The organism is Micromonospora sp. C95 (assembly GCF_018070465.1).
Lineage (GTDB): Bacteria > Actinomycetota > Actinomycetes > Mycobacteriales > Micromonosporaceae > Micromonospora.
On record NZ_JAGPXT010000011.1, the window covers coordinates 57,672 to 114,307 of the forward strand.

The 56,636-nt window shown below is 71.5% G+C and carries 56 protein-coding genes (1 of these 56 only partly in view); 37 read left to right on the forward strand and 19 right to left on the reverse strand.

Annotation, left to right across the window (positions count from 1 at the left end; translation table 11 throughout):
* The first annotated feature begins 145 nt into the window (after window positions 1-145).
* Complete coding sequence (locus KBX00_RS15410) at window positions 146-469, forward strand: nuclear transport factor 2 family protein (protein ID WP_210827473.1); 324 nt, start codon at window positions 146-148, stop codon at window positions 467-469.
* Window positions 470-481: 12 nt separating this feature from the next.
* Here the strand turns inward: KBX00_RS15410 and KBX00_RS15415 are convergent, their stop codons facing one another.
* Both KBX00_RS15415 and KBX00_RS15420 read right to left on the reverse strand, forming a co-directional pair.
* Complete coding sequence (locus KBX00_RS15415; RefSeq protein ID WP_210827475.1) at window positions 482-1,135, reverse strand: MBL fold metallo-hydrolase; 654 nt, start codon at window positions 1,133-1,135, stop codon at window positions 482-484.
* Between the two features lie 6 nt (window positions 1,136-1,141).
* Window positions 1,142-1,858, reverse strand: a complete 717-nt coding sequence (locus KBX00_RS15420; protein WP_210827477.1) for a maleylpyruvate isomerase family mycothiol-dependent enzyme — start codon at window positions 1,856-1,858, stop codon at window positions 1,142-1,144.
* 244 nt (window positions 1,859-2,102) lie between these two features.
* On the opposite strand from KBX00_RS15420, the gene rsgA reads away from it, so the two are divergent.
* The 4 genes from rsgA to uvrC all read left to right on the forward strand — a co-directional run bounded on the left by rsgA (window position 2,103) and on the right by uvrC (window position 9,160).
* Window positions 2,103-3,137: a ribosome small subunit-dependent GTPase A gene (rsgA, locus tag KBX00_RS15425; RefSeq protein WP_210827486.1), complete on the forward strand. Its 1,035-nt coding sequence runs from the start codon at window positions 2,103-2,105 to the stop codon at window positions 3,135-3,137.
* 280 nt (window positions 3,138-3,417) lie between these two features.
* Window positions 3,418-6,360 (forward strand): excinuclease ABC subunit UvrA, encoded by a 2,943-nt coding sequence (uvrA, locus tag KBX00_RS15430; protein ID WP_210827494.1) that lies wholly within the window; start codon window positions 3,418-3,420, stop codon window positions 6,358-6,360.
* A 163-nt stretch (window positions 6,361-6,523) separates the two neighbouring features.
* Entirely contained in the window at window positions 6,524-7,000 is a 477-nt protein-coding gene (locus KBX00_RS15435; protein ID WP_210827496.1) for a Rieske (2Fe-2S) protein, read from the forward strand.
* A 177-nt stretch (window positions 7,001-7,177) separates the two neighbouring features.
* Entirely contained in the window at window positions 7,178-9,160 is a 1,983-nt protein-coding gene (uvrC, locus tag KBX00_RS15440) for an excinuclease ABC subunit UvrC (RefSeq protein WP_210827497.1), read from the forward strand.
* 223 nt (window positions 9,161-9,383) lie between these two features.
* Here the strand turns inward: uvrC and recQ are convergent, their stop codons facing one another.
* Window positions 9,384-11,264, reverse strand: coding sequence for a DNA helicase RecQ (gene recQ / locus KBX00_RS15445; protein WP_210827498.1), 1,881 nt, complete (start codon window positions 11,262-11,264; stop codon window positions 9,384-9,386).
* Window positions 11,265-11,323: 59 nt separating this feature from the next.
* Here recQ and KBX00_RS15450 point away from each other — a divergent pair, with 59 nt between their 5' ends.
* On the forward strand, window positions 11,324-11,596 hold the full coding sequence (locus tag KBX00_RS15450) for a Scr1 family TA system antitoxin-like transcriptional regulator (protein WP_307868689.1): 273 nt from the start codon (window positions 11,324-11,326) through the stop codon (window positions 11,594-11,596).
* 24 nt (window positions 11,597-11,620) lie between these two features.
* Window positions 11,621-11,857, forward strand: coding sequence for a DUF397 domain-containing protein (locus KBX00_RS15455; protein WP_210827499.1), 237 nt, complete (start codon window positions 11,621-11,623; stop codon window positions 11,855-11,857).
* Between the two features lie 154 nt (window positions 11,858-12,011).
* Here the strand turns inward: KBX00_RS15455 and KBX00_RS15460 are convergent, their stop codons facing one another.
* Window positions 12,012-12,434, reverse strand: a complete 423-nt coding sequence (locus KBX00_RS15460; RefSeq protein WP_210827500.1) for a RidA family protein — start codon at window positions 12,432-12,434, stop codon at window positions 12,012-12,014.
* Window positions 12,435-12,637: 203 nt separating this feature from the next.
* Here KBX00_RS15460 and KBX00_RS15465 point away from each other — a divergent pair, with 203 nt between their 5' ends.
* Entirely contained in the window at window positions 12,638-12,808 is a 171-nt protein-coding gene (locus KBX00_RS15465) for a hypothetical protein (protein ID WP_301547998.1), read from the forward strand.
* 120 nt (window positions 12,809-12,928) lie between these two features.
* Window positions 12,929-13,825, forward strand: a complete 897-nt coding sequence (locus KBX00_RS15470) for a hypothetical protein (RefSeq protein WP_210827501.1) — start codon at window positions 12,929-12,931, stop codon at window positions 13,823-13,825.
* A 31-nt stretch (window positions 13,826-13,856) separates the two neighbouring features.
* Here the strand turns inward: KBX00_RS15470 and KBX00_RS15475 are convergent, their stop codons facing one another.
* A complete protein-coding gene (locus tag KBX00_RS15475) occupies window positions 13,857-14,510 on the reverse strand; it encodes a hypothetical protein (RefSeq protein ID WP_210827502.1) in 654 nt (217 codons plus the stop codon).
* A gap of 178 nt (window positions 14,511-14,688) precedes the next feature.
* On the opposite strand from KBX00_RS15475, the gene rapZ reads away from it, so the two are divergent.
* The 8 genes from rapZ (at window position 14,689) to KBX00_RS15515 (ending at window position 21,778) form a co-directional block, all read left to right on the forward strand.
* Window positions 14,689-15,618 carry an RNase adapter RapZ gene (rapZ, locus tag KBX00_RS15480; protein ID WP_307868692.1) on the forward strand — a complete coding sequence of 310 codons (930 nt, stop codon included), beginning with the start codon at window positions 14,689-14,691 and terminating at the stop codon, window positions 15,616-15,618.
* Window positions 15,615-16,586 (forward strand): uridine diphosphate-N-acetylglucosamine-binding protein YvcK, encoded by a 972-nt coding sequence (gene yvcK, locus KBX00_RS15485; RefSeq protein ID WP_210827504.1) that lies wholly within the window; start codon window positions 15,615-15,617, stop codon window positions 16,584-16,586. Before rapZ ends, yvcK begins: the two co-directional genes overlap by 4 nt.
* 54 nt (window positions 16,587-16,640) lie before the next feature.
* Window positions 16,641-17,621, forward strand: a complete 981-nt coding sequence (whiA, locus tag KBX00_RS15490; RefSeq protein WP_093401454.1) for a DNA-binding protein WhiA — start codon at window positions 16,641-16,643, stop codon at window positions 17,619-17,621.
* A gap of 248 nt (window positions 17,622-17,869) precedes the next feature.
* A complete protein-coding gene (gene gap, locus KBX00_RS15495; RefSeq protein ID WP_093401453.1) occupies window positions 17,870-18,874 on the forward strand; it encodes a type I glyceraldehyde-3-phosphate dehydrogenase in 1,005 nt (334 codons plus the stop codon).
* A 52-nt stretch (window positions 18,875-18,926) separates the two neighbouring features.
* Window positions 18,927-20,150 carry a phosphoglycerate kinase gene (pgk, locus tag KBX00_RS15500; RefSeq protein ID WP_210827506.1) on the forward strand — a complete coding sequence of 408 codons (1,224 nt, stop codon included), beginning with the start codon at window positions 18,927-18,929 and terminating at the stop codon, window positions 20,148-20,150.
* Window positions 20,150-20,941 (forward strand): triose-phosphate isomerase, encoded by a 792-nt coding sequence (gene tpiA, locus KBX00_RS15505; protein ID WP_210827508.1) that lies wholly within the window; start codon window positions 20,150-20,152, stop codon window positions 20,939-20,941. Before pgk ends, tpiA begins: the two co-directional genes overlap by 1 nt.
* A 95-nt stretch (window positions 20,942-21,036) precedes the next feature.
* Window positions 21,037-21,297, forward strand: a complete 261-nt coding sequence (gene secG, locus KBX00_RS15510; RefSeq protein ID WP_204003170.1) for a preprotein translocase subunit SecG — start codon at window positions 21,037-21,039, stop codon at window positions 21,295-21,297.
* 136 nt (window positions 21,298-21,433) lie between these two features.
* Window positions 21,434-21,778 carry an RNA polymerase-binding protein RbpA gene (locus KBX00_RS15515; protein ID WP_210827510.1) on the forward strand — a complete coding sequence of 115 codons (345 nt, stop codon included), beginning with the start codon at window positions 21,434-21,436 and terminating at the stop codon, window positions 21,776-21,778.
* Window positions 21,779-21,800: 22 nt separating this feature from the next.
* On the opposite strand, the gene pgl is transcribed toward KBX00_RS15515, so the two are convergent.
* From pgl to tkt, 5 genes are all read right to left on the reverse strand, one after another.
* Entirely contained in the window at window positions 21,801-22,565 is a 765-nt protein-coding gene (gene pgl, locus KBX00_RS15520) for a 6-phosphogluconolactonase (RefSeq protein WP_210827512.1), read from the reverse strand.
* Between the two features lie 56 nt (window positions 22,566-22,621).
* Window positions 22,622-23,638, reverse strand: a complete 1,017-nt coding sequence (locus KBX00_RS15525; protein WP_210827515.1) for a glucose-6-phosphate dehydrogenase assembly protein OpcA — start codon at window positions 23,636-23,638, stop codon at window positions 22,622-22,624.
* A 22-nt stretch (window positions 23,639-23,660) separates the two neighbouring features.
* The gene (gene zwf / locus KBX00_RS15530; RefSeq protein WP_210827517.1) at window positions 23,661-25,175 is read right to left on the reverse strand and encodes a glucose-6-phosphate dehydrogenase; all 1,515 of its coding nucleotides are present in this window, start codon (window positions 25,173-25,175) and stop codon (window positions 23,661-23,663) included.
* A 250-nt stretch (window positions 25,176-25,425) separates the two neighbouring features.
* The gene (tal, locus tag KBX00_RS15535) at window positions 25,426-26,607 is read right to left on the reverse strand and encodes a transaldolase (RefSeq protein WP_210827519.1); all 1,182 of its coding nucleotides are present in this window, start codon (window positions 26,605-26,607) and stop codon (window positions 25,426-25,428) included.
* 17 nt (window positions 26,608-26,624) lie between these two features.
* A complete protein-coding gene (gene tkt, locus KBX00_RS15540) occupies window positions 26,625-28,763 on the reverse strand; it encodes a transketolase (protein ID WP_210827521.1) in 2,139 nt (712 codons plus the stop codon).
* Window positions 28,764-29,053: 290 nt separating this feature from the next.
* On the opposite strand from tkt, the gene KBX00_RS15545 reads away from it, so the two are divergent.
* The 3 genes from KBX00_RS15545 to KBX00_RS15555 all read left to right on the forward strand — a co-directional run bounded on the left by KBX00_RS15545 (window position 29,054) and on the right by KBX00_RS15555 (window position 31,486).
* On the forward strand, window positions 29,054-30,010 hold the full coding sequence (locus tag KBX00_RS15545; protein WP_210827523.1) for a heme o synthase: 957 nt from the start codon (window positions 29,054-29,056) through the stop codon (window positions 30,008-30,010).
* A 165-nt stretch (window positions 30,011-30,175) separates the two neighbouring features.
* Entirely contained in the window at window positions 30,176-30,511 is a 336-nt protein-coding gene (locus KBX00_RS15550; protein WP_210827525.1) for a hypothetical protein, read from the forward strand.
* A gap of 6 nt (window positions 30,512-30,517) precedes the next feature.
* Entirely contained in the window at window positions 30,518-31,486 is a 969-nt protein-coding gene (locus tag KBX00_RS15555) for a RimK family alpha-L-glutamate ligase (RefSeq protein WP_210827527.1), read from the forward strand.
* Between the two features lie 62 nt (window positions 31,487-31,548).
* On the opposite strand, the gene KBX00_RS15560 is transcribed toward KBX00_RS15555, so the two are convergent.
* Window positions 31,549-32,511: a heme A synthase gene (locus tag KBX00_RS15560; protein WP_210827528.1), complete on the reverse strand. Its 963-nt coding sequence runs from the start codon at window positions 32,509-32,511 to the stop codon at window positions 31,549-31,551.
* A gap of 115 nt (window positions 32,512-32,626) precedes the next feature.
* Here KBX00_RS15560 and KBX00_RS15565 point away from each other — a divergent pair, with 115 nt between their 5' ends.
* From KBX00_RS15565 to KBX00_RS15610, 10 genes are all read left to right on the forward strand, one after another.
* Window positions 32,627-33,427: a helix-turn-helix transcriptional regulator gene (locus KBX00_RS15565; RefSeq protein ID WP_374225306.1), complete on the forward strand. Its 801-nt coding sequence runs from the start codon at window positions 32,627-32,629 to the stop codon at window positions 33,425-33,427.
* Window positions 33,424-34,854 (forward strand): Fe-S cluster assembly protein SufB, encoded by a 1,431-nt coding sequence (sufB, locus tag KBX00_RS15570; RefSeq protein WP_210827529.1) that lies wholly within the window; start codon window positions 33,424-33,426, stop codon window positions 34,852-34,854. The genes KBX00_RS15565 and sufB overlap by 4 nt, the downstream gene beginning before the upstream one ends.
* A gap of 55 nt (window positions 34,855-34,909) precedes the next feature.
* Entirely contained in the window at window positions 34,910-36,052 is a 1,143-nt protein-coding gene (gene sufD / locus KBX00_RS15575) for a Fe-S cluster assembly protein SufD (RefSeq protein WP_210827530.1), read from the forward strand.
* Entirely contained in the window at window positions 36,052-36,396 is a 345-nt protein-coding gene (locus tag KBX00_RS15580; protein ID WP_210827531.1) for a non-heme iron oxygenase ferredoxin subunit, read from the forward strand. Before sufD ends, KBX00_RS15580 begins: the two co-directional genes overlap by 1 nt.
* Entirely contained in the window at window positions 36,396-37,169 is a 774-nt protein-coding gene (gene sufC, locus KBX00_RS15585) for a Fe-S cluster assembly ATPase SufC (RefSeq protein ID WP_164448279.1), read from the forward strand. The genes KBX00_RS15580 and sufC overlap by 1 nt, the downstream gene beginning before the upstream one ends.
* 26 nt (window positions 37,170-37,195) lie before the next feature.
* The gene (locus KBX00_RS15590; protein ID WP_210827532.1) at window positions 37,196-38,500 is read left to right on the forward strand and encodes a cysteine desulfurase; all 1,305 of its coding nucleotides are present in this window, start codon (window positions 37,196-37,198) and stop codon (window positions 38,498-38,500) included.
* Window positions 38,500-38,976 (forward strand): Fe-S cluster assembly sulfur transfer protein SufU, encoded by a 477-nt coding sequence (gene sufU / locus KBX00_RS15595; protein ID WP_210827533.1) that lies wholly within the window; start codon window positions 38,500-38,502, stop codon window positions 38,974-38,976. Before KBX00_RS15590 ends, sufU begins: the two co-directional genes overlap by 1 nt.
* On the forward strand, window positions 38,973-39,374 hold the full coding sequence (locus KBX00_RS15600) for a metal-sulfur cluster assembly factor (RefSeq protein WP_210827535.1): 402 nt from the start codon (window positions 38,973-38,975) through the stop codon (window positions 39,372-39,374). The genes sufU and KBX00_RS15600 overlap by 4 nt, the downstream gene beginning before the upstream one ends.
* A gap of 701 nt (window positions 39,375-40,075) precedes the next feature.
* On the forward strand, window positions 40,076-40,741 hold the full coding sequence (locus tag KBX00_RS15605; protein WP_210827537.1) for a LysE family transporter: 666 nt from the start codon (window positions 40,076-40,078) through the stop codon (window positions 40,739-40,741).
* A 30-nt stretch (window positions 40,742-40,771) separates the two neighbouring features.
* The gene (locus KBX00_RS15610; RefSeq protein WP_210827540.1) at window positions 40,772-41,434 is read left to right on the forward strand and encodes an acVLRF1 family peptidyl-tRNA hydrolase; all 663 of its coding nucleotides are present in this window, start codon (window positions 40,772-40,774) and stop codon (window positions 41,432-41,434) included.
* 93 nt (window positions 41,435-41,527) lie between these two features.
* Here KBX00_RS15610 and KBX00_RS15615 read toward each other — a convergent pair whose 3' ends face one another.
* Window positions 41,528-42,439 carry a neutral zinc metallopeptidase gene (locus KBX00_RS15615; RefSeq protein ID WP_210827541.1) on the reverse strand — a complete coding sequence of 304 codons (912 nt, stop codon included), beginning with the start codon at window positions 42,437-42,439 and terminating at the stop codon, window positions 41,528-41,530.
* A gap of 232 nt (window positions 42,440-42,671) precedes the next feature.
* Between KBX00_RS15615 and KBX00_RS15620 the strand changes: the two genes are divergently transcribed.
* From KBX00_RS15620 to KBX00_RS15635, 4 genes are all read left to right on the forward strand, one after another.
* Window positions 42,672-44,276, forward strand: coding sequence for an ABC-F family ATP-binding cassette domain-containing protein (locus tag KBX00_RS15620; RefSeq protein ID WP_210827542.1), 1,605 nt, complete (start codon window positions 42,672-42,674; stop codon window positions 44,274-44,276).
* A 146-nt stretch (window positions 44,277-44,422) separates the two neighbouring features.
* Window positions 44,423-44,650 (forward strand): helix-turn-helix domain-containing protein, encoded by a 228-nt coding sequence (locus KBX00_RS15625; RefSeq protein WP_007072022.1) that lies wholly within the window; start codon window positions 44,423-44,425, stop codon window positions 44,648-44,650.
* Window positions 44,651-44,708: 58 nt separating this feature from the next.
* A complete protein-coding gene (locus KBX00_RS15630) occupies window positions 44,709-45,476 on the forward strand; it encodes an enoyl-CoA hydratase/isomerase family protein (protein ID WP_210827543.1) in 768 nt (255 codons plus the stop codon).
* Window positions 45,477-45,586: 110 nt separating this feature from the next.
* Window positions 45,587-47,563, forward strand: a complete 1,977-nt coding sequence (locus tag KBX00_RS15635) for an ABC transporter ATP-binding protein (protein WP_210827655.1) — start codon at window positions 45,587-45,589, stop codon at window positions 47,561-47,563.
* Here the strand turns inward: KBX00_RS15635 and mug are convergent.
* The 6 genes from mug to KBX00_RS15665 form a co-directional block, all read right to left on the reverse strand.
* Window positions 47,560-48,264, reverse strand: a complete 705-nt coding sequence (mug, locus tag KBX00_RS15640; RefSeq protein ID WP_210827544.1) for a G/U mismatch-specific DNA glycosylase — start codon at window positions 48,262-48,264, stop codon at window positions 47,560-47,562. The two genes, KBX00_RS15635 and mug, sit on opposite strands and share 4 nt — an antisense overlap.
* Window positions 48,261-49,022, reverse strand: a complete 762-nt coding sequence (locus tag KBX00_RS15645) for an SDR family oxidoreductase (RefSeq protein ID WP_210827545.1) — start codon at window positions 49,020-49,022, stop codon at window positions 48,261-48,263. Before KBX00_RS15645 ends, mug begins: the two co-directional genes overlap by 4 nt.
* A 65-nt stretch (window positions 49,023-49,087) precedes the next feature.
* Window positions 49,088-49,576: a hypothetical protein gene (locus KBX00_RS15650; RefSeq protein WP_210827546.1), complete on the reverse strand. Its 489-nt coding sequence runs from the start codon at window positions 49,574-49,576 to the stop codon at window positions 49,088-49,090.
* Window positions 49,573-50,391: a DUF692 domain-containing protein gene (locus tag KBX00_RS15655; RefSeq protein ID WP_210827548.1), complete on the reverse strand. Its 819-nt coding sequence runs from the start codon at window positions 50,389-50,391 to the stop codon at window positions 49,573-49,575. The genes KBX00_RS15650 and KBX00_RS15655 overlap by 4 nt, the downstream gene beginning before the upstream one ends.
* Window positions 50,388-51,299 (reverse strand): TIGR04222 domain-containing membrane protein, encoded by a 912-nt coding sequence (locus KBX00_RS15660; protein ID WP_210827550.1) that lies wholly within the window; start codon window positions 51,297-51,299, stop codon window positions 50,388-50,390. Before KBX00_RS15660 ends, KBX00_RS15655 begins: the two co-directional genes overlap by 4 nt.
* Before the next feature lie 103 nt (window positions 51,300-51,402).
* Window positions 51,403-51,975, reverse strand: coding sequence for a TetR/AcrR family transcriptional regulator (locus KBX00_RS15665; protein WP_210827552.1), 573 nt, complete (start codon window positions 51,973-51,975; stop codon window positions 51,403-51,405).
* A 154-nt stretch (window positions 51,976-52,129) separates the two neighbouring features.
* On the opposite strand from KBX00_RS15665, the gene KBX00_RS15670 reads away from it, so the two are divergent.
* A complete protein-coding gene (locus KBX00_RS15670; RefSeq protein ID WP_210827554.1) occupies window positions 52,130-52,774 on the forward strand; it encodes an HAD family hydrolase in 645 nt (214 codons plus the stop codon).
* Window positions 52,775-52,929: 155 nt separating this feature from the next.
* A complete protein-coding gene (locus KBX00_RS15675) occupies window positions 52,930-53,862 on the forward strand; it encodes a serine protein kinase RIO (RefSeq protein WP_210827556.1) in 933 nt (310 codons plus the stop codon).
* Between the two features lie 136 nt (window positions 53,863-53,998).
* On the opposite strand, the gene KBX00_RS15680 is transcribed toward KBX00_RS15675, so the two are convergent.
* The gene (locus KBX00_RS15680) at window positions 53,999-54,247 is read right to left on the reverse strand and encodes a DUF2630 family protein (protein WP_210827558.1); all 249 of its coding nucleotides are present in this window, start codon (window positions 54,245-54,247) and stop codon (window positions 53,999-54,001) included.
* A gap of 308 nt (window positions 54,248-54,555) precedes the next feature.
* Between KBX00_RS15680 and KBX00_RS15685 the strand changes: the two genes are divergently transcribed.
* Window positions 54,556-56,636 carry the 5' portion of a nitrate- and nitrite sensing domain-containing protein gene (locus KBX00_RS15685; RefSeq protein ID WP_210827560.1) on the forward strand. 310 nt of this gene lie beyond the right edge of the window, so 2,081 of the gene's 2,391 nt are visible here — the first part of the coding sequence; it begins with the start codon at window positions 54,556-54,558; the stop codon falls past the right edge of the window.

Here is a 56,636-nt window from a genome sequence, read left to right on the forward strand (position 1 = left end):
CACCACCTCGCCCGGTCGCCTTCCTACCGGGCCGCTTGACCAGCCCGTCGGCTGCGCTCGGAACCCGCTCGAACCTCGGGTGGCTGTCGGACACGTCGGGCATGATCAGGGCGTCCGTCCGCACTGCCCCCGGGGGAGCCCTGCCATGAGTGACGTACCGCCACTGATCCGTCGTTACTTCGCGCTCGCCGGTCAGCCCGACAGCGACGCCTACTTCGCGCTCTTCGCCCCCGACGCGGTCGTCGAGGACGAGGGCAGGGCGCACGAGGGCATCGCCGCGATCCGGGCCTGGCGGCGGGAGGTGCCGCTGGTGTCGTACGAGATCACCGACGTGACGCAGACGCCGGCAGGGACCGTGGTCACCGCCACCATCACCGGTGACTTTCCCGGCAGCCCCTTCGCCGGCCTGCGGTACCGCTTCGAGGACTACGACGACAACCAGATCCGACGGCTGCGCATCGCTCCCTGACCGGCGCGGCTGTCACCAGCCGCGGGCGCGCCACTCGGCCAGGTGGGGGCGTTCCGCGCCGAGCGTCGAGTCCCGGCCGTGCCCGGGGTAGAACCAGGTCTCGTCGGGCAGCCGGTCGAACAGCTTGTGCTCGACATCGTCGATCAGCGCGGCGAACCGCTGCGGATCCCGGTCGGTGTTGCCGACCCCACCCGGAAAGAGACTGTCGCCGGTGAAGAGGTGCGGCACACCACCGGGGTCGCGGTAGAGCAGTGCCACCGAGCCCGGGGTGTGGCCCCGGACGTGGACGACCTCCAGGGCGCAGTCGCCGACCGGCACGAGGTCGCCGTCGGTGAGGGTCTGCGCCTCGATCGGCAGCCCGTCCGCGTCATCGGTGTGCACCAGCGCACGGGCGCCGGTCTTGGCCACCACCTCTTCCAGACCGACCCAGTGGTCCATGTGCTGATGGGTGGTCACCACCGTGGCGAGACCCGCGTCGCCGATCAGTTCCAGCAGGCGGGGCGCCTCGTTCGCGGCGTCGATCAGCACCTGCTCACCGGTGCTGGCGCAGCGCAGCAGGTACGCGTTGTTGTCCATCGGACCGACCGACACCTTGGTGATGGTCAGCTGGTCGAGTTCGCGTACCGCCGGCGGACCGCCGGGTGTGACTTCTCCGGTGTAGGTCATGACTTCCTAGATCCATTCGGGTGGGCGGGGCAGCTGTCCGTCGGGGGTGACGGTCAGGGTGGTGCCGGGGTCGCGGCCGGTCAGCCACGCGGCGAGTCCGGCGGCCGAACCCGCGACGACCGGCGCCTGTGCCGGGTCACCGAGCACCAGTTCGTGGCTGCTGCCGTCGAAGCGCAGCACCATCGCCGGTACGTCGCCCCGGCCGGCGAAGCCGCTGGTCACCTCGTGCAGCAGCCGGTGACCGAAGTCCGGTGACCAGTCCGCGTGCCGGTAGCCGGCGGCCAGGTCGACGTGGTGGATCTCCAGTTCCCGCAGCCGGCCCCAGACGAGCAGGGCCGCCGGCCGCGGGCCGTGCCGGGTCTCGACGGTGGCACCCCACGCCGCCACCGGCATCGCGGCGACGGCCTCGACGAACCGGTCCGCGCTGCGCCGCAGGTCGTCGAGGTGTTCCTCCGGCGGGCGCGCGGCCCCCGCCTCGATGTCGGCGGTTCGGGTCGCGGCGCTGGCGTACATCGGGATCCGTTCGCCGGTGCGCGCCGAGGTGAGCAGGTTGACGAAGCCGTCGGCATTGCGGCAGACGTGGGTGAGCACGTGTCCTCGGCTCCACCCCGGCAGCAGGGACGGTGCCGCGAGATCGGCGGCGTCGAAGGTGGCCGCCGTCCGTAGCAGTCGGGCCGTGGCATCGTCCACGTCGCCGGTCAGCAGCAGCGGATCCATCGTCACGTTGCTGACCCTAGTGGGCCGCGCCCACCGCGTCGCCGGGGAATTCACTTCCGGCGTGGCGCGGCCCGACCTACCGTCTGTGCCAGCGGCCCCCTCGAACCGGATGCCTCGCCTGCCGCCTCGCGGCCCGGTCACCGGCGGGGGATGTCGACCAGGTTCGTACGCGGCGCCGGAGCGGAGGAGGTGGTGGTCATGCCGGTCACCGCACCCGTGTATCACCCGCACCGACACTGAACGAGGAGCCATGACCATCTCGCTGACCGCCCTGGGCTGGGACACCGACCGGGCGGCCCATCTGCGACGCATCCGTACCGATCAGCGCCCCGGCCGGGTGGCCCGCGTCGACCGTGGCGTCTGCACCGTGCTCACCGAGGCGGGGCCGGTGCGCGCCTCGACCGGCGGGCCGCTGCTGGCCGCCGCCGTCGGCGACGCCACCCGGCTGCCCGGCGTCGGCGACTGGGTGCTGCTGTGCGCCTGGCCCGACGGGCGGACGACGGTGGAGGCGGTGCTGCCCCGCCGTACCGCGTTGATCCGGCGCACCGCCGGTAAGGACGCCGGCGGTCAACTGCTGGCCGCCAACCTGGACGTGGCCGCCGTGGTGGAGCCGGTGCACCCGGCACCGGATGCCGCCCGCATCGAGCGGCTGCTCTCGCTGGTCCACGAGTCGGGAGCCCGGCCACTTGTGGTGTTGACCAAGACCGACCTGGCGGCCGACCCGGCGGCGGTGGCGCGTCAACTGGCGGCCCTGGCACCGGGCGTGCCGGTGCTGCCGGTCAGCGCCGAGCACGGCACCGGACTGGAGGCGCTGCGCGCCGAGGTCGGTCCGGGTCGTACCCTCGGGCTGCTCGGACCCTCCGGAGCCGGCAAGTCGAGCCTGGTCAACGCGCTCGTCTCGGCGGTGGTGATGCCCACCCAGGCGATCCGTCGGGTGGACGGCAAAGGTCGGCACACCACCACCTGGCGGGCGTTGGTGCCACTGCCCGGCGGGGGTGCCGTGGTGGACACGCCCGGTGTTCGGGCGGTCGGCCTGCTCGACGGCGCGACCGGGCTCGACCGCGCCTTCGCCGACATCGCCGACCTGGCCGCCGACTGCCGGTACGGCGACTGCGGGCACGAGGCCGAACCGGGCTGCGCGGTGCGGGCGGCGCTCGATTCCGGGACGCTGACCGCTCGTCGCTATGACAACTGGCGCCGGCTGCAACGCGAGGTCACCCACCAGACCCGTCGCCGCGCCACCCGCGTGTCCCGCACCACCCCCCGCACCCCCCACCCCCGCTGACCACCCCAACCTCGGAGCCCTCCAGCCCGCGATCATGCAGATGTGGCTGTCGGTACGAGTTTTTTGACCATTTTTGGGACGTGGCGCAGCTGCGTGGTCGGCGGGTTGGGGGTGCCGGGGGGAGAGGGGGTGGGGAGGGGTGGGATGTCTGGGTGGGGAAAGTTGTCGGGGGGCGGGTCTACAGTTGCCGGGGCGCACTCTCCGCGCTGACACAACCGCTGGGTTCACCCCAAAAGCGGACAGATCTTCCTCTTCATCCTCACCCGGGAGTACACGGACCGTGGCCGACCGTTTGATCATCCGTGGCGCACGCGAGCACAACCTGCGTGACGTCAGCCTCGACCTGCCCCGGGACGCCCTGATCGTGTTCACCGGGCTGTCCGGGTCGGGCAAGTCGAGCCTGGCCTTCGACACGATCTTCGCCGAGGGCCAGCGCCGCTACGTCGAGTCGCTGTCGTCGTACGCCCGGCAGTTCCTCGGCCAGATGGACAAGCCGGACGTCGACTTCATCGAGGGCCTGAGCCCGGCCGTCTCCATCGACCAGAAGTCCACCTCGCGCAACCCCCGCTCCACGGTCGGCACGATCACCGAGGTCTACGACTACCTGCGGCTGCTCTTCGCCCGGGTCGGCGAACCGCACTGCCCGGTCTGCGGCGAGCGGATCTCCCGGCAGAGCCCGCAGCAGATCGTCGACCGGGTGCTCGCCATGGCCGAGGGCACCCGCTTCATGGTGCTCGCTCCGGTGGTGCGGGGCCGCAAGGGCGAGTACGTCGACCTCTTCGCCGAACTTCAGGCCAAGGGGTACGCCCGGGCCCGGGTCGACGGGGTGGTGCACCAGCTCACCGACCCGCCGAAGCTGAAGAAGCAGGAGAAGCACACCATCGAGGTGGTGATCGACCGGCTCAGCGTCAAGCCCAGCGCCAAGCAGCGGCTGACCGACTCGGTCGAGGCGGCGCTGGGCCTCTCCGGTGGCCTGGTCCTGCTGGACTTCGTCGACCTGGCCGAGGACGACCCCGACCGGGAGCGGCGCTACTCCGAACACCTGGCCTGCCCCAACGACCACCCCCTGGCGATCGAGGATCTGGAACCCCGGGTCTTCTCCTTCAACGCGCCCTACGGCGCCTGCCCCGAGTGCACCGGCCTGGGCACCAAGAAGGAGGTCGATCCGGAGCTGGTCGTTCCCGACCCGGAGCGCAGCCTGCGTGAGGGGGCGATCCAGCCCTGGGCGACCGGGCACAACCTGGAATACTTCCTCCGTCTGCTGGAGGCGCTCGGCGAGGCCGAGCACTTCGACGTCGACACACCGTGGCGGGCGTTGCCGTCGCGGGCGCAGAAGACGATCCTGCACGGCTCCGGCGACCAGGTGCACGTGCGTTACCGCAACAAGTACGGCCGGGAACGCTCGTACTACACCGGCTTCGAAGGCGTGATGCAGTGGATCGAGCGCCGGCACTCGGACACCGAGAGTGAGTGGTCGCGGGAGAAGTACGAGGGCTACATGCGCGACGTGCCCTGCGCGGCCTGCGGCGGGGCTCGGCTCAAGCCCGAGGTGCTCGCGGTCACCCTGGCCGGGCGCAGCATCGCCGAGGTGTGCAACCTGTCCGTCGGGGAGTGCGCCGACCTGCTGGCCGGCATCGAGCTGACCGACCGGCAGAAGCTGATCGCCGAGCGGGTGCTCAAGGAGATCAACGCCCGGCTGCGCTTCCTGCTCGACGTCGGGCTGGACTACCTCTCCCTGGACCGGCCGGCCGGCACCCTCTCCGGCGGTGAGGCGCAGCGCATCCGGCTGGCCACCCAGATCGGCTCCGGCCTGGTCGGCGTGCTCTACGTGCTCGACGAGCCGTCGATCGGCCTGCACCAGCGGGACAACCACCGGCTGATCGAGACGCTGGTACGGCTGCGCGGCCTGGGCAACACGCTGATCGTGGTCGAGCACGACGAGGACACCATCCGCACCGCCGACTGGATCGTCGACATCGGTCCCGGCGCGGGTGAGCACGGCGGCCGGATCGTGCACAGCGGCTCGGTGCCGGCGCTGCTGGAGAATCCCGAGTCGCTGACCGGGGCGTACCTGTCCGGTCGGCGGGAGATCCCGACGCCCAGGGGCCGCCGGCCGCAGACCCCCGGGCGGGAGCTGGTGGTGCACGGGGCCCGCGAGCACAATCTGCGCAACCTGACCGTGAGCTTCCCGCTCGGCCAGCTGATCGCCGTCACCGGGGTCAGCGGCTCGGGCAAGTCGACACTTGTCAACGACATCCTCTACGCCGTGCTGGCCAACCAGATCAACGGTGCCCGGCTGGTGCCGGGCCGGCACACCCGGGTCTCCGGCCTGGACAACGTCGACAAGGTCGTCGGCGTCGACCAGTCGCCGATCGGCCGCACCCCGCGATCCAACCCGGCCACCTACACCGGCGTCTGGGACCACGTGCGCAAGCTGTTCGCCGAGACCACCGAGGCCAAGGTCCGGGGGTACGGCCCCGGACGGTTCTCCTTCAACGTCAAGGGCGGCCGCTGCGAGGCGTGCTCCGGCGACGGCACCATCAAGATCGAGATGAACTTCCTGCCCGACGTGTACGTGCCGTGCGAGGTCTGCAAGGGCGCCCGATACAACCGGGAGACCCTGGAGGTGCACTACAAGGGCAAGACCGTCTCCGACGTGCTGGAGATGCCGATCGAGGAGGCCGCCGAGTTCTTCTCCGCCATCCCGGCCATCCACCGGCACCTCAAGACACTCGTCGACGTGGGGCTGGGCTACGTACGGCTGGGGCAGCCCGCACCGACCCTCTCCGGCGGCGAGGCGCAGCGGGTCAAGCTCGCCTCGGAGTTGCAGAAGCGCTCGACCGGGCGGACGGTCTACGTGCTCGACGAGCCGACCACCGGTCTGCACTTCGAGGACATCCGCAAGCTGCTGCTGGTGCTGGAGGGCCTGGTCGACAAGGGCAACACCGTGATCACGATCGAGCACAACCTGGACGTGATCAAGAGCGCGGACTGGCTGATTGACATGGGCCCCGAGGGCGGCCACCGGGGCGGCACCGTGCTCGCCACCGGCAGCCCGGAGGAGGTCGCCGAGGTCGCCGAGAGCCACACCGGGCAGTTCCTGCGTACCGTCCTCAAGCTCGACGGCGCGGCGAAGGGTGCCGTGGCGGCCACTGCCCGGGCGGCGAAGGCCAACGGCGGCCGGGCTCGGGGCGGCCGGAAGGCCACCGCCGCCGCGCGCTGATCCGCCGCGCGGTCGGCGGGCGCCTGACCGCCTGGCGCGCCCGGGTGGTCGATCGGGTGAACCGCCGGGCAGAGTGGTGCGTGTAGGGGAGAGTGACCACAGATCATGCACCGGAGTCACCGACGGAGGGGCGAGGCATGGGCGAGCGCAACGGAGCACTGGCATGAGCGAGGAGCAGGTGCCGGCCGGGCCTGACGTGCGTACCCGCCGAGCCCTGCTCGCGGGGGCGGGGGCGGTCGGCGCGGCGGCGGTGCTGGCCGCCTGCGGCGGTGAGGACGACGGCGGCGCGGCACCCAGCCCGGGGCCGCAGATCACGAACACCGGTGACGCCGGTGGCGGGGACCGCGAGGGCGCCCAGTCACTGGCGCGGACGACCGACATCCCGGTCGGTGGCGGCGCGGTCTTCGCCGCCCAGGGCGTGGTGATCACCCAACCCACGGCGGGGGACTTCAAGGGGTTCGATCCGGTCTGCACCCATCAGGGCTGCCCGGTGTCGAACGTCGACGGCGGCACCATCAACTGCACCTGCCACGGCAGCAAGTTCTCCATCGAGGACGGCTCCGTCACGGCCGGTCCGGCCACCACGCCGCTGGCGGCCAAGAACATCAAGGTCGACGGCGACCAGATCGCGCTGGCCTGAGCGGGCGGTCGCGGCCGGGACGGTGTCGTCCCGGCCGCGACCGTGGGCCGCGTTGGGCGTGGACCGACATCTCCCACGGGTGGAGAAATCCATCCGGTACGATCGGGCACAGCCGGCCGCCGGAACGGTCATCCGGGGATGATTCGGGCTGTCGGAGGTGGCGACTAGTCTCGGAGTGTGGCTGATCCGTCGACCTACCGGCCCGCGCCGGGCACGATTCCCGAGGCACCGGGGGTCTACTTCTTCTCCGACGGCACCGGCCGGGTCATCTACGTGGGCAAGGCGAAGAATCTGCGCAGTCGGCTCAACTCCTACTTCGCCGACCTGTGGGGGCTGCACCAGCGCACCCAGCAGATGGTCACCACCGCCGAGGCGGTGGACTGGGTCACCGTCGGCACCGAGGTCGAGGCCCTCCAACTCGAATACCTCTGGATCAAGCAGTACGACCCGAGGTTCAACGTCCGGTACCGCGACGACAAGTCCTACCCCTACCTGGCGGTGACCCTCGACGAGGAGTACCCACGCCTTCAGGTGATGCGCGGGGCCAAGCGCAAGGGGGTGCGCTACTTCGGGCCGTACTCACACGCCTGGGCGATCCGCGAGACGCTCGATCTGCTGCTCCGGGTCTTCCCGGCCCGCACCTGCTCCGCCGGGGTGTTCAAGCGGGCCGGCCAGGTCGGCCGCCCCTGCCTGCTGGGCTACATCGGCAAGTGCTCGGCTCCCTGCGTCGGCAGCGTCTCCGCCGAACGGCATCGCGAGATCGTCGACGACTTCTGCGACTTCATGGCCGGGCGCACCGACACCATGGTCCGCAAACTGGAACGCGAGATGGTCGAGGCCAGCGAGCAACTGGAGTTCGAGCGGGCGGCCCGGCTGCGCGACGACGTCGCCGCGCTGCGCCGGGCGATGGAGAAGCAGACCGTGGTGCTCGGCGACGGCACCGATGCCGACGTGGTGGCCTTCGCCGACGACCCGCTCGAAGCCGCGGTCCAGGTCTTTCACGTCCGGGGCGGCCGGGTGCGGGGCCAGCGCGGTTGGGTGGTCGAGAAGACCGAGGAGCTGACCACGGGCGACCTCGTGCACCACTTCTGCACCCAGGTCTACGGCGGCGAACACGGCGAGGCCGACTTGCCACGGGAACTGCTGGTGCCCGAGCTGCCCGCCGACGCCGACGCGCTGGCCGACTGGCTCTCCACCCACCGCGGCGGCCGGGTGACCATGCGGGTGCCGCAGCGCGGTGACAAGCGGGCCCTGATGGAGACGGTCGAACGCAACGCGAAGGACGCCCTGGCCCGGCACAAGCTCAAGCGGGCCGGCGACCTCACCACCCGCAGCAAGGCGCTCGACGAGATCACCGAGGCGCTCGGTCTGCGGACCGCGCCGTTGCGCATCGAGTGCTTCGACATCTCGCAGATCCAGGGCACCGACGTGGTCGCGAGCATGGTCGTCTTCGAGGACGGGTTGCCCCGCAAGAGCGAGTACCGCCGGTTCATCATCCGGGGGGCCACGGATGATCTCTCGGCGATGTCCGAGGTGCTGCGCCGCCGCTTCGCCCGCTACCTCGACGCCCGAGCCGAGACCGGTGAGGCAGGTGTCGAAGCTGACGCCCTCCCCGCTGAGCTGGACGCGGCCGACGGCGGCGACGAGCCGCGGATCGGTGCGCTTGTCGACCCGACCACCGGCCGGCCACGCAAATTCGCGTACCCGCCGCAGTTGGTGGTGGTCGACGGCGGCGCGCCGCAGGTCGCCGCCGCCGCGCAGGCCCTCGCCGAGTTGGGCGTCGACGACGTGGCGCTGTGCGGGCTGGCGAAGCGGTTGGAGGAGGTCTGGCTGCCCGACGACGACTTCCCGGTCATCCTGCCGCGCGCCTCCGAGGGGCTCTACCTGCTGCAACGGGTACGCGACGAGGCACACCGCTTCGCCATCACCTTCCACCGGCAGCGCCGCTCCAAGCGGATGACCACCTCGGCGTTGGACAACGTCGCCGGTCTGGGCGAGGTACGCCGCAAGGCGCTGCTACGCCACTTCGGCTCGTTGAAACGTCTCTCGGCCGCCACCGTCGAGGAGATCACCGAGGTCCGTGGCATCGGCCGGCGTACCGCCGAAGCGATCCTGGCCGCGCTCGGTGCCGGCGGCGAGCAGGAGCAGTCCACCACCTGACCGCCGTCGCAGCGGTGCTGCACCCCGGCGTCGGCCGGGGTGCTGGTGTGGGGTGTCGCCCCTGTCGACCTGACAGCACCAACGGATCGCCACGCCGATAGCGTGGACGGGTCAGCTCGACAGCGTCCCCACCTCAACCTGACCGGCCAGCAGGCGGAAATCCGGAAATTCGCGGCGGTCGGTGGGATCCAGTGGTGCGAGGTTGGTCTCGAAGACGGTCACCTCAGGCGGCGTCGGCGAGCACCTCGAGGAGCTGCTCGCCGTACTTGGCCAGTTTGTTCTCGCCGACGCCGCTGATCCGGGACAGCTCGGCCAGCGACGAGGGCGTGTCGGCGGCGATCTGGCGCAGCGTCGCGTCGTGGAAGATGACGTACGCGGGTACGCCCTGCTCCTTGGCGGTGGCCGCCCGCCAGGCCCGCAGCCGCTCGAACGTGCCGGCCGCCTCCGCCGGCAGCTCGGCGACCACGGTGGCCGCGCCACGCGGCTTGGCCGCCTTCGCCGGACGTGCCGCCTCGCGGCGCAGCATCACGGTGCGCCGCCGGCCGAGCACCTCGGCGCTTCCGTCGGTCAGCGCCAGCGTGCCGTAGTCGCCCTCGACGGCGAGCAGTCCCTCGGCGAGCAGCTGCCGGACCACGCCGCGCCACTCCGCCTCGCTCAGCTCGCCGCCGATGCCGAACACGGTCAGCGAGTCGTGCCGGTGTTGGGTGATCTTGTCGGTGCTGCGACCCAGCAGGATGTCGATGCAGTGCCCGGCACCGAACCGCTGGTTGCGTTCCCGATCCAGCCGGAAGACGGTGGAGAGCAGCTTCTGCGCGGCCACCGTGCCGTCCCAGGACTCGGGTGGCTCCAGGCAGGTGTCGCAGTTGCCGCAGCCGCCGGTGGCCGGCTCGCCGAAGTACTCCAGCAGTTGCGCCCGGCGGCAGCGTACCGTCTCGCAGAGCGCCAGCATCGCGTCGAGGTGGGCGGCGAGGTTGCGCCGGTGCGCCAGGTCGCCCTCGGAGGTGTCGATCATCTTCCGCTGCTGCACCACGTCCTGCAGCCCGTACGCCAGCCAGGCACTCGACGGCAACCCGTCGCGGCCGGCGCGGCCGGTCTCCTGGTAGTAGCCCTCGACCGACTTGGGCAGGTCGAGGTGGGCGACGAACCGCACGTCGGGCTTGTCGATACCCATCCCGAAGGCGATCGTCGCCACCATCACCACCGCGTCGGCGCGCAGGAAGCGCTGCTGGTTGGCGGCGCGGGTGGCCGCGTCCAGACCGGCGTGGTACGGCAGCGCGTCGACGCCGTTGGCGACCAGGAACTCGGCGGTCTTCTCCACCGAGGCCCGGGACAGGCAGTAGACGATGCCCGCCTCGCCGGGATGTTCGTCGCGCAGCAGGGCGAGGAGTTGCTTGCGCGGCTCCCGCTTCGGCACGATCCGGTACTGGATGTTGGGCCGGTCGAAGCTGGCCACGAAGTGTCGCGCCCCGGTCAGGCTGAGGCGGGTGGCGATCTCGGACCGGGTGGCGCTTGTCGCGGTGGCGGTAAGCGCGATGCGGGGTACGCCCGGCCAGCGTTCGTGCAGCATCGACAGGTTCAGGTAGTCCGGCCGGAAGTCGTGGCCCCACTGCGACACGCAGTGCGCCTCGTCGATGGCGAAGAGACCGATCCGCCCCCGGTCCAGCAGGTTCAGCGTGGCCCGGCTGGCCAGCGCCTCCGGCGCGAGGTAGAGCAGGTCGATCTCGCCGGCCACGAACTCGGCCTCGACCAGCCGGCGGGTGTCGGGGTCGAGGGTGGAGTTGAGGAAGCCGGCCCGCACCCCGACCGCGGTGAGCGCGTCGACCTGGTCCTGCATCAACGCGATCAGCGGCGAGATCACCACGGCGACGCCGTCGCGGACCAGCGCGGGAATCTGGTAGCACAACGACTTGCCGCCGCCGGTCGGCATCAGCACCAGCGCGTCCCCGCCGGCCACCACGTGGTCGATGACCTCCCGCTGGAAGCCCCGGAACGAGTCGTACCCGAACACCCGCCGCAGCACATCCAGCGCCGCTGTCACCTTGTCACCGGTAGGCGCGTCGGAGGTGGCCAGGTCGGTGAGACTCACGTCGGCGGGGGAGACCATCCGAGGATTCTACGAGCCACCCCGGACAGCTGACCGGACGCCATTCCCGGCCAGCGGAGGTGTCAGTCCGACTCGTCGCGGTGCAGATCCTGCCCTTCTCGGCCGGTGCCCACGCGGCGATGGGTGGGCCCTTCGCCCTGCTCGACTACATCGACTCGGCGTTGGACCCGACGGTCGTCTACCTCGACAACGACTCCAGCACCCTACTGTTGGAGGAAGAGAGGCATGTAGCTCGATATAGACTCATGTTCGACCACCTCATGGCCAAGGCGCTCGATCCCGACGAGTCGGTTGCATTCCTGAGCCGGGTGGCTGACGACTATCCGGGTTGACCTGCACTCACAAGGGACCGACCAATGACCACTGACGACGTGAAGTGGCGCAGGAGCAGCCGAAGCAGCGCGAGCGGTTCCAACTGCGTCGAGGTGGCCGGGGTGGCGGACGTGTTGGTGGTGCGGGACTCAAAGGATCCGGCGGGGCCGGTGCTGCGCTTTGAGCGGCGTGCCTGGTCGGCGTTCGTGGCCGGGCTGCGCGGCGGTCCCGGTGCCTTCATCTTGGCGCGCCAGGTCACCCAGCCGTTGGTAGGAGGCTGACAGGTCGCGGGCGTAGGTGTTGTTGTCCGGTTCAGCGGCGGCCAGCCGCTCGGGGTCGGAACAACGACACCAGAGCACGGCCGGAAGGGAGTGCGTCCGGGTCCTGGGAGGTCGCCCTCCTCCCGCTCGGCCGCGCCAACGCCGGTCGATCCGCTCAGGTGATCACGGCGTACGCCTCGATCTCGACCAGCACGTCCGGTTCGAAGAGGTAGTCGACGCCGATGACGGACAGCGGCGGCAACGGGCGGGGGATGCCGAGCTCGTCGGTGACGCTGTCGATACCCGCGAGGAAGGCGGTCATGATGGCGTCCCGGTTCTCGGCGCTCCACCCGGTGACGAAGAACCGTAGGCGTACCACATCGGTGAAGCTCGCGCCCGCGCCACCGAGCCCACGCGCGGTGTTGCGCAGCGCCTGCCTGATCTGCCCGGCGAGATCGCCCGTGGCGACCGGGTTTCCCGCGCCGTCGCGCGCGATCTGCCCGGCGACGTGGACGTGCCGGGTGCCGGTGCCCACCGCGACATGGTGGTACGGCACCGGCTGGAACATGCCTTCCGGGGTGAAAAGCTGCGCGGTCATCAGAGATCCCTTCGCCGATCGAGTAGGTATACCATGGTTACCTGGTATCCCAAGGATACTTCAACTAGCCTAGGTGTCGTGCGGGAAACCACGTCCACTCATCACTCTCAGATCACCCGCCGTGCGCTCCCGGTCGTGACGCAGAAGTCACTGACGACGACGCCGCGACGGCTGGAGCGCAACGGAATGTCGAGCGTGTGATCGTGGACACGCGACAGGTCGCAGTCGAGTACCGCATCGCGCCGTTGGGGAAGATGCTGCCGCAGCTCATCGACGCGTTACTCGGCTGGAGCGAGACCCACCTGCCCGAGGTGCAGCGAGCCCAGACCCTTCGACGCGCAGTCGCCCAGCGCAGGGTAGCCCTGCGTGACTGAGTTGTTGGCAGTTCAGCTGTAGTCCGCCCCGGCGTGTCGGGTCGAGCAGCTGAACTGCCAACGATCGAGGCAGGCACGGTCGCGCGTGGCGGCCCGGCGGGCGTCCGGTTAGATGGGCGGGTGGCGGTACACATTGATGTTGACGCCCTGCGGGCGGCGGCCGGGGTTGCGGCCTGCGAGGCGGCGGACGAGCTTCAGGCGGTCGGGCAGCCGGAGGCGATCGTTCCGGTCGGCGGGGGAGCGTCCGGCGTCATCCGGGAAGCGGGGCGGCCACCCTACGACGTATGGGTGGGGATGACGGCGGACGGCTTCGTGGCCGAGTGCGACTGCCCGGCGCAGGAGGAGTTCTGCGGGCACGCGGTGGCGCTCGCGGTCGCCGCCCTGACGGACGGGTTCGCCTGGTCGTCGCTGGCCACGCTACCGTCGGCCGTGCAGGTCGACCCTCGGGTGGCCGAGCTGGCCGAGATCGCGCACACCATCCCGGCTCGACGGTTGGCCTCGCTGATCGCCGATTGGGCGGTCAACGATCGGGTGCTGGAGTCCCGGCTGCTGGCGTACGCCGGGCGGCTGGCGCCACTCAGCGACGCTGAACTGGCCGACCTCGGTCGGACGATCGACAACCTGGCCCACGAGGCGACCAGCGGAGACCGTTGGGATCTGCCCGACGTGGAGAAGGCCGGCCGGGCGATCGTCGAGGAGGTGCAGGTGCTGGCGCAGCGTGCGGCCAGCATCGAGGCGCTGCTGGTGGTCGAGCGGGCGGCGCGCGCCTGGGACGGGTTGGCCGGATACCTCAATGACGCCTGGGAGGTCTACGAGGATGAGCCGGCCGAGATCGGCGACGCGTTGCGGGCGGCTCATGTGCAGCTCTGCGAGCAGTTGCAACCGGACCCCGATGAGTTGGCCGCCCGACTGATCGAGATCATCGCGGCGGCCGAGGTCGACTCCTGTCTGGACGAGCCGTGGGACTACCTCGGTGTGCTCGGCCACCAACGGGTCAAGGCGCTGCGCCGCCGGTGAACGCCGGACGCGCTGCGACGCGGCCCAGCGTTCAGTCGGCCGGTAAGACGGGGACCCGTTTGGCCCAGCGGACCTCACCGTCGCGCTCCACGTAGCAGAATGCCACCACCAGGCGGGACGGGTCGGTCAGTGGCACGGCGCCGGGTGCCAGCCGGAAGACCGCGACCAGGCTGCCGTCGGCGGTAGCGCGGGTGCCCACCGCGCCGACGTTTGACGGGGTGGTGAACGTGCCCTCGGGTTCCTCGCGGGTGGCGGTGTCGGCGAGCCAGGGGTACCGCTGCGCCAGCACGTCGTACGCCCCGGCCCAGTTGGAGCCGGTGCCGCCGTCGGCGTCCCAGCCGGCGTAGGGCTGTACCACCCGGGCGGGTTCCACTCGGCCGTCGAGCAGGATGACCTGGTAGTGGCCCTGCCGGGGTGGCCCCGACCAACGCAGCCGCACCACCACCGACTGTCGGTCGGGGTCGCCGATGACGTTGTCCGCCGGCTCGGGCCAGCCGAACGCGACGACCGCGCCCGCTACCCCGTCCGGCTCCGGCAGGCTGGCCTGGACGGTCACCGCCAGGGTGTCGCCGCCGTCGGCCCACTCCCGTTCGCGGTCGACGTACCGGTGGACCGTGGCCAGCACGGCGACCGTGACGGACACGAGCGCCACCACCCAGCGCAGCCGCGCCCCGTGCCTGCCCATGGCCGGAGGATAGTCGCGTCGCGCGTCGCGCGCCGTCAGTCAGCCGACACGACAGGTACGCGCCTACTGTGGCGCGGCGGCGGTGCGTCCCCGGAGCCGGACACCGGCGAGCTAGAGTCGCTGCTTGACCATGCCCGGCCGGGATCGGCCGGGGCGGCGCGGGTGGAGGTGCAGACGGGTGGGCGAGGCGCACACGACCGGTCACCGTGCGGGCGTACCCGGTGAGCAGACCGGGGCGACCGCCGAAACGGACACCACACTGGTCGTGGTCACCGGCCTGTCCGGCGGTGGACGCAGCACCGTGGCCCGGGCACTGGAGAACGTGGGCTTCTACGTCGTCGACAACCTGCCCCAGGCGCTGCTGCTGGACATGGCCGAGCTGGCGGTGAAGGCGGGTGGGGCGGCCCGGCGTACCGCGATGGTGCTGGACGTGCGCTCCCGGGCCTTCTCCACGGATCTGGCCGAGGCGATCCGGGAGCTGAAGGAGCGTGGCTACGCCCCCCGGGTGGTCTTCGTCGACGCGGACGACGAGGTGCTGATCCGGCGGTTCGAGAGCGTGCGGCGCTCGCACCCGTTGCAGGGCGACGGCCGGCTCGCCGACGGCATCGCCGTCGAGCGGGGCCTGTTGGAGGAGGCCCGCGACCAGGCCGACGTGATCATCGACACCAGTCATCTCAACGTGAACCAGTTGCGCCGCCGGGTCGAGGAGCTGTTCGGCGGGGAGGACGCCCGCCGGCTGCGGCTGACGGTGATCTCCTTCGGCTTCAAGTACGGCCTGCCGCCGGACGCCGACTTCGTGATGGACGCCCGTTTTCTGCCCAACCCGTACTGGGTGCCCGAGCTGCGCGAGCACACCGGGCGCGAGGAGGCGGTCAGCGCGTACGTGTTGGGACAGGAGGGCGCGGACGCCTTCGTCGACGCGTACGCGGATCTGGTGAACGCCACCACCGCCGGCTTCGAGCGGGAGGGCAAGCGGTACCTGACCGTGGCGGTCGGCTGCACCGGCGGCAAGCACCGCAGCGTGGCGATCGCGGAGGAGTTGGCCGCCCGACTGCGTCGTGCCGGGCTGGCCGCCAACGCCCAGCACCGTGACCTGGGGCGGGAATGACGATCCGGGTGGTGGCCTTCGGCGGTGGGCACGGCCTGTCCGCCTCGCTGCGGGCGCTGCGTCGGTGCGCACCGGAGCTGGATCTGGACATCACGGCGGTGGTGACCGTCGGCGACGACGGCGGCTCAAGTGGCCGGCTGCGGGCCGAACGGGGTGGGCTGCCCCCGGGTGACCTGCGCCAGGCGCTGGTGGCGCTGGCCGGCGACCATCCCGCGACCCGGCGCAGCGCGGGACTGTTCCAACACCGCTTCGCCGAGCTGGCGGTGGATGGCCGGACCGACGGGCTGGCCGGGCACGCGGTGGGCAATCTGGTGCTCTGCGGGCTGATGGAGCTGCTGGGCGACCCGGTGGCGGCGCTGGAGCACGCCGGGGCGATGCTCGGCTCGGTCGGCCGGGTGCTGCCGATGTCCCGCCAGCCGGTCGACATCGAGGCCCGGGTACGCGGGGTCGACCCCGTACGCCCCGACGAGGTGTGCACCGTACGCGGACAGCACCAGGTCGCGGTCACCACCGGGCGGGTCGAGTCGCTGCGGCTCACCCCGCAGGCGCCGGCCGCGTGCGCGGAGGCGGTCGCCGCGATCGGTGCCGCCGACTGGCTGATCTTCGGACCGGGCAGCTGGTACACGAGTGTGCTGCCGCACCTGCTGGTGCCGCAGCTGGCCGCCGCGATCCTGACCAGCCCGGCTCGGCGACTGGTCACCCTCAACCTCGCCGCCGAGAAGGAGACGCTCGGGCTCTCGGTCGCCGACCACCTGGCGGCGCTGCGCTGGTACCTACCGGAGCTGACGGTCGACTTCGTGCTCGCCGACGCCAAGGCGGTCGGTGACCCCGAACCGGTCCATCGTGCGGCAGAATCCCTGGGAGCCCGGCTGGTCCTCGCTCCCGTCGCGGTCGACGACGGCACTCCCCGTCATGATCCGGCTGCTCTGGGCGCCGCCCTGGTGCCTGTACTGGGCGCCGATCGTTAGACACGTACGTAATCTCCGGCGACACGCCGGAACCGGTCCGTGAGGGGACGCACAATGGCGATGACGGCGGCGGTCAAGGACGAGCTGAGTCGGGTCGACGTGCCCAAGCCCTGCTGCCGGCGGGCGGAGATGGCGGCGTTGCTGCGGTTCGCCGGTGGGCTGCACATCGTGTCCGGGCGGGTGGTGGTGGAGGCCGAACTCGACACCGGCGCGGTGGCCCGGCGGCTGCGGCGCGAGATCGCCGAGGTCTACGGCTATCCGAGCGAGATCCACGTGCTCGCCTCCGGTGGGCTGCGCAAGGGCAGCCACTTCATCGTCCGGGTGGTCAAGGACGGCGAGGCGCTGGCCCGGCAGACCGGGCTGCTCGACGTGCGCGGTCGGCCGGTACGCGGGCTGCCGCCGCACGTCGTCGCCGCCAGCGTCTGCTGCGCGGTGTCCGCCTGGCGGGGCGCGTTCATGGCACACGGCTCGCTGACCGAGCCGGGCCGGTCCAGCGCCCTGGAGATAACCTGCCCGGGCCCGGAGTCGGCGCTGGCGCTCGTCGGCGCGGCCCGGCGGCTGGGCATCACTGCCAAGAACCGCGAGGTCCGCGGCGTCGACCGGGTGGTGGTCAAGGACGGCGACGCGATCGCCGCGCTGCTCACCCGCATCGGTGCCCACTCAAGCGTGCTGGCCTGGGAGGAGCGCCGGGTCCGGCGCGAGGTGCGGGCGACGGCCAACCGGCTGGCGAACTTCGACGACGCCAACCTGCGGCGTTCGGCCCGCGCGGCGGTCGCCGCCGCGGCCCGGGTGACCCGGGCGCTGGAGATCCTCGCCGACGACGCGCCGGAGCATCTGACCTCGGCCGGCCGACTGCGGCTGGAGCACCGGCAGGCGTCCCTGGAGGAGTTGGGCGCGCTGGCCGACCCGCCGCTGACCAAGGACGCCATCGCCGGGCGGATCCGCCGGTTGCTGGCGCTGGCCGACAAGCGGGCCCGCGACCTCGGCATCCCGGATACCGAAGCAGCCGTCACGCCCGACATGCTCGTGGTCTGATAGGACGGTGGGGCGACCACCCGGCGCAGCGTGGCTCAGCGCGCTCGGATAAGGTCGCTGCGTACGGCAAGGGGGCCGGCACCGGTGTTCCCCGCCGTATCCACCGCCTCGACGGCGGTCAGGTCCCTCGGACCGCGGCGGGGTGGCCGGGATGAACCGTCAACGGCCGGCTCCAACGGTCGGCGCACACCACTTCGCCGGCCGAGGGTCCTCACGCCGGCGGACCAGAACGCGAGGAGATGGGACCTGTGACCATCCGGGTTGGCATCAACGGCTTCGGCCGGATCGGCCGTAACTTCTTCCGGGCAGTGCTGGCGTCCGGCGCTGATGTCGAGGTCGTGGCCGTCAACGACCTGACCGACAACGCGACGCTCGCCCACCTGCTCAAGTACGACAGCATCCTGGGTCGCCTCCCGCAGGAGGTCAAGGCCACCGCCGACGAGATCACCGTCGGCGGCAAGTCCATCAAGGCGTACGCCGAGAAGGACCCGGCGGCGCTGCCGTGGGGCGACGTCGGCGCGGACGTGGTCATCGAGTCGACCGGCTTCTTCACCGACGCCACCAAGGCCAAGGCGCACATCGACGGCGGGGCCAAGAAGGTCATCATCTCCGCTCCGGCGAAGAACGAGGACGTCACGGTCGTGATGGGCGTCAACGACGGCCAGTACGACCCGGCCAAGCACAACATCATCTCCAACGCCTCCTGCACCACCAACTGCCTGGCGCCGATGGCGAAGGTGCTGCACGACACGTTCGGCATCCAGCAGGGTCTGATGACCACCATCCACGCGTACACCCAGGACCAGAACCTCCAGGACGCGCCGCACAAGGACCTGCGCCGGGCCCGGGCCGCCGCGCTGAACATCGTGCCGACCTCGACCGGCGCCGCGAAGGCCATCGGCCTGGTGCTGCCGGACCTCAAGGGCAAGCTCGACGGGTACGCGCTGCGGGTGCCGATCCCGACCGGCTCGGCCACCGACCTCACCGTCACCGTCGGTCGGGAGACCTCGGTGGACGAGGTCAACGCCGCGCTGAAGGCCGCCGCCGAGGGGCCGCTGCGGGGCATCCTCACCTACAACGAGGACCCGATCGTCTCCGCCGACATCGTCACCGACCCGGCGTCGTGCATCTTCGACGCGCCGCTGACCAAGGTCATCGGCAACCAGGTCAAGGTCGTCGGCTGGTACGACAACGAGTGGGGCTACTCCAACCGCCTGGTCGACCTGGTGAAGCTGGTGGGTAGTTCGCTGTGAGTGCGAGGAGTGAGCTCGCGAGCCCCGCAGTCACGAACGGAGGACCAGCTCGGTGAGCATCCGCAACCTCGACGACCTGCTCGCCGAGGGGGTCTCGGGTCGGCGCGTGCTGGTGCGCGCCGACCTGAACGTCCCGCTCGACAAGCAGACCGGCGACATCACCGATGACGGTCGGATCCGGGCGGTGCTGCCGACCCTGGGTGCGCTGACCGAGGCCGGTGCCAAGGTCGTCGTCTGCTCCCACCTGGGCCGGCCGAAGGGTGCGCCGGACCCGCAGTTCAGCCTCGCCCCGGTCGCCGGGCGGCTCGGTGAGCTGCTCGGCACGCCGGTGCACTTCGCCACCGACACCGTCGGTGATTCCGCCCAGGCGACCGTGGCGGCGCTCGCCGACGGCGAGGTGGCGCTGCTGGAGAACCTCCGCTTCAACAAGGGGGAGACCAGCAAGGACGACGCCGAGCGGGGCGCCTTCGCCGACCAGCTCGCCGCCCTCGGCGACGTGTACGTCGACGACGCGTTCGGCGCGGTGCACCGCAAGCACGCAAGCGTCCACGACGTGCCCGCCCGGCTGCCGCACTTCGCCGGCCGGCTGGTGCTGCGCGAGGTGGAGGTGCTCTCGCAGCTGACCGGCGACCCGGAGCGGCCGTACGTGGTGGTGCTCGGCGGGTCGAAGGTCTCCGACAAGCTCGCGGTGATCGAGGCGCTGCTGCCGAAGGTCGACCGGCTGCTCATCGGTGGTGGCATGTGCTTCACCTTCCTCAAGGCCCAGGGCCACGAGGTCGGCTCCTCCCTGCTGGAGGCGGAGATGGTGGAGACCTGCCGCAACCTGCTGGAGCGTTCCGAGGGCAAGATCATGCTTCCGGTCGACGTGGTGGCCGCCGATGCGTTCGCTCCGGACGCCGCGCACGACGTGGTGCCGGTCGACGGCATCCCCAGCCACCGGGTCGGGCTCGACATCGGGCCGAAGACCGTCGCGGGCTTCGCCGCCGCGCTGAAGCAGTCCGCGTGCGGTGAGTCGACGAACGCGAGGACGATCTTCTGGAACGGCCCGATGGGCGTGTTCGAGATGCCCGCCTTCGCGCACGGCACCCGTGGGGTGGCCGAGGCGATCGCCGGCTCCGACGCGTTCAGCGTGGTCGGTGGTGGTGACTCCGCCGCCGCGGTGCGGGCCCTGGGGCTGGACGAGAAGTCCTTCGGGCACATTTCCACCGGTGGTGGCGCGTCCCTGGAGTACCTGGAGGGCAAGACCCTCCCCGGCATCGCGGCTCTGGAGAACTGATGGCGAGCGCCCCCCGCCGGCCGCTGATGGCCGGCAACTGGAAGATGAACCTCAACCACCTTGAGGCGAACCTGCTGGTGCAGAAGCTGGCCGCCAGCCTCACCGAGAAGCAGCTGACCGAGGTGGAGACGGTGGTGCTGCCACCCTTCACCGACCTGCGCACGGTGCAGACCGTGGTGGAGGGCGACAAGCTGCTCATCGGCTACGGCGCGCAGGATCTGTCACCGCACGCCTCCGGCGCGTACACCGGGGAGATCTCCGGCGCGATGCTGGCCAAGCTCGGCTGCACGTACGTGGCGGTCGGCCACTCCGAGCGGCGGCAGTACCACCGCGAGGACGACGGGTTGGTGGGCGCCAAGGTGCAGGCGGCGTTGACCCACGGGCTCACCCCGATCCTCTGCGTGGGGGAGGGGCTGGACGTCCGGGAGCAGGGCACCCACGTGGCGCACTGCACCGACCAGCTCGACGCCGCCCTCAAGGGGCTCAGCCCGGAGCAGATCCTCCGGGTGGTGGTCGCGTACGAGCCGGTCTGGGCGATCGGCACCGGCAAGACGGCTACCCCGGAGGACGCTCAGGAGGTGTGCGGCGCGCTGCGGGCCCGGCTGGCCGAGACCGTGGACCAGACCACCGCAGACGGCGTACGCATCCTCTACGGCGGCTCGGTCAAGTCGTCGAACGTGGCCTCGATCATGGCGCAGCCGGACGTGGACGGCGCCCTGGTGGGCGGTGCCAGCCTGGACGCCGAGGAGTTCGCGAAGATCTGCCGGTTCCCGGAGCACATCACCGGCTGATCGCTCGCTATCCTTGACTCCGCCCGTCCGCCGGTCGGTGCCGCCGTGCCCGATCTGACCGGGCGAGGATCGTAACGAGAGGACTGACCCCCGCCATGCCGCTCTGGTTCGCCTACACGTTGATCGCGTTGCTGGTCATCACGAGCTTCCTGCTCGTTCTGCTCATCCTGCTGCACCGCGGCAAGGGTGGTGGAATGTCCAGCATGTTCGGCGGTGGCGTCAGCTCCAGCCTGGCCGGCTCGTCGGTGGCCGAGAAGAACCTGGACCGTTACACCGTGCTGGTGGCCATCGTCTGGTTCGCCTGCATCATCGGGCTCGGCCTCTGGCTCCGGCTCGAGGTGGGCACGGGCGTCTGATTCGACCCCCGAGGCGTACAATCTGCGCGCGGTCCGTCACCCGACGGGCCGCGCGCAGTCCGTTTCACCCGCTGCACCGCGTCGCCCGCCGTCCACCCCCCGACGGCGGTCCCCTCCGACGACAGGAGTCAGCGCCGTGCCGAACGGCCACGTCATCCGGGGCGCCCGCGTCGGGTCCGCGCCCCCACGTCCGCCCGAACGCCACCAGCCGGTCCCGTGCCGTTCGGTCAGCTACTGGTGCCGCAACGGGCACCGCACCGACATCCGGATCGTCGCCGACGTGGCGGCCCCGGTCGTCTGGGACTGCCCCCGCTGTGGGCTACCGGCCGGCCAGGACGCCCAGGATCCGCCGGGCCGGGCCCGAGCCGAGCCGTACAAGACCCACCTGGCGTACGTGAAGGAACGTCGAACCGACGCCGAGGGCGAGGCGATCCTCGCCGAGGCGCTCGCCGCCCTGCGTCAGCGCCGCGGCCGCTCGTAGCTTCGGGCTGGCCCCGGCCGCGTCAGCGCAGGCTGCGGAAGCGGGCCGGCAGGTCGGCCGCCGCAGCCCGGTCGAGCAGCCAGAGGGTACGCCCGACGCCCTGCACCCCGGCCGCCGGCACCTGCACCGGGCCGGCACCGGCAAGCGCCATGCCGACCGCGTGGGCCTTGTCGCCGCCGCCGGCCACCAGCCACACCTCCTCGGCCGTGTTGATCGCCGGCAGGGTGAGGGTGATACGTACCGGCGGGGGCTTCGGGCTGCCCCGCACCGCGCTCACCGGTCGACTCTCGTAGTGCACCGGGTGTTCCGGGAAGACCGAGGCGACGTGCCCGTCCTCGCCGACGCCGAGCATCAGCACGTCGAAGTGGGGCAGCACGGCGGTGCCGGGCCGGGCCGCCCGGGCGAGTTCGGCCGCGTACCGGGCGGCGGCCTCCTCCGGGTCGGTGCCGCCGTCCGAGGCCGGCATGGCGTGGACCCGCGCCGGGTCCACCGGCAGCGCGTCGAGCAGCGCCGCGCGGGCCTGGGTCTCGTTGCGTTCCGGGTCACCGGCGGGCAGGAACCGTTCGTCGCCCCACCAGAAGTCGACCCGGGACCAGTCGACCGCGTCGCGGGCGGGCAGTGCGCCCACCGCCCGGTAGACCGCCGCGGCGATCCGACCGCCGGTGAGCACTACCGACGCCTGGCCGCGTGCGGCCTGGGCGTCGAGCAGCCGCACCACCAGCCTGGCTGCGACCGCCTGCGCCAGCAGGTCGGCGTCGGCGTGGACGGCGACACTCGCCTCACTCATGGTGTCCTTCCGCGACCGCCTGGCGGTCGGTGTCGTGCGTACCGGGGGTGGGAGGGTCAGGAGCCGGTGTTCGTCGTGGCGTGCGCGGTGACGCCGGCCTCGGCCCGCTGTGCGGTGGCCGGGTCCTTCCAGACGTGCACCCGCTGGCTGGGCCGCCGGTCCAGGTTGGCGAGCCCGGCGAAGGCGCCCAACGCCTCCGCGTACACCTGGTCGGTGCCGAGCCGGCGCAGTTCCTCGGCCAGCTCGTCGCCGAGCGGCCGGCGCACCAGCGGCAGGATCCGGTCCTCCTGGCCGGTACGCCGGAACGTGGCCGCGCTGTCCTCCCGGGTCAGCGTCAACTCGTCGCCGTTGGCGCAGCGCAACTGGACCTCCCGCATCCGGGGAAACTCGCGGACGCGGTCCCACCGTGGCTTGATGCCGAGCCGGCTGCGCAGCCAGCCCCGCATCAAGGCGGCGGTCGGGTCGGTCGGCGGCGCCACCACCACCGCCTCGGTCAGCTGCGCGTCCGTGGTGTCGAATGCCCCGGCCACCAGGGTGCGCCACGGCGTGATCCTGGTCCAGGCGAGGTCGGTGTCACCGGAGACGTAGTCGCGGGCCCGCTGCCGCAGCGCCGCGATCGGGTCGACGGCCTGCGCGGAGTCGGTGATCCGCCGGTCGGCGACCACGCCGAGGAAGTCGGTGGCGATCTCCTCCGGCGGCTCACCGTGCCACCAGGTCACCACCGGTACGTCCGGCACCAGCAGCGGCATGACCACGGACTCGGCGTGCAGCGCCAGCCGGCCGTACATCCGCATCACCACGGCCTCGCAGGGGCCCAGCCGCCCGCCGACCACGATCTCGGCGTCCAGTCGGCTGCGGTCCCGGTCCACGTCGGAGCGGACCACCACCAGCAGCCGGCACGGGTGCGCGGCGGCGGCGATGGTGGCCGCCGCCTCCGCCTCGCGGACCCGCTTCTCGTCCACCACCACGATCAGGGTCAGCGCCATGCCGCTGGCCACCCCGCCCGCGCTGCGTCGTTCCGCGGCGAGCGCCTTGACCACCTCGTTGCCGGTGGTGTCCCACAGTCCGATCACCGCAGCCTCCTGTTCCGCTCGCTCATGCCCGCCGCCAGGCCCGGCCCTCGCGGGCCAGCATCTCGTCGGCGGCCCGGGGGCCCCACTCACCGGACCGGTAGGGCTCGGGCTTGGTGCTCTCCCAGGCGTGCTCCAGCGGGTCCACCACGGCCCAGCTCTGCTCGACCTCGGCGGCGTCCGGGAACAGCGTCCGGTCGCCGATCAGCACGTCCAGCACCAGTCGCTCGTACGCCTCCGGGCTGGACTCGGTGAACGCCTCGCCGTACTGGAAGTCCATCGCGATGTCGCGGACCTCCATGGTCGTGCCGGGCACCTTCGACCCGAACTTGAGCACCACGCCCTCGTCCGGCTGCACCCGGATCACCAGCTGGTTGTTGCCGAGCATCTCCATGTCGGCCGCGGTGAACGGCAGGTGCGGCGCCTGCTTGAACATCACCGCGACCTCGGTGACCCGCCGCGGCAGCCGCTTGCCGGCCCGGATGTAGAACGGCACCTCCGCCCACCGGCGGTTCTGGATGCCCAGCCGCACCGCCACGTACGTCTCGGTGGTCGACGTCTCCGGGACGCCGTCCTCCTCCAGGTAGCCCTTGGCCCGCTGGCCACCGACCCAGCCGGGCAGGTACTGGCCGCGTACCGTGCCCTGGCTGACGTCCTTCGGCAGCGTGATGGCCTTGAGCACCTTGAGCTTCTCGGCCCGGATCTCGTCGGCGTCGAAGCTGGTCGGCTCCTCCATCGCCACCAGGGCGAGCAGTTGCAGCAGGTGGTTCTGCAACACGTCGCGGGCGGTGCCGACCGAGTCGTAGAAGCCCGCCCGGCTGCCGATCCCGACGTCCTCGGCCATGGTGATCTGCACCGAGTCGACGTACTGCGAGTTCCACAGCGGCTCGAAGAGGCTGTTGGCGAAGCGCAGGGCGAGGATGTTCTGGACCGTCTCCTTGCCCAGGTAGTGGTCGATGCGGAAGACGTCCTGCCGGGTGAAGACGTCGTCGACCAGGTCGTTGAGCGCCTTGGCCGAGGGCAGGTCGTTGCCGAACGGCTTCTCCACCACCACCCGGCGCCAGCCGCCGCACTTCTCGTTGTCGGCCATGCCCGTGCGGGCCAGTTGCTTGAGCACCACCGGGAACGCCGCCGGTGGGATGGAGAAGTAGAAGGCCGCGTTGCCGTGGATGCCGTGGCTGTCGCGCAGACCTTCCAGGCAGCGCGCGAGATTGTCGAAGGCGGTGTCGTCACCGAACGACCCGCCGACGAACTTGATGTTGTGTTCGAGCCGCGACCACACCTCCTCCCGCCACGGTGTCCGGGCGTGCGCCCGGGCCGCCTCGCGGGCCAGCGAGGCGAAGTCGCCGTCGCCCCAGTCCCGCCGGGCGAACCCGACGACCACGAAGCCGGGCGGCAGCAGCCCCCGGTTGGCCAGGTCGTAGACCGCAGGTAGCAGTTTCTTCTGGGCCAGGTCACCGGTCACCCCGAAGATCACCAGAGCGCACGGCTCCGGGATCCGGGGCAGTCGCCGATCCTGCGGGTCGCGCAGCGGGTTCACGCCGCCTCCTCGCTCCGCTCGTCCACGTCGTCAATCGTCATGCCCGTAGCGACCGCGCCGGCCGGCCAGGGACGCCGGTCACCGGCGACTCCGCAGCTGAGTACGGGTATCCGGGCACCGGTAGATCAACGTCGACCGTACCGGTTGTCTGAAGAAAGCTACCCACCTGCGAACCGTTCCCGCAGCACCGGCGTCCCACGCCGCCACCCGGTCCAGGTGGCGGCGTGGATGCTGCCGGACGACGGCACCGTCACGCATTTCCGCCGGCGCGCATGGCGGCGTCGGCGTTGCCGCGGGCGGCGTCGCCCGGGCTGCCGCTGCCCTGGCCGGCGGCGGCCAGCGACTTGCGGACGCCGTCGAGCAGTTCCTGCCAGCTCGCCTCGAACTTCGCCACGCCCTCGCGCTCCAACGTGGCGATCACGTCGGCCAGGTCCACGCCCACCGACTCCAGGGCGGCGAAGACCTCCCGGGCGTCGTCGTACGCGCCGGTGACGGTGTCCGGGTGGGTCTCGCCGTGCTCGGCGTAGGCGTGGATGACCGACTCCGGCATGGTGTTGACCGTGCCGGGCGCGATCAGCTCCTCGACGTAGATGACGTCCCGGTAGTCCGGGTTCTTGGTCGAGGTGGAGGCCCACAGCGGACGCTGCGGATGGGCGCCGGCGTCGGCCAGCGCCCGCCAGCGGTCGGTGCCGAAGACCTGGCTGTAGCGCTCGAACGCCAACCGGGCGTTGGCCACCGCGGCCTTGCCACGCAGCGCCTTGGCCTCGGCGGAGCCGATCTTCTCCAGCCGGGCGTCGACCTCGGTGTCGACCCGGGAGACGAAGAACGAGGCCACCGAGCCGATGGTGCTCAGGTCGTGGCCGTTCGCCTTGGCCTGCTCCAGGCCGGCCACGAACGCCTCCATCACCTGGGAGTAGCGGTCCAGGCCGAAGATGAGCGTGACGTTGACGCTGATCCCCTCGGCCAGCGCCGCGGTGATCGCCGGCAGACCGGCCTCGGTCGCCGGGATCTTGATGAACAGGTTCGGCCGGTCGACCAGCCACCACAGCGCCCGGGCCTCGGCCACGGTGCGCTGCGAGTCGTGGGCCAGTCGCGGATCCACCTCGATGGAGACCCGGCCGTCGACGCCCGCGCTGGCGTCGTACGACGGGCGCATCACGTCGCAGGCCCACCGCACGTCGTACGTGGTGAGCATGCGGACGGCCTCTTCGGTGTCGACGCCCCGGGCGGCCAGGTCCCGTAGCTGCCAGTCGTACTCGTCGGCGTCGCTCAACGCCTTGGCGAAGATCGTCGGGTTGGTGGTGACCCCGACCACGTGCTTGTCCCGGCGCAGCTGGTCCAGCCCACCGGAGTTGAGACGTACCCGGGAAAGATCGTCGAGCCAGACCGCCACTCCCGCGGCGGTCAGCTCGCCCAGCCTGTCGGTCGTCATGTGCGCCAACGCCTCCCTCAGTTGCCGGTCGTGAAACCGGTGATGTCGCCGACCCGGGTCTGCGCCGCGTGTGCGGCGGCGACGATCCGGTCCGGGGTGAAGCCGAACTGCTCGAAGAGCACGGAGTGCGGGGCACTCGCGCCGTAGTGCTCGATGCTGACGCTCTCACCGCAGTCGCCGACGATGCCGCGCCAGGACATCGCGATGCCCGCCTCCACGCTCACCCGGGCCTTTACCCCGCGCGGCAGCACCGACTCCCGGTACGCCTCGTCCTGCTCGAAGAACCACTCCTGACAGGGCATCGACACCACCCGGGTGGGGGTGCCGTCGGCCTCCAGCCGCTCCCGGGCGGTGAGGCAGAGCTGCACCTCGGAGCCGGTACCAACGATGATCACCTCAGGCTTGCCGTTGGATGCCTCGGCCAGCACGTAGCCACCCTTGGCGACCCCTTCGGCGCTGGCCAACTGGGTGCGGTCAAACGTCGGCAGCGCCTGCCGGCTCAGCGCCAGCGCGGTCGGCCGGTCGGTGTGCTCCAGCGCCTGCCGCCAGGCCCAGGCGGTCTCGTTGGCGTCGGCCGGACGCACCACGTCCAGGCCGGGGATGGCCCGCAGCGCGGTCAGGTGCTCCACCGGCTGGTGGGTCGGGCCGTCCTCGCCGAGACCGATGGAGTCGTGCGTCCAGACGTAGACCACCGGCAGCTTCATCAGCGCGGCCAACCGGACCGAGGGCCGCATGTAGTCGCTGAACACCAGGAAGGTGCCGCCGTACGGGCGGGTGCCGCCGTGCAGGGCGATGCCGTTGAGGATCGCGCCCATGGCGTGCTCACGGATGCCGAAGTGCAGCGTCCGGCCGTACTCGTGGCCGGGGAACTCCTTGGTGGCGTACTGGCTGGGGACGAAGGAGGGCTCGCCCTTCATCGTGGTGTTGTTGCTCTCGGCCAGGTCGGCCGAGCCGCCCCACAGCTCGGGCAGCACCGGCGCGAGGGCGGCCAGCACCTTGCCGGAGGCGGCCCGGGTGGCGACTCCCTTGGCGTCGGCGGGGAACTCCGGCAGGGCGTCCGCCCAGCCCTCGGGCAGCGTCCGGCCGGCCAGCCGGTCGTAGAGGGCGCGGCGCTCCGGGTTGGCCTGCGACCACGCGTCGAAGGCGGCCGTCCACTCCTGCTGCGCGGCCTCGCCGCGCCGCAGCGCCGACCGGGTGTGGCCGAGCACCTCCTCGGTGACCTCGAACGAGCCGGCCGGGTCGAAGCCGAGGATCTCCTTGGTGGCGGCCACCTCGTCGGCGCCCAGCGCCGAGCCGTGGATCTTGCCGGTGTTCTGCTTGTTCGGTGCCGGCCAGCCGATGATGGTGCGCAGCGCGATGAACGACGGGCGGGCGGTCTCTGCCCTGGCGGCCAGCAGCGCCTGGTACAACTCCGCGACGTTCTCGTGGTAGTCACCCTTGTCGGCGTCGCCGCGCCGCCAGTCGACGGTCTGCACGTGCCAGCCGTACGCGGCGTAGCGGGCCGCGACGTCCTCGCTCAACGCGATCCGGGTGTCGTCCTCGATCGAGATCTCGTTGTCGTCGTAGATCACGCAGAGATTGCCCAGCTGCTGGTGCCCGGCCAGGGCGCTGGCCTCGTGGCTGATGCCCTCCTCGATGTCGCCGTCGGAGGCGATGCACCAGATGTGGTGGTCGAAGGCGGACTCACCGGCCTCGGCCTCCGGGTCGAACAGGCCGCGCTCGCGCCGTGCCGCCATGGCCATGCCGACGGCGTTGCCCAGGCCCTGCCCGAGCGGGCCGGTGGTGGTCTCCACACCGGGGGTGTGCCCGTGCTCGGGGTGCCCCGGGGTCAGCGAACCCCACTGCCGCAGCGACTTGAGGTCGTCCAGGCTGAGCGGGTAGCCGGCGAGGAAGAGCTGGATGTAGAGCGTCAGGCTGGAGTGCCCGGCGGAGAGCACGAAGCGGTCCCGACCCGGCCAGTTCGGATCGGCCGGGTTGTGCCGCATCACCCGGTTGAACAGCAGGTACGCCGCAGGGGCGAGGCTCATCGCGGTGCCCGGGTGGCCGTTGCCGGATTTCTCCACGGCATCCATGGCCAGGACGCGGACGGTGTCCACGGCACGGCGGTCGAGATCGGACCAGTCAAGTGCGGGGTGCTCGGGTCGGTTGGCAGCCACGGTGGTTTGTGCTCCTCGGCGAGATGGGCGGAACCCTCAGTGGTGACCCTATCGAGCGCGGCTAAACGTGCGCCCGAGGATCTCAGCATGCTGGTCTGTACGTTTCGGGCGTGTCTCGCGGTTCACCCCCCGCCGCCGGTCCTTCCACCAGCCTCCGGTGTGACGACTGGCACCGTTGCCGGGTCGCCCGGGCAGCCAAAACGACGGCGCGTAGTGTGTGGGTCGGTGTGTGGACCCGAGCCGGTCCCGCCGCCGTGACCTCCCCTCCCGACGCCGGAAGGTGGCAATCCGTGAGCATGATCACCGAGCGCCCCGTCAGTAACCCTGCCGGGCAGCCGCCGGTGCGTACGGCCGGGGAGACCCCAGCCCGCCCCCGCGACCTGCGGGCGGTGGTGGCGGCATACGTGACGCTCACCAAGCCGCGGATCGTGGAGTTGCTGCTGGTCACCACGGTGCCGGCGATGATGCTCGCGCAGGGCGGGCTGCCGTCGCTGTGGCTGGTCGCGGTGGTGCTGGTCGGCGGCTCGCTCGCGGCAGGCGCGGCCAGCGTGCTCAACTGCTACATCGACCGGGACATCGACCAGCTGATGCGGCGGACGAAGCGGCGCCCGCTGCCGGCGCACACCGTGACACCCCGCAACGCGCTGATCTTCGGGCTGGTGCTGGCGGTGGTCTCGGTCGCGTTGATGGCGGCCTTCACCAACCTGCTCGCCGCCGGGCTCACGCTGGCCGCGATCGTCTACTACGACGTCGTCTACACCCTGTGGCTCAAGCGCACGACGACGGCGAACACCTTCTGGGGCGGCGCCTGCGGCGCCGCACCGGTGCTGATCGGCTGGGCGGCGGTGACCGGCTCGCTGTCGCCGGTGGCGTGGGCGCTGTTCGGGGTGGTCTTCTTCTGGCAGATGCCGCACTTCTATCCGCTGGCGATGAAGTACAAGGACGACTACGCGCGGGCCGGCATCCCGATGCTCCCGGTGGTCGCCTCGGTGCGGCGGGTGAACGCCGAGATCGTGCTGTTCGCCTGGCTGACCGTGCTGACCTCGCTGGCCGTGTGGGCGTTGGGGCTGAGTGCGGTTTACGGCGTCCCGACGCTTGTGGTCGGCGTGATCTTCCTGGCCGAGGCGCACCGGCTCGCGGGGCGGGCCCGTCGGGGCGAACCGGTCAAGCCGATGCGCCTGTTCCACTGGTCGACGTCGTACCTGACCATCGTCTTCGCCGCCGCAGCGCTCGACGCGCTGCTCTGACGGTCCGTCCGTTTGCGGCCGTTCTGTCGCTCCGATGCGCCCGATCTGATGCTGATAAATACGGGCGAAACGCCTTTGGTCTTCCTTAAACCTGCGGGTAATGGGTATCACAAAAGGTTGATGGTTCTCGCCCGTCCGAGTGCATCTCTGCTTAGTCTTCACGTTATGGCAGATGGTTCCGATACGACGCTGACGGCTGATCAGACCGCCTCCGGGCAGGCCCCCAACGGCCTGGTCGCGGGCATCAGGTCGTTCGCCGCCGAGCATGGCGGGGCGAAGGCGGTCATCGAGTACGTCGGCAAGCGTGGTGCCCGCATCGTCCTGGTGGGCTCCGACGGCGCGTGGGGCGACCAGTTCGCCGAGGACACGGTGACCGCCCGCGAGGCCTGTGCGCAGGCCGGGGTCGCCGTGGAGAACGCCTGGGAACGGGAGCTGATGGACCAGATGCGCCCGAGCAACGACCTCTGGCGTTCGATGGCCCGACGCACCATGGCCCGTTGAGATAAATTGACCGATCACCACCAGTCGACCCGGGGGAAACCCCGGGTCGCTCTCGTCACCTGCACCGAACTGGCCGACCTCGACGACGACGATCGCCTCGTGGTGGCTCCGCTGGCGGAGCGGGGGATCGTCGCCGAACCCGTCGTCTGGGACGACCCGGCCGTCGACTGGGCCCGCTACGACCTGGCCGTGCTCCGCTCGCCCTGGGACTACATGTCCCGCCGGGACGAGTTCGTCGCCTGGGCCGCGCGCGTGCCGCGGCTGGTCAATCCGGCGGACGTGGTGCGCTGGAACACCGACAAGCGCTACCTCGACGAGTTGTCGGCAGCCGGCGTACCCACCGTTCCCACCGCCTGGGTGTTGCCCGGTGGGCCGTGGCAGCCGCCCGCCGACCAGGGCGAGTACGTCATCAAACCGGCGGTGAGCGCCGGCAGCCAGGACACCGGCCGGTACGACCTGGCCGACCCCGGGCACCGGGACCTCGCGATGGCCCACGTACGTCGGCTCGGCGTGGCCGGCCGGGTGGCCATGGTCCAGCCGTACCTGACCGCGGTGGACACCGTCGGCGAGACCGCGCTGCTCTTCCTCGCCGGCCCGACCGGGCTGACCTTCAGTCACGCCATCCGCAAGGGCCCGATGCTCACCGGGCCGGACGAGGGTGTCGAGGCGCTGTACAAGGTCGAGGAGATCACTGCCCGCACGGCACAGCCGGCGCAGCTCGCCGTCGCGGCGCAGACCCTCGCGGCGGTGCCGGGCGGGTCCGACCGCCTGCTCTACGCCCGGGTCGACCTGATCCCCGGCCCCGACGGCACCCCCGTGCTCGTGGAACTGGAACTGACCGAGCCCTCACTCTTCCTCGCCCACTCCGCCGGCGCCCCCCACCGCCTAGCCCACGCCATCGCCCGCCACCTCTCCCACCCCACCCCACCCCCATCCCCTCCCACCCCACCCCCTGTCCCGCCCCGGCCAGGTTGATCATGATGTTGTTGTCGCCCGCCCCTGCGTGGCGTGACAACAACTTCATGATCAACGCGAGGTCAGGCGAGGGCGGGGGCGGGCTGGGAGGGGTCGGCGGGGACGGATGAGTCGGCGGGGGTGGGGGAGTCGGCGGGGTGGCGTTCGCGGGTGGACCAGAGCACGGCGAGGGTGGCGAGCCAGACCAGGCAGGAGCCGAGCATGTGCAGGCCGACAAGCAGCGCCGGCAGGTTCGTGAAGTACTGCACGAAGCCGATCAGCCCCTGGCCCAGCTCGACCAGGAGCAGGGTCAGCGCGGCCCGCGCGGCCCGGGCCGGTGCGCCGACCGCGCGCAGCGCCAGCCACAGGCCCACGGTCAGGCCGACGAGCAGGAAGACCAGGTCGGCGTGGACCTGGGAGATGGTCTGCGGGTCCAGGCCGTTGCGGACGGCGTCGGCGTCACCGGCGTGCGGGCCGCTGCCGGTCACCGCCACCCCGAGGACGATCACCGCCGCGCTGGCCACCACGGTGATCCAGGCGAGGGCCCGCAGGGCCGGCGGCACCACGGGCACCGTGCGACCGTCCGGCTCGCTCACCCGCCGCCACAGGGCGTACGCGACGAGCAGCAGCAACATCGACACCACGAAGTGAATGCCCACGATCGAGGGATGCAGCTGGGTGCGGACGGTGATCCCGCCGATCACCGCCTGCGCCACGATGCCGAGGACGACGGCCAGCGCCAGCGGCACCGCACCGCGTCGCCGGGGACGGTGCGCCAGGACGGCCAGCAGCGTGGCACCCGCGATCAGCACCAGCACGAAGGTGAGCAGGCGGTTGCCGAACTCGATCGCTCCGTGCACGCCCATCTCGGCGGTGGCGGTGTACGACTCGTCGGTGCACCGGGGCCAGGTGGGGCAGCCCAACCCGGAGGCGGTCAACCGCACCGCCCCGCCGGTGACGACGATCGCGGCGTTCGCCACGATGTTGGCGAACGCCAGCCGACGCAGCAGGGTGCTGGAGACCAGGGAACGGTCGGGTCGCTTCACGAGGCGAATCCTACGCAACGTAGTTGTCACCGATCGGGTGACTCCGCCCGTGCGGTGGTTCGGATCACCGGGGTCACGTTTGCGGGCCCTGGTCGAATTACGTAACGTGGGCGTTGTGAAAAACGCGGCGGGGCTCACCGGGCACCAGCCGACGGCCGGTACGGTCGCCGGCCGGTCGCTGCCGGGCACCCACGTCCCACCCGCCACGACCAGCATCCAGGCCGCGCCGACCGGTGAGGCGTCGACCCGGGACCGGGTCACCCTGCTGCTGCTGGAACGCCGCGCCGCCACCGCCGCCCAGTTGGGCGACGCGCTCGGGCTCAGCCCGGCGGCGATCCGCCGGCACCTGGACGCGATGCTCGCCGAGGGTGACGTCGTGGCCCGCGAGCAGACCGTACGCGGTCACCGCGGACGCGGCCGGCCGGCCAAGGTGTTCCTGCTCACCGACGCCGCCCGCAGCCGGTGTGGCACCCATCACTACGACAACATGGCCACCGCCGCGCTGCGCTGGATCGCCCGCACCGGCGGGTCGCAGGCGGTGGAGCGGTTCGCCGCCGAGCAGGTGGCCGCCCTGGAGGCGCGTTGTCAGGCCGCCCTGGCCGACGCGGGCGACGATCCGATGGCCCGTGCCGAGGCACTGGCCGCGGCGCTGACCGCGGAGGGATACGCTGCCAGTGCCTCCACGATCGCCTCCGGCGGCCAGCTCTGCCAACACCACTGCCCGGTGGCGCACGTGGCCGCCGAGTTTCCCCAACTGTGCGAGGCCGAGACCATGGTGATCTCCCGCCTGGTCGGCACCCACGTGCAGCGCCTGGCCACCATCGCGCACGGCGACGGGGTGTGCACCACGCACATCCCGGGTTCGCCGCACGCCCAGTCCGGTAAGACCGTCACCACTGTGAGGACAGATAGATGACCGAGCAGATCGTCCAGCCCCTGACCCAGGAGGAGCAGCTCGCCGCCCTGGGCAACTACGAGTACGGCTGGGCCGACCCGGACGTTGCCGGGGCCTCGGCTCAGCGCGGCCTCAACGAGGCGGTGGTGCGGGACATCTCGGCCAAGAAGAACGAGCCGGCCTGGATGCTCGACCTGCGCCTGAAGGGCCTGCGGTTGTTCGGGCGCAAGCCGATGCCGGCCTGGGGCGCCGACCTCACCGGGATCAACTTCGACAACATCAAGTACTTCGTGCGCTCCACCGAGAAGCAGGCCGCCAGCTGGGAGGACCTGCCCGAGGACATCAAGAACACCTACGACAAGCTGGGCATCCCGGAGGCGGAGAAGCAGCGCCTCGTCGCCGGTGTGGCAGCCCAGTACGAGTCCGAGGTGGTCTACCACAAGATCCGTGAGGACCTGGAGGAGCAGGGTGTCGTCTTCCTCGACACCGACACCGCCCTCAAGGAGCACGAGGACCTGTTCAAGGAGTACTTCGGCACGGTGATCCCGGTCGGCGACAACAAGTTCGCCGCGCTGAACACCTCCGTGTGGTCCGGTGGCTCGTTCATCTACGTGCCGAAGGGCGTGCACGTGGAGATCCCGCTGCAGGCGTACTTCCGGATCAACACCGAGAACATGGGCCAGTTCGAGCGGACGCTGATCATCGTCGACGAGGGTGCGTACGTGCACTACGTCGAGGGCTGCACCGCGCCCATCTACTCCTCGGACTCGCTGCACAGCGCCGTGGTGGAGATCGTCGTCAAGAAGAACGCCCGGTGCCGTTACACGACCATCCAGAACTGGTCGAACAACGTCTACAACCTGGTCACCAAGCGCGCCGTGTGCCACGAGGGCGCGACCATGGAGTGGATCGACGGCAACATCGGCTCCAAGGTCACCATGAAGTACCCGGCGGTCTACATGACCGGCGAGCACGCCAAGGGTGAGGTGCTCTCGGTGGCCATGGCCGGCGAGGGGCAGCACCAGGACGCCGGCGCCAAGATGGTGCACGCGGCACCGCACACCAGCAGCACCATCGTGTCGAAGTCGATCGCCCGGGGTGGCGGCCGGACCTCGTACCGGGGTCTGGTGCAGGTGCTGGAGGGCTCGCACAGCAGCGCCAGCACGGTCAAGTGCGACGCCCTGCTCGTCGACACCATCTCCCGCTCCGACACCTACCCCTACGTCGACATCCGCGAGGACGACGTGTCGATGGGGCACGAGGCGACCGTCTCCAAGGTCAGCGACGACCAGCTCTTCTACCTGATGAGCCGGGGCATGAGCGAGGACGAGGCGATGGCGATGATCGTGCGCGGCTTCATCGAGCCGATCGCCAAGGAACTGCCCATGGAGTACGCCCTGGAGCTCAACCGCCTGATCGAGCTGCAGATGGAGGGCGCGGTCGGCTGACCCCGGCCGCACCAGAGCACCGGACACCGTCGTCGTAGACACAAGCAAGGACGAGATGACTACCCAGGCTTCCGCGCCGCCCAGCACCAAGTCGCAGGCGCTGCGTTCGTACGATGTCGCCGACTTCCCGGCCCTGACCGGCCTGGAGGAGGAGTGGCGTTTCACCCCGCTCAAGCGGCTGCGTGGGCTGGTCGGTGACGACCCGACCGCCACCGGCACGGTGCGGCACGAGTTCGCCGACCTGCCCGAGGGCGTGACCGTGGAGCGGATCGGCCACGACGACCCGCGGGTCGGCAACGTGCTCACCCCGTTCGACCGGGTCAGCGCGTTGGCGTACACCGGGGCCAGCCAGGCGCTGCTGGTGCGGGTGGCGCAGGACGCGGTGATCAGCGGCCCGACCATCCTCCGGGCGGTCGGCGAGGGCGGCGAGGGCCCGGCCTTCGGGCACACCGTGATCGAGGTGGGCCGGTTCGCCGAGACGATCCTGGTGCTGGAGCATGTCGGCTCGGCCACCCTGGCGGACAACGTCGAGGTGTCGGTGGGTGACGGGGCGAAGCTCACCCTGGTCACCGTCGCCGACTGGGCCGACGACGCGGTGCAGGCGCAGCACCTGAAGGTGCGACTGGGGCGCGACGCCCGGGTGCTGCACGTCCAGGTCACCCTCGGCGGTGACCTGGTCCGGCAGTACACCACCGTGGAGTACACCGACCGGGGCGGCGAGGCCGAGCTGTACGGCGTCTACTTCGCCGACTCCGGGCAGCACCAGGAGCACCGCCAGCTGGTCGACCACACCGTGCCGGACTGCCGCAGCCACGTGGGCTACCGGGGCGCGTTGCAGGGGGAGAGCGCCCGTACCGTCTGGGTCGGCGACGTGCTGATCCGGGCCGAGGCGACCGGCACCGACACGTACGAGATCAACCGGAACCTGCTGCTCACCGACGGTGCCCGAGCCGACTCGGTGCCGAACCTGGAGATCGAGACCGGCGAGATCGCCGGTGCCGGCCACGCCAGCGCCACCGGTCGCTTCGACGACGAGCAGTTGTTCTACCTGATGGCCCGGGGCATCCCGGAGGGCGAGGCCCGCCGGCTGGTGGTGCGCGGCTTCTTCGCCGAGCTGCTGCACAAGATCCCGGTGGAGTCCCTGCGGGAGCGGCTGGGGGACGCGATCGAGGCGCGGCTGACCAAGGCGGGCGCCTGATGATCCGCATCTGCGCCGTCGAGGACGTGCCGAAGGGCACCGCGATCAGCGCCGACGTCGACGGCATCCAGATCGCGCTCGTGCACGGCGAGGACGACCAGTTCTACGCCGTGTTCGACGAGTGCTCGCACGCGGCCGTGGCGCTCTCCGAGGGAGAGGTCGAGGGCTGCACGCTTGAGTGCTGGCTGCACGGCTCCCGTTTCGACCTGCGTACCGGCGAGCCCACCGGACTGCCCGCCACCGAACCCGTACCCGTCTACCCCGTCGAAGTCCGCGACGGTGACATCTACCTTCCCGTGGGCGACGACGGCCGCCCGAAGCCGAGCAATGGAGTGACCCGATAATGAGCACCCTGGAGATCCGCGACCTGCAGGTGTCGGTGAAGCTGCCCGAGGGTGAGCTCAAGCCGATCCTGCACGGCGTCGACCTGACCGTGAAGTCGGGGGAGACCCACGCGATCATGGGCCCGAACGGCTCCGGCAAGTCGACCCTGGCGTACTCGGTCGCCGGCCACCCGAAGTACGAGATCACCGGCGGCTCGGTGACCCTGGACGGCGAGGACGTCCTGGAGATGTCCGTCGACGAGCGGGCCCGCGCCGGCCTCTTCCTCGCCATGCAGTACCCGGTCGAGGTGCCCGGCGTGTCGGTGGCGAACTTCCTGCGTACCGCCAAGACCGCCATCGACGGCGAGGCGCCGAAGCTGCGCACCTGGGGCGGCGAGCTGCGCGGTGCCATGGAGCGGCTGCACATGGACCCGGCCTTCGCCCAGCGCAACGTCAACGAGGGCTTCTCCGGCGGGGAGAAGAAGCGCCACGAGATCGTGCAGCTGGAGCTGCTCAAGCCGAAGATGGCAATCCTCGACGAGACCGACTCGGGCCTCGACGTGGACGCGCTGCGCGTGGTGAGCGAGGGCGTGAACCGGGTGCGCGACACCGGCGACACCGGCCTGCTGCTGATCACCCACTACACCCGGATCCTGCGCTACATCAAGCCCGACTACGTGCACGTCTTCGTCGCCGGCCGGATCGTCGAGCAGGGCGGCCCGGAACTGGCCGACAAGCTGGAGGAGTCCGGCTACGAGCGGTACGCAGCCGGGGCCGGTCCGGCGCGGGTCTGACCCCGAAGGAAGGGGCGGTCACCACGATGACCACCATCGCGATCCCGCCGGGGATGCCGCAGTACGACGACGTGCCGCGCTACGACGTGGCGGCGGTACGCGCCGACTTCCCGATCCTCGATCGGGAGGTCAACGGGCATCCGCTGGTCTACCTGGACAGCGCCAACACCTCGCACAAGCCGCGTCAGGTGCTCGACGTACTCGCCGAGCACTACGCCCGGCACAACGCCAACGTGTCCCGTTCCGTGCACACGCTGGGCACCGAGGCGACCGAGGCGTACGAGGGGGCCCGGGCGAAGGTCGCCGCGTTCGTCAACGCGCCGAGCGTCGACGAGGTGGTCTTCACCAAGAACTCCACCGAGGCGATCAACATCGTGGCGTACGCGTTCTCCAACGCCTCGCTGCGTCCCGACGCCGACCCCCGGCTCCGGCTGGGGCCGGGTGACGAGATCGTCATCTCCGAGATGGAGCACCACTCGAACATCGTCCCGTGGCAGTTGCTGGCCGAGCGGACGGGCGCGACGCTGCGCTGGTTCCCGGTCACCGACAACGGCCGGCTGGACGAGTCGGGCCTGACCGACCTGGTCAACGAGCGGACGAAGATCGTCTCGTTGGTGCACATGTCGAACATCCTCGGCACCGTCAACGCCACCTCGCGGATCACCGCCCGGGTCCGCGAGGTGGGGGCGCTGCTGCTGCTGGACTGCTCGCAGTCGGTGCCGCACATGCCGATCGACGTGGTCGACCTGGACGCGGACTTCATCGTCTTCACCGGGCACAAGATGTGCGGGCCGACCGGCATCGGGGTGCTCTGGGGCCGGACCGAGCTGCTGGCGGCGATGCCGCCGGTGTTCGGTGGCGGCTCGATGATCGAGACGGTGACGATGGGCGGCTCCACCTACGCCGCGCCACCGGCCCGCTTCGAGGCCGGCACCCCGCCGATCGCCGAGGCGGTCGCGCTCGGTGCGGCCGTGGACTACCTCACCGGCATCGGCATGCCGGCCATCCAGTGGTACGAGAAGCAGCTGACCGCGTACGCGCTGGACGCCCTGGGCGGCGTGCCCGGCCTGCGGATCTTCGGCCCGGAGGTGCCGGTCGGCCGGGGCGGCACCATCTCGTTCGCCCTCGGCGACGTGCACCCGCACGACGTGGGGCAGGTGCTCGACTCCCTCGGCGTGCAGGTGCGGGTCGGACATCACTGCGCCCGCCCGGTCTGCACCCGGTTCGGGGTGCCGGCCACCACGCGGGCCTCGTTCTACCTCTACACCACGACCGAGGAGATCGACGCGCTGGTGGCGGGCCTGGAGCAGGTGCGGAAGGTGTTCGCCTGATGCAGCTTGAGTCGCTCTACCAGGAGATCATCCTGGACCACTACAAGCACCCGCACGGTCGGGGGCTGCGCGACGCCGCCGATCCGGCCGACCGGGTCGGCGAGGCGCACCACGTCAACCCGACCTGCGGGGACGAGATCACTGTCCGGGTGGCCACCGACGGTGCGACGCTGCACGACGTGTCGTACGACGGGATGGGCTGTTCGATCAGCCAGGCGTCCGCGAGCGTGCTGCACGAGCTGCTGACCGGCCGGGGTGCGACGGAGGCGTTCGAGGTGCACGAGGCGTTTGTGGCGTTGATGTCCGGCCGTGGTCAGGTCACGCCGGACGAGGATGTGCTCGGTGACGGGGTGGCGTTCGAGGGCGTGGCCCGCTATCCCGCCCGGGTCAAATGCGCGCTGTTGCCGTGGATGGCGTTCAAGGACGCTGCGGCACGCGCCGGTGTGGGCGCGAGCCCGACGGAGGTGAAGGCATGACCGAGCAGACCAACAGCACGCCGGAGTCGGGCGCCGTGGCGACCGACGGCACGGTGACCCCGTCGGTCGGCGGCAAGGCCGCCGTCGCCGACATCGAGGAGGCGATGAAGGACGTCGTCGACCCGGAGCTGGGCATCAACGTGGTCGACCTCGGCCTGGTGTATGGCGTACACGTCGACGACCAGAACGTGGCGACCCTGGACATGACGTTGACCTCGGCGGCCTGCCCACTCACCGACGTGATCGAGGACCAGGCCCGTCAGGCGCTCACCACCGGCCCCGGCGGCGGCCTGGTCGACGACATCCGGATCAACTGGGTCTGGCTGCCCCCGTGGGGACCGGACAAGATCACCGATGAGGGTCGCGACCAGCTCCGCTCCCTCGGCTTCAACGTCTGACAGCTCCTCCGGGCAGGCTCTGGAGTGCTACCTCGGGCGCGGCATCCACCGGGTGCCGCGCCCGACGTCTCTGGTCCCCGTCCGTGCCTCGCGCCCGGGGCGCTCCCTGACCGGCGCGGTGGGACACCCTCACCCCGTCAGCAGGTGGATGCGGCGGTCCGCAAGCCCCGTGCACGGGTGTTGTGGCGCTGTCGAGCTGAGCGCGTGGGCGGATCGCAACCGAACGCGGCGCCCGCCTTGAGCGCGCCGGCCGTGGTCACGCTCGATTCCGGACCGACGGTCTCCGTGACGCGCTGAAGCCTCCTTTCGGGACCGAACGCCATCCGCGCCGCGCCCAGAGCTCTCGTCCGCGATCAAGCGCGACCGTGCCGGGTGCGTGGTGGCGCAGGTGCCTGAGGGCGCGGACGGTTCAGCTCGACAGCGTCGATGAGGCAGGGGTGCCCGGCGATGGACTGACCGGAGCCGACTCGTCGGCGCTGCCGGCCGCGTGGCAGCGCGCCACTGGTCGGAACACCAGGCTTCCCGGCGAGACGGGCGAGCGTGTCGCCCTGGTCGGAAAATCCGTGGCGCCGATGCGGCAGGTCGCCGCAGGATGGCGCGGTGAGTGAGGCGTACCCGATGAAGCCGTGTCCTGTCGCCGTGGCCACCGCCGCGCGCCGACAGCGGCTCGTGCCGGGCCGCGTCTTGCCACGCCGTCGATCGTGACCGGCGCGTTCCTCGCCGGTCTGGTCGCCGGCTACGGCGTGGCCGTCCCGGTCGGCGCGATCGCCGTGCTCATCCTCGGGCTCACCGCCCGGACCTCGTTCCGGGTCGGTGCCGCCGCCGCGCTCGGGGTGGCCACCGCCGACGGGCTCTACGCCGGTGTCGCGGCGCTCGGCGGCGCGGTGGTCGTGGGCTGGCTCGCGCCGGTCGCCGGGCCGCTGCGACTGGCCGGCGCGACGGTGCTGCTCGCCCTCGCCGCCCACGGCGCGTGGCGCGCCCTGCGGGTACCCGGCCCACGCCGGTGCCCGAACCACGCACCGACGCCCGCTCCGGGATCCGGTCCGCCACCGATACGGCGTGGGTTGGACACGCCTACCCGGGCGTTTGTCGGGATCCTCGCGCTGACCCTGCTCAACCCGGCCACCATCGTCTACTTCACGGCGCTGGTGCTCGGCCGGACCGACCTGGGTGGCTCCGGCACCGCCGTCGCGGTGGTCTTCACCCTCGGGGTGTTCCTCGCCTCGGCCAGCTGGCAGCTGCTGATCGCCGGGGGTGGCTCACTCATCGGACGGGTGCTCACCAGCGATCGTGGGCGGCTGGTCACCGCGCTGCTGTCCAGCGCCATCATCACCGTGCTCGCCGTCGGCATGCTCCTCGGTGGCTGACCCGGGCTGCCCGTGCCGTACGGTCGGGTGATGAGCAGCCGACCCGCCGCCGGGGGCGGCCGGTGGGTGGAGGTCGATCCGGACCGCATCGCCCGCTGGGTCGCCGGCTTCACCGACCGGCACGGCCCGCCCACCGTCACCAGGCAGGAGTACGGCCTGCTGCTGTCCGCCCCGGACGGTGCCACCGCCGAACTACACGCCCCTCCGGGAGCGCCGGTCGCTGCGGAGTTGGCGGCCTTCGTGCGGGAGGCCGTCGCGCCACGCCGTATCGGGCTGTTGCTGGCCCGCAAAGGGGCGGTGGCGATGGGTGTCGCCGACGGTGGGCAGCTGAGCGTGCACAAGGTGGACACCCGCTACGTGCAGGGTCGCACCGCCGCCGGTGGTTGGTCCCAGCAGCGTTTCGCCCGCCGCCGGGACAACCAGACCAAGGCGGCGTTGGCCGACGCGGCGGATCTCGCCGTACGCCTGCTGCTGCCGGCGGTCGACCGGCTCGACGCGCTGGTCGCCGGTGGCGACCGGCGGGCGGTGGACACGGTGCTGGCCGACCGTCGACTCGCCCCGCTGGCCGCGCTGCGCGCCGACCGGCTGCTCGACGTCCCCGAACCCCGGTACGCGGTGCTGGTCGCTGCCGTCGTCGCCGCCCGGTCGGTCCGCATTCTGGTCCGCGAGCCGCAGCCGGAGGCCAGCCGCTGATGGCGGTGTCCTGGACATCGCGCGGTGCTCGGCTGGCGGGTCACGCGGACGCGGGCCCCGTCACCAGTGACCGGGCCCGCCGCGTGACGGGCGTCAGACCGCGCCGCTGAAGGTGTCGCAGGAGGCCGGGTCGCCGCTGTCGTACCCCCGGTTGAACCACTGCTTGCGCTGCTCGGACGAGCCGTGGGTGAACTCTTCCGGGTTGACCGGCCGGTCGGCGCGCTTGGAGATGGCGTCGTCGCCGATCGCCTCGGCGGTGTCGATCGCCTCGGCGATGTCCCGCTCGGTGATGCTGGTGAAGATCTTCTGGCCGCTCTCGTCGGCCGTGCCGGTGGCGTTCTTCGCCCACGCTCCCGCGTAGCAGTCGGCCTGCAACTCCAGGCGTACCGACAGGTCGTTGGCGTTGCCCGGGTCGCGCTGCTGCTGGCGGCGCACCTGCTCGTTGGTGCCGAGCAGGTTCTGCACGTGGTGGCCGTACTCGTGGGCCAGCACGTACGGCTGGGCGAACTCACCCTCGGCACCGAGTTGGGTGGCGAGCACCTCGTAGAAGGAGAGGTCGATGTAGACCAGCGAGTCGGCGGGGCAGTAGAACGGGCCGACGCCGGAGTCGGCCTGGCCGCAGGCGGTGTTCACGGCCTGGCTGAAGAAGACGGTGCGGGTCGGTTGGTACTGCTCGCCGAGGGACTGCGGCAGGGCGGTGCGCCAGTACGCCTGGATCGAGTTGACGTAGAGGGTGTTGCGGCAGTCGAGCTGCTCCAGTGCGTTCTCCGCGGCGCAGCGCTGCTCAAGCGCGGCGTTGTCACCCTGCTCCTCGCCGCCGGTCATGGCGTTCAGGCCGAAGCCGCCACCGACGAGGGCCACCAGCACGGCGATGACGATGCCGACGATGCCGCCGCGCCCGCCGCCGGTCGGGATGGGGATGCCCATCCCACCGCCGCCTCCGCCGCTACCTCGCCGGTCCTCCACCTGACTGGTGTCGATCCGTGCATTCTCGTTCAGCTCCATGGTGACCCCGATCAGTAAGTGGCTCGTGGGCCGGAACCGGGTCCGGTCGGCGATCCGGTACCCGACGATCTTGCTCGGTAATCCGCGTGGGGTACCGAGCCGGGCCCGGTACACTTGGCGCCGTGCTGCGCTGCGAAGGCTGAACGCCCCGCGCCGACGGGTCTGTGGGATCCGCCGGCGCTTTCGTGTGCCCTGAGTCAGCCCTTCGGATTTCGAGAGCGAGTACCTGGAAATGATCACTGCCACCGGCCTGGAACTGCGCGCCGGAGCCCGGATCCTGCTGTCCGACACCACGCTGCGGGTGCAGCCCGGTGACCGGATCGGCCTGGTCGGGCGCAACGGCGCCGGCAAGACCACCACACTCAAGGTGCTCGCCGGGGAGGGCCAGCCGTACGCCGGGCAGGTCGACCGGCGCAGCGCCGTCGGCTACCTGCCGCAGGACCCGCGTACCGGCGACCTGGACGTCACCGGCCGCGACCGGGTGCTCTCCGCCCGCGGCCTGGACGCGCTGATGGCCGGGATGAAGGAGCTGGAGGCGCGGCTCGCCGAGGACGCCGACGAGCGCCTGGTGCGCCGCTACGGCGCGCTTGAGGACCAGTTCGCCGCACTCGGCGGGTACGCGGCCGAGGCCGAGGCGGCCCGCATCTGCGCCAACCTGGGGCTGCCCGACCGGGCCCTGGCGCAGACCATCGGCACCCTTTCCGGCGGGCAGCGTCGCCGCATCGAGCTGGCCCGGATCCTGTTCCGGGACGCGGGCGAGAACGGCGGCGGCATTCTGCTGCTGGACGAGCCGACCAACCACCTCGACGCCGACTCGATCACCTGGCTGCGGGGTTTCCTGGCCAACCACAAGGGCGGCCTGATCGTGATCTCCCACGACGGCGACCTGCTGGAGTCGGTGGTCAACAAGGTGTGGTTCCTGGACGCCACCCGCAGCGTGGTCGACGTCTACAACCTGGGCTGGAAGGCGTACCTGGAGGCGCGGGAGACCGACGAGCGTCGTCGTCGCCGGGAGCGGGCCAACGCCGAGAAGAAGGCCGGCGCGCTGATGGCCCAGGCCGACAAGATGCGGGCCAAGGCCACCAAGACGGTCGCCGCGCAGAACATGGCCCGCCGCGCGGAACGGCTGATGTCCGGCCTGGAGGAGGTACGCGTCGCCGACAAGGTGGCCAAGGTGCGCTTTCCCGCACCGGCGCCGTGCGGAAAGACCCCGCTGACCGCGACCGGCCTGTCCAAGTCGTACGGCTCGTTGGAGATCTTCACCGACGTGAACGTGGCGGTGGACCGGGGTTCCCGGGTGGCCATCCTCGGGCTCAACGGGGCCGGCAAGACCACCCTGCTGCGGATGCTCGGCGGCCTGCTGGAGCCGGACACCGGCGAGGTGCGCCCCGGCCACGGCCTGCGCCTGGGCTACTACGCGCAGGAGCACGAGACGCTTGACGTGGAACGGACCGTGCTGGAGAACATGCGGGCGGCGGCGGTCGAGCAGACCGACACCGAGCTGCGGAAGATCCTGGGGGCTTTCCTCTTCTCCGGCGAGGACGTCGACAAGCCCGCCGGGGTGCTCTCCGGCGGGGAGAAGACCCGGTTGGCCCTGTCCACCCTGGTCTGCTCGGGCGCCAACGTGCTGCTGCTCGACGAGCCGACGAACAACCTGGACCCGGTCAGCCGGGAGCAGGTGCTCGACGCCATCGCCCGCTATCCGGGCGCGATCGTGCTGGTCACGCACGACCCGGGCGCGGTCCTCGCGCTCAAGCCGGACCGGGCGATCCTGCTGCCCGACGGTGACGAGGACGCCTGGAGCGACGACCTGCTGGAGCTGGTCGAGCTGGCCTGAGCCGGCGGCGGCATCACCTATCGGGAAGCTGACACTGCATAGCGTGTCGGTTGGCGAATAGTTGATATCTGGCGCATGATCGTTCGAGACGGTCTAATAGGTGGGACCGTATCCGAACCGCACAGTCTGGGACGTGAGGACACAGCATGGCAGCCACTGGCACAGCCACCAGCACTGAGAAGGGTCGCCGGATCGTCGGAGCCGAGCGCCAGACGCTCGCGAAGGACCTCGTCAAGCGGTACACCGGGGGCGAGAGCATCCGGGCGCTCGCGGCCTCGACCGGGCGATCGTACGGGTTCATCCACCGCGTACTCACCGAGTCCGGGGTGCAGCTGCGGCAGCGCGGCGGCGCCCGGCGCCGCAAGAAGGCGTGACCCGCCCGTCAGCGTCGTCCAGCAGCACCGCCACCACCACCGCGACCCGGGCCGCCCGGTGACCGCCGAGGCGACCGGGGTCCGGCTGGAATGCGACGGGCCGGTCGCCACGGTCACCCTGTGCCGGCCCGACGTGCTCAACGCGCAGACGCCGGCGATGTGGCGCGCGATGAGCGAATTCTCCCGGGCGCTTCCCGGTGACGTGCGCGTCGTCGTGGTACGCGGCGAAGGGCGGTCCTTCTCCGCCGGTCTCGACCTGGCGGTGGCCGGTGCCTCCGGGCCGGGTTCCTTCGCCGAACTGACCACCCTGCCGGAGCAGGAGTGCGCCGACCGGATCGCCGAATACCAGGGCGGGTTCACCTGGCTGCACCGCCCGGACGTCATCTCGATCGCCGCCGTCCAGGGGCACGCCATCGGTGCCGGTTTCCAACTCGCCCTCGCCTGTGACCTGCGGGTGCTGGCCGATGATGCGACGTTCGCCATGGCCGAGGTGACGTTGGGCCTGGTGCCGGACCTGGCCGGCACCAAGCGCCTGGTCGAGCTGGTCGGCTACGCCCGCGCGCTGGAGATCTGTGCCACCGGCCGACGGATGGACGCCGTCGAGGCCGACCGGATCGGGCTGGCCACGCTTGTGGTTCCCACCGCCGAGCTGGACGACGCGGTGCGTGACCTGACCGCTGGGCTGCTCGCCCCCAGCCGGGACGCGGTCGTCGAGGTCAAGGCGCTGCTCACCGGCGCCGCCGGGCGTACCCATGCCGAGCAGCAGCGCGCCGAGCGGGAGGCGCAGACGCGCCGACTGCGGGATCTTGCCGGACGGGGCGAATAGTAAGGACCGTTCGGGAAGATCTGGGTTACTCGCGTGGTTGTCGTAGGCATCGGGAGAATTGACCCGACGGTGTACGACGTCTCGACCCGGAGGTGAGCGTGTCCAACCACATGGCCGCTGGCGGCATGGGCGGTTGGAGCATGCTCCGCTCGATGCGCAGCCAGGACGACATCTCCGCCCACCGGCTCAAGCGTGGTGTCGCCCGCCGGATCGTCGCCTTCGCCCACCCTTACCGGCGCGACATCGTCGTCTTCCTGCTCACCGTGATCGTCGCCGCGGTGATCGGGGTGGCGACCCCGCTGCTGGCCGGCGACGTGATCGACACGATCACCCGGGGTGGCGCCGAGGCCGGGGCGATGGTGATCCGGCTGGCCCTGTTCATCGCCGCGCTCGCGGTGGCCGACGCTCTCCTGTCGCTGGCTCAGCGGTGGTATTCGGCCCGCATCGGCGAGGGCATCATCCTCGACCTGCGTACCCGCGTCTACGACCACGTGCAGCGGATGCCGTTGCAGTTCTTCACCCGGACCCAGACCGGTGCGCTGGTGAGTCGACTCAACAACGACGTGATGGGGGCCCAGCGGGCGTTCACCTCGACGTTGTCCGGCGTGGTCAGCAACGTGATCCAGCTGGTCCTCACCGCAGTGGTGATGCTGACCCTCTCCTGGCAGATCACGGCGCTGTCACTGGTGCTGCTGCCGGTGTTCATCATCCCGGCGCGCCGGGTGGGCCGACGACTGGCCGAGATCACCCGCGAGTCGTACGACCTCGACGCCAAGATGAACGCGACGATGACCGAGCGGTTCGGCGTCGCCGGCGCGTTGCTGGTGAAGCTCTTCGGTCGACCCGACGCCGAGGCGGCCCGCTTCGCCGCCCGCGCCGAACGGGTCCGCGACATCGGCATCACCTCCGCGATGTACTCGCGGACCTTCTTCGTGGCCATGCTGCTGGTGGCCTCCCTTGCCCAGGCCCTGACCTACGGCCTCGGCGGCTGGCTCGCGGTCAGCGGCCAGGTCAGCGCCGGCACCGTGGTGACCCTCGCGTTGTTGCTCACCCGCCTCTACGGCCCGCTCACCGCGCTGAGCAACGTCCGGGTGGACGTGATGAGCGCGCTCGTCTCGTTCGACCGGGTCTTCGAGGTGCTCGACCTGCAACCGGGCATCAAGGAACGGCCCGACGCGGTGCGGATCCCCCAGGGCGCGGGGAGGGTCGAGTTCCGCGACGTCCGGTTCCGCTACCCGAGCGCCGCGGAGATCTCGCTCGCCTCGCTGGAGGAGGTCGCCGCCCTGGACCGTACGGTGAACGAACCGGTGCTCAAGGGCGTCTCGTTCAACGTCGAGCCGGGTCAGATGGTGGCGCTTGTCGGGCCCTCCGGCGCCGGCAAGTCCACGCTGTCCATGCTGATCTCCCGCATCTACGACGTGACCGACGGGCAGGTGCTCGTCGGCGGCGTCGACGTCCGGGAGGCTCGGCTCGACTCGCTGCGCGACGAGATCGGCGTGGTCACCCAGGATTCACACCTGTTCCACGAGACCATCGCGGAGAATCTGCGCTACGCGAAGCCGGACGCCACCGACGACGAGCTGTGGGCGGCGCTGGCCGGGGCGCAGGTCGCCGACCTGGTCAGGTCGCTGCCGGACGGGCTCGAGACCACCGTCGGCGAGCGCGGCTACCGCTTCTCCGGCGGCGAGAAGCAGCGCATCGCCATCGCCCGGTTGCTGCTCAAGGCGCCGTCGATCGTGATCCTCGACGAGGCGACCGCCCACCTTGATTCGGAGAGCGAGGCGGCGGTGCAACGGGCGCTGTCGGTGGCGCTGACCGGGCGTACCGCCCTGGTGATCGCCCACCGGCTCTCCACCGTGCGGGACGCCGACCAGATCCTGGTTCTCGACGACGGCCGCATCGTGGAGCGGGGCCGCCACGACGAGCTGGTCGCGGTCGGCGGCCTCTACGCGGAGCTGTACCGCACCCAGTTCGCGGTGGCCGACTCGCCCACCCCGTACGCCGACGCCACCGGCCCGGAGCCGGTGGTCATCCCCACCCGGGAGTACATCGCCGACGAGGCCATGCCGCCCGCCGCCGCCAACTAGGGCGTGTCTCCTGCTCGCCCGAGGGTGGCCGAGTGGAGTTCGGCGAAGGCGGCACCGAGGGTCTGCGGGGTGTAGTGGGCGTTCAGGCCGCTCGGGTTGGGCAGCACCCACAGCCGGGCGTCCGCCAACTGCTCCGGTTGCGGCCCGAACCCCGCCTTGGGCCGGGCGAAGCCGATCCGGTACGCCGTCACCCCGACCACCGCGACCCAGCGCGGCCGGTGCCGGGCCACCTTGTCGGTGAGCCGCCGGGCGCCGTCGACCAGCTCGTCGGCGGTCAGCTCGTCGGCGCGGGCGCTGGCCCGAGCCACCATGTTGGTGATGCCGAGCCCGAGCGCCGGCAGTTCGCCCTGCTCGCTGGGGTGCAGCAGGCGGGGGGTGAACCCGCCCCGGTGCAGGGCCGGCCAGAACCGGTTGCCGGGACGGGCGAAGTGCCACCCGGTCGCCGCCGACCAGAGCCCCGGGTTGATCCCGACGAAGAGCACGTCCAACCCGACGGCGATGAGGTCCGGGATGGTCTTGTCGGCCGCGGCCGCCAGTTCCTCCCGGCTCGGCCGCGGGTACGGCCGTGACCGCGGCTCCGCAGACCCCGGTCGGAACGGCTTGGTCGTCCTGCCGGGGGTGGCCGGCTCGGGCCGGGACGGGCTCGGCGACCTGCCGTGGGCGGCCCGCCGCTCGGGGCGGGGCGGCTGGTCGCCGGTCACAGGCCGCGCAGGGCGCCACCGTCGACCGGCACGGTGACGCCGGTGAGGTAGCTGGCTGCGGGGGAGAGCACGAAGGCGGCGACCCGACCGAACTCGGCGGGGTCACCGATGCGGCGCAGCGGGATGGCGGCCTCCGCCTCGGCCCGGGCCCGTTCCGGGTCGCCGGAGGCGGCGAAGAGTTCCCGGTTGCGGTCGGTCAGGATCCGCCCCGGCAGCAGCCCGACCACCCGTACGCCACGCGGGCCGTACTCGTCGGCGACGTCCTTGGCGACGCCGGCCAGGCCCGGCCGCAGGCCGTTGGAGATGCCGAGCCCGGGCACCGGGCCGCGCGCCGAGGTGGAGAGCACGAGTGCGATGGCGCCGCCCTCGGGCAGTGCCGCGGCGACCGTTCGTACCGTGCGGACGCTGCCAAGGAAGACGGTCTCGAAGGACTGCCGCCACTGCTCGTCGTCGACCGACGCGGCGCTGCCGGCGGGCGGTCCGCCGACGGAGACCAGGGCACCGTCGACCCGGCCGAAGTGGTGCTGTGCGGTGGCCAGCAGCCGTTCGGGTGTCGCCGGGTCGGCCAGGTCGGCGGTGACGCCGACGGCCCGGTCGGGCCCGCCGAGGCCGGCCACGGCGGCCTCCACCGCGTCGGCGTGCCGGGCGGAGAGCACCACCCGGGCGCCGTCGGCCACCAGGCACTGAGCGGTGGCGTAACCAAGCCCACGGGAGGCGCCGGTGAGCAGGTACACCCGATCGGTCAGTCCGAGATCCATGCCGACGATCCTGCCCCAGCCCGCTCGACGCGAAACAGGGGTGGTCCCGGGTCCGTGGGTCGGGTTCAGGGGCGGGCCGGGCGCAGTAGGCGTACCCGGCCGGCGATCTGGACGGCGATCGCGCCGCCGACCCGTCCGAGGGCGGGGGACCGGCGACGACGCGGTGCCCGGTGCCCGTCGTAGCGGAACTCCGCCTCCCGGGCCGCCAGCTCCTCGGCGCCCAGCGCCGGCAGGGCAGTGCGGGCGTGCAGTGCGCGGGCCAGGTCCCAGCCGTCGCGTAGTCCGCCGCCGGTGGGTCGGCCGGCAGCCCACTCGACGAACGCCGCCGGCCAGGCCGGGCCGAGCCCGGCGGCGAGCAGCGGCCAGTGCCGGGCGACCTCGCCGGCCCGCTTGCGCAACAGCGCGGCGCGGGCGGCGGCCAACGGGCCGGGCGCGAAGCCGGCCGGTGGTGGACCGTCGGCCACCAGGGCCGCGACCAGTTCCGCCTGCCGCGAGGCGAGCGACTCGGCTGCCCCGCCGGCGGGACCGTCGGGCCCGGTCCCGGGCGTTGTCACGTGACCGCCGGGAAGCCGCAGGCGACGGCGACGGCGTCCAGCTCGGTGCGCAGCTCGGCCGCCGGAGGATAGTGTCCGTCGCGCTCCAGCAGCGCCGCCGGCGGACGGTGTCGGGCGCACAGCTCGGTGAGCAGCTCCAGCACCTCCCGCCCGATCGGGTCGGTGTGCGTGTCGTGGTAGAAGCCGCCGCGCTCCGCGCCGCCCGCGACGTGCAGGTACGCCACCCGTTCCAGTGGCAGCCGGTCCAGCAGCGCGAGCGGGTCGGTGCCCCGGTTGCGGGCGTTGGCGTACACGTTGGCGATGTCGAGGAGCAGCAGCGCCGAGGTGCGGTCCAGGATCTCGGTGAGGAACGCCGCCTCGTCGAGTTCGTCGTCCGGCCAGTCGAACAGGGCGGCGATCGGCTCCAACGCGATCGGTACCGGCAGGTCCGCCTGGGCGCGGACGATGTTGGCGCAGATCGCCGCGACCGCCTCGCGGGTGCGTGGCAGCGGCAGCAGGTGACCCGCCTCCAGGCCGCCGGCCCGGACGAAGGCGATGTGCTCACTGACCAGGGGCGCAGCCACGAGCTGCGCGACCGCCGCCAGGTGAGCCACCCGGGCCGGGTCGACCGGTTCCGCGCCGCCGAGGGAGAGCCGCACGCCGTGCGGTACGACCGTGACGCCACGGTTGCGCAGCTCGACAAGATCGTCCGGTGGCGGTCCGGTGGTCGGTACCGACTCGGCGATCACCTCGACGAAGCGCAGGCCGGGCAGCTCGGCGACGAACCCGGAGATCTCCGGGCGCCAGCCGATGCCCACACCGTGCGGGGTGTTCATCCGCCGCACCCACCCCCACCGCAGCCCCCACCGCCGCCGCAGCCACTGTCGCCTGCTCCTGCGGTGCTGCCGCCACCACACCCTGCGGTGGAGCTCGCACCGCTGGCCATGGCCTCGCGCTGGATCTCGGCCTGCTGGGCGAAGGCCGGGTCGAGCGCCCAGAGCGATGCGGTGCCGTAGAGGGCCACCGCCATGGCCACGCCCGCCGCTCCGTAGGTGGCATACGCCGGGTTCGAGGCGGGGGCGAGGTGCCGGTTGCGTTGGCGCAGGGTCCGTAGCGCGACCTCGGCCGCCCGGGTACGGCGCGGTACCCGGACGAGCAGCACGGTGGTCAGCGTGCCGAGCGCGAGGACGGTGAGCACCAGGTACCAGACCGGGCGGTCGTTGGCGAGCCCGGCCACGATCCGGACGACACCGAGCACCAGCAGTGCGACCAGCAGCAACGGACCGTGGCGCAGGGCCGCCCGCCGGTCCGGACCGATCGCGAGACCGCGCTGGTCGAGCCCGTCGCGCAGCTCGGTGAGGGCCCGCTCGACCCACTCGGTGCGCCGCACGTCCCGGGCCCGGATGCGTTGCGTCGCGGCGTAGTGGATGGCCCGGTCGAGTTGGGAGGCGGCCGGAGGCAGCGGACCGTCGGCGGTCAACCGATGGTCCGGGTGGACGCCGATCGTGCCCTGGCTGCGCAGCGTGCCCAGGGAGGTCCAGACGGCAAAATCGTCGCCGCCGTTGAGGTAGGCGACCTGCTGTGGGCTCAGCTGGTTGGCGGGCGGAGCGGCATGGCCGCCCAGCAGAGCCCGGCGACGGATCAGCACGACGGCGACGGCGACCACCGTGGCCGCCAGGTAGAGCGTGATGAAGGTGGGACCGGGAACTCCCCAGGTGTCGTAATCGAGTGCGAAACCCGTCATGGTCTGCTCCTGTCACGCGAGGGAACCCGGCTTCATTGTGGAGCGACGATGCCAGCATCCGGTTGCCCGGAGAGTCGAGTTACCTTCCCGTTACCTGCCGAGTTCAGCGTCGGCGTACGGCCTCCTCGACCAGGTCGAGCACCGCGCCCAGGTCACCGGCGGGTCGGCCCATGGCCAGGTGCAGCACCAGCCCGTCATAGGCGAGTTCGAGGAAACGGGCCAGCACGTCGATGGGGATGTCCTCGCGGAGTACGCCAGCCTCGCGTTGGCGGGCCAGCCGGTCCCGGGTCGCCTCGGCGATGGCGGCCGACCGCTCTGCCCAGCGCTTGGCGAAGGTGGGGTCGGTACGCAGCCGTCGCGACACCTCCAGCTGGCTGCCCAGCCATCCGGTGGTGTCCGGCGAGACCGCCCGGGCGAGCAGGTCACGCATCACCTGGACCAGTCCGTTGCGGGCGACGGTCTCCACCATCGTGGCGGCGTCGTCCTCGGCGACGGCCAGGAAGAGCGAGTCCTTGTCCCGGAAGTGGTGGAAGATCGCGCCACGGGAGAGGCCGGTGGCCTCCTCCAGCCGGCGTACGGTCGCGCCCTCGTAGCCGTGCCGGGCGAAGCAGGCTCGCGCGGCGGCGAGGATCTCCTGTCGGCGGGCGTCGAGCTGATCCTGGCTTACTCTGGGCACGTGTCGATCGTGTCAGCTCCCCTCTGCTGACGCAAACCGTACGTACGGCTTGGTTTTCGGTGAGCGGGTCGCGGGCGGCGGCCGCTCCCGACCGACACCACCGCGTAACCTTCCGCCCTGTCGGCGAGGTACCCGATTCCCGTAAGGTGCCCGAGTGCCGCTGCTCCTGTTGGATCTGGACAACACCCTGCTCGATCGGGCCGGGCCGTTCCGCACCTGGGCGCAGCGCTTCCTCGACGGCATCGGCGCACCACCGAACGACATCGAGTGGCTGCTGTCAATCGACGCCGACGGGCTGACGGATCGCTGGGACGTGGCGGACGCGATCCGGGACCGCTACCGGTTGCGGATTCCCTCCATCGACCTGGTGGAGGAACTGCATGACGGGGTCGTCGAGTTCACCCGACTGGATCCGCTGGTGGCGTGCGCCCTGCGGATCGCCGACGACGCCGGCTGGATGCCGGTGGTGGTGACCAACGGCGCGGTTCGGCAGCAGGACACCAAGATCCGTCGCACCGGGTTGGACCGGTACATCGCCGACTGGGTGATCTCCGAGGAGGCCGGGGTCAGCAAGCCCAACCCCCGCATCTTCGCGCTCGCCGCGCAGCGGGCCAGGATGCCGCTGCGCGGGGCCTGGGTGGTCGGGGACGGCCCGGAGGCGGACATCGGCGGCGCCACCGCCGTCGGCCTGCCCAGCATCTGGCTGCACCGGGGGCGTCCCTGGACCGACGCCCGGTTCGCGCCCACCGCGACGGTGGACACCGTGATCGCGGCCATCGCCGAGATCATGGGCGCCTGACTAATTCGGTTGACCCGGCGGGTACCGCCGACGAGCATGGTCCATGCATCGTGCGAGCCGGGCGTGCGCCCGGTCGAGGAGAGGAGGTCGGTCATGGCCGTCTTCGCAGGTCACTTCCTGCCTCCCGACACCTCGACAAAGGGATTACCCGCACCATGCGTGATCACGACTCTCCGGTGCCCGAGCGCCGGACCCGCGGCCGACGCCGCTTCGACGACGACGAACCGCACTTCCTGAAGCGCGGCCGCCCGACCGGCCCCGCTCCCACCGACCCCGACGAGCCCGACCCGGAGACCGACGAAACGTGGTCCTCCTGGGACGACGCGCTGCACGGTCCGCAACCCCACCCGCCCTGGCTGGTCACCGAGCTGGCCGCGAAGGACACCGAACTCGGTGTGCTCAAGACCGGCAAGGAGGCGGACGTCCACCTGGTGCGCCGGGGGCTTCCCGGGACGGACCGGTCCTGCCTGCTGGCGGCGAAACGTTACCGGGACCCTCGGCACCGGCTGTTCCACCGGGACGCGGGGTATCTCGAAGGGCGCCGGGTACGCCGCTCGCGTGAGATGCGGGCGATGACCGGCCGGACCGCGTTCGGCCGGCAGATGATCGCCGGGCAGTGGGCGGCGGCGGAGTTCGCCGCCCTCAGCCGGCTCTGGGAGATCGGTACGCGCTACGGCACCGTCACCGTGCCGTACCCGGTACAGCTGCGGGGCACCGAGCTGATGCTGGAGTTCCTCGGTGACGCCGACGGGGGGAGGGCCGCACCCCGGCTGGCCGAACTGCGCCCGTCCCCGGCCGAACTGCGCGACCTGTGGGGGCAGTTGGTCGACTCGCTCGTCGTCCTGGCCCGGGCCGGGTACGCGCACGGTGACCTGTCGCCGTACAACCTGCTGGTGCATGCGGGACGGTTGGCGCTCATCGACCTGCCACAGGTGGTCGACGTCGTGGTGAACCCGCAGGGGCGGGAGTTCCTCGCCCGCGATGTTCGCATCGTCGCCACCTGGTTCGCGGCCCGGGGCCTGCCGGCGGATCTCGTGGACCCGGCGGTGCTGACCGAGATGCTGTGCCGCGAGGCCGGTCTGGCCTGACCGGCGGGCTCCGGGTGGTGGTCACCGCTCCCCGGAGCCCGTTGCGGTTACTCCTTCCCGCGCGACCTCGACCGCGTGGCGGGTACCGCCGCCGACCCGGCGACCGGCCGGACGGCGGCGTGCGGGTGAGTGGACCTCACTGCAGATACCGTTCGACCTCGGACGCCGGGCGGGCGCCCTGGGCCTCGGGATCGCCGTGGGCCTGCCGGGCGGCGCGGCGGCGGCGCAGCAGGTCCCAGCACTGGTCGAGGGATTCCTCCAGCTCACGCAGGCGGGTGCGGGCGTCGTCGTCGGTGCCCGTCTCGTGGGCCTGGGCCTGGGCGCGTAGCCGGTGCTCCTCGTCGACCAGATCGGAGATCCGGCTCAGGATGGTCTTGTCGTCCATGTCCCTGAGCCTGGCACAGTGGGACCGACCACCGCCCGCATTCCCGTCGGCGAATCCCACGGACGGGCTCACCGGCACCGGCGAGTGACCGGCGCGACGGGCGGTGGCCAGCCGTCTCGGCCGGCGGTCATTGATGGGCCGGGCCGACATGACGTAGATCACCCGACCGGCGACGGGCGGGCCGACCACGGCATGATCACGAGCGCTTGAGTTGATCCGGTGACGTTGTTAGGTTGCGCCGGGGTCGGTGTGCTGTGCGCCTCACTCCTGACTGATCGGTCAACTAGCTCAGGGCCAGGGACGGTGTAATGGGTTCCCGCAGTAGGAGTCTGCGTACCAAGGTGGTGGCCCTGTTGGCCGCACTTGTGGCGCTGTGGGGCTTCACCGCCTGGGTCACCGTCCGCGATGGAGTCAACCTGCTCGGCGTGCGGGCGCTCGACGTGCAGGTCTTCGACCCCACGGAGCCGCTGCTGCTGCAGTTGCAGCTGGAGCGGCGTACCTCGTTGGTCCACCTGGGACGCCCGAACGACGCGCAGCTGGACGAGCTGACCCGGTTACGTGAGCGCACCGACCAGTTGGCCGCCGAGTTCGCCGAGTCGTCCGACAACTGGCAGGTCGGCCTGCTCGGCAGCGACGCGTTGCACGACCGCATCGCCGAGCTGAAGCGGCAACTGGCCGCGCTGGCCGACGCGCGTACCGCCATCGACGGGCGCAACATCGGCCGCAGCGACGCCGGTGCGACGTACACCGCGCTGATCGGATCGATCTACGCGGTGTACGACGAACTCGGCAATGTCGACGACGACCAGATCGCCGATGACACCGCACAACTGATCCGGCTCTACCGGGCTCGGGAGCTGCTGTCCCAGGAGGACGCCCTGCTGGCCGGCGTGCTCGCCGCGGGCCGGATCACCCCGGCCGAGCGGGCCGAGTTCACCCGGGTCGTCGGTGCCCGTCAGTTCGTCGCCGAGCAGGCGATCGTCCGGCTGCCCGAGGCCGACCGGCGCCGCTACGAACAGCTGGTCACCGGCGCGAACTTCCGGCGGCTGGCCGACCTGGAAACCCGGATCATGAACGGCGACGGCACCTCCCGACCGCCGTTCTCGACCTCGGACTGGTCGAACGTCACCGCTGCGGCGCTGATCGAGATCGGTGACGTGGTGCTGGCCGGCGGTGACGACATCGTCAAGAACGCCACACCGGTCGCGATCGGCGTCATCGTCCGGCTGGTCCTCGGCGCAGGTCTCGGCCTGCTCGTGGTCATCGCCTCGGTGGTCGTCTCGATCACCACGGCCCGGGCCCGGGTACGGCAGTTGCGCCGACTGCGCGACGCGGCGCTGGAGTTCGCCGACGAACGGTTGCCGCGCGTTGCGGAGCGGCTCGGGCGCGGTGAACAGGTGGACATCGCCGAGGCGGCACCGCCGCTGCGCTTCGGTGACGACGAGATCGGCCAGGTGGGCCGGGCCTTCGACGTGGTGCGGCAGAGCGCCGTCCGCACCGCCGTCGAGCAGGCCGAGCTGCGTGGGGCCGTACGCGAGGTGTTCCTGGGCCTGGCCCGGCGTACCCAGGCCCTGGTGCACCGGCAGCTCGCTCTGCTCGACTCGATGGAGCGGCGCGAGCACGACGCCGAGGAACTGGAAGACCTGTTCCGCGTCGACCATCTCGCCACCCGGATGCGGCGCAACACGGAGAACCTGATCATGCTCTGTGGCGCCACCCCCGGCCGGGCCTGGCGCCGCGGTGTGCCGATGGTGGACGTGATCCGGAGCGCGGTCGGTGAGGTGGCGGAGTACACCCGCGTCACGGTGCTCGCGGTCGGCGATGTCTCGCTGGCCGGGCGGGCCGTCGGTGCGGTCATCCACCTGCTCGCCGAGCTGATCGAGAACGGACTCGCCTTCTCGCCGCCGCACACCAGGGTCGAGGTCCGTGGGCAACTGGTCGCCAACGGCTTCGCCATCGAGGTCGAGGACCGCGGTCTGGGCATGACCGAGGAGGACCGCGCCGCCGCCAACCATCGGATCGGAGACGGTGGCGAGCAGACCCGCGCCGATGCGGCCCGGCTGGGCCTCTACGTGGTGAGCCGGTTGACCGACCGGCACGGTGTGCGGGTCCGGCTCCGGAAGTCGGCGTACGGCGGGACGACCGCCGTGGTGCTGATCCCGAGCGACCTGGTCATCGGGGACGAGACCGAGCCGAGCAGGCCGGCGGAGGCCTCGGCGGCCGGCGCCGATGGATCCGGACTGTCGACCGACTCCCGACGTCGTGCGGGGCACGATGCGGCGTTGGACGGACCGACCATCCCGATCGGACTGCCGGTCAACTCCACGTCCGGCGACGGCCCGCCGTGGCCACCGCACCGGCCGGCGCGTCCCGGCCCGGTCGCTGGTGC

What these genes read in the sequence shown, in the direction of transcription:
- KBX00_RS15410 (WP_210827473.1), top strand. Translation starts at nt 146, where the DNA reads ATGAGTGACGTACCGCCACTGATCCGTCGTTACTTCGCGCTCGCCGGT.
- KBX00_RS15415 (WP_210827475.1), bottom strand. Translation starts at nt 1,135, where the DNA reads ATGACCTACACCGGAGAAGTCACACCCGGCGGTCCGCCGGCGGTACGC.
- rsgA (WP_210827486.1), top strand. Translation starts at nt 2,103, where the DNA reads ATGACCATCTCGCTGACCGCCCTGGGCTGGGACACCGACCGGGCGGCC.
- KBX00_RS15435 (WP_210827496.1), top strand. Translation starts at nt 6,524, where the DNA reads ATGAGCGAGGAGCAGGTGCCGGCCGGGCCTGACGTGCGTACCCGCCGA.
- recQ (WP_210827498.1), bottom strand. Translation starts at nt 11,264, where the DNA reads ATGGTCTCCCCCGCCGACGTGAGTCTCACCGACCTGGCCACCTCCGAC.
- KBX00_RS15455 (WP_210827499.1), top strand. Translation starts at nt 11,621, where the DNA reads ATGACCACTGACGACGTGAAGTGGCGCAGGAGCAGCCGAAGCAGCGCG.
- KBX00_RS15460 (WP_210827500.1), bottom strand. Translation starts at nt 12,434, where the DNA reads ATGACCGCGCAGCTTTTCACCCCGGAAGGCATGTTCCAGCCGGTGCCG.
- KBX00_RS15475 (WP_210827502.1), bottom strand. Translation starts at nt 14,510, where the DNA reads ATGGGCAGGCACGGGGCGCGGCTGCGCTGGGTGGTGGCGCTCGTGTCC.
- yvcK (WP_210827504.1), top strand. Translation starts at nt 15,615, where the DNA reads ATGACGATCCGGGTGGTGGCCTTCGGCGGTGGGCACGGCCTGTCCGCC.
- whiA (WP_093401454.1), top strand. Translation starts at nt 16,641, where the DNA reads ATGGCGATGACGGCGGCGGTCAAGGACGAGCTGAGTCGGGTCGACGTG.
- tpiA (WP_210827508.1), top strand. Translation starts at nt 20,150, where the DNA reads ATGGCGAGCGCCCCCCGCCGGCCGCTGATGGCCGGCAACTGGAAGATG.
- secG (WP_204003170.1), top strand. Translation starts at nt 21,037, where the DNA reads ATGCCGCTCTGGTTCGCCTACACGTTGATCGCGTTGCTGGTCATCACG.
- pgl (WP_210827512.1), bottom strand. Translation starts at nt 22,565, where the DNA reads ATGAGTGAGGCGAGTGTCGCCGTCCACGCCGACGCCGACCTGCTGGCG.
- tal (WP_210827519.1), bottom strand. Translation starts at nt 26,607, where the DNA reads ATGACGACCGACAGGCTGGGCGAGCTGACCGCCGCGGGAGTGGCGGTC.
- KBX00_RS15550 (WP_210827525.1), top strand. Translation starts at nt 30,176, where the DNA reads ATGGCAGATGGTTCCGATACGACGCTGACGGCTGATCAGACCGCCTCC.
- sufB (WP_210827529.1), top strand. Translation starts at nt 33,424, where the DNA reads ATGACCGAGCAGATCGTCCAGCCCCTGACCCAGGAGGAGCAGCTCGCC.
- sufD (WP_210827530.1), top strand. Translation starts at nt 34,910, where the DNA reads ATGACTACCCAGGCTTCCGCGCCGCCCAGCACCAAGTCGCAGGCGCTG.
- KBX00_RS15580 (WP_210827531.1), top strand. Translation starts at nt 36,052, where the DNA reads ATGATCCGCATCTGCGCCGTCGAGGACGTGCCGAAGGGCACCGCGATC.
- sufC (WP_164448279.1), top strand. Translation starts at nt 36,396, where the DNA reads ATGAGCACCCTGGAGATCCGCGACCTGCAGGTGTCGGTGAAGCTGCCC.
- KBX00_RS15590 (WP_210827532.1), top strand. Translation starts at nt 37,196, where the DNA reads ATGACCACCATCGCGATCCCGCCGGGGATGCCGCAGTACGACGACGTG.
- sufU (WP_210827533.1), top strand. Translation starts at nt 38,500, where the DNA reads ATGCAGCTTGAGTCGCTCTACCAGGAGATCATCCTGGACCACTACAAG.
- KBX00_RS15600 (WP_210827535.1), top strand. Translation starts at nt 38,973, where the DNA reads ATGACCGAGCAGACCAACAGCACGCCGGAGTCGGGCGCCGTGGCGACC.
- KBX00_RS15610 (WP_210827540.1), top strand. Translation starts at nt 40,772, where the DNA reads ATGAGCAGCCGACCCGCCGCCGGGGGCGGCCGGTGGGTGGAGGTCGAT.
- KBX00_RS15615 (WP_210827541.1), bottom strand. Translation starts at nt 42,439, where the DNA reads ATGGAGCTGAACGAGAATGCACGGATCGACACCAGTCAGGTGGAGGAC.
- KBX00_RS15620 (WP_210827542.1), top strand. Translation starts at nt 42,672, where the DNA reads ATGATCACTGCCACCGGCCTGGAACTGCGCGCCGGAGCCCGGATCCTG.
- KBX00_RS15625 (WP_007072022.1), top strand. Translation starts at nt 44,423, where the DNA reads ATGGCAGCCACTGGCACAGCCACCAGCACTGAGAAGGGTCGCCGGATC.
- KBX00_RS15635 (WP_210827655.1), top strand. Translation starts at nt 45,587, where the DNA reads ATGGCCGCTGGCGGCATGGGCGGTTGGAGCATGCTCCGCTCGATGCGC.
- KBX00_RS15645 (WP_210827545.1), bottom strand. Translation starts at nt 49,022, where the DNA reads ATGGATCTCGGACTGACCGATCGGGTGTACCTGCTCACCGGCGCCTCC.
- KBX00_RS15655 (WP_210827548.1), bottom strand. Translation starts at nt 50,391, where the DNA reads ATGAACACCCCGCACGGTGTGGGCATCGGCTGGCGCCCGGAGATCTCC.
- KBX00_RS15660 (WP_210827550.1), bottom strand. Translation starts at nt 51,299, where the DNA reads ATGACGGGTTTCGCACTCGATTACGACACCTGGGGAGTTCCCGGTCCC.
- KBX00_RS15675 (WP_210827556.1), top strand. Translation starts at nt 52,930, where the DNA reads ATGCGTGATCACGACTCTCCGGTGCCCGAGCGCCGGACCCGCGGCCGA.
- KBX00_RS15680 (WP_210827558.1), bottom strand. Translation starts at nt 54,247, where the DNA reads ATGGACGACAAGACCATCCTGAGCCGGATCTCCGATCTGGTCGACGAG.